The sequence below is a fragment of the Rhodococcus sp. H-CA8f genome, assembly GCF_002501585.1.
GTDB lineage: Bacteria > Actinomycetota > Actinomycetes > Mycobacteriales > Mycobacteriaceae > Rhodococcus_F > Rhodococcus_F erythropolis.
Map to the genome: position 1 here is coordinate 2,420,514 of NZ_CP023720.1, position 55,949 is coordinate 2,476,462.

57 protein-coding genes and 1 riboswitch (2 of these 58 cut by a window edge) are annotated in these 55,949 nt (G+C 63.1%); of the genes, 36 read left to right on the forward strand and 21 right to left on the reverse strand.

All coding sequences use genetic code 11. The features are described 5' to 3' along the window. The 3 genes from lepA to CPI83_RS11430 all read left to right on the forward strand — a co-directional run. Positions 1 to 1,359, forward strand: the 3' portion of a protein-coding gene (gene lepA, locus CPI83_RS11420) for a translation elongation factor 4 (RefSeq protein ID WP_097387232.1). The gene continues 534 nt to the left of window position 1, outside the view; 1,359 of the gene's 1,893 nt are visible here — the last part of the coding sequence; the start codon falls outside the window, past its left edge; its stop codon occupies positions 1,357 to 1,359. Positions 1,360 to 1,365: 6 nt separating this feature from the next. After that, a complete protein-coding gene (locus CPI83_RS11425; RefSeq protein ID WP_097387233.1) occupies positions 1,366 to 2,295 on the forward strand; it encodes a nitronate monooxygenase in 930 nt (309 codons plus the stop codon). A gap of 80 nt (positions 2,296 to 2,375) precedes the next feature. Continuing rightward, a complete protein-coding gene (locus tag CPI83_RS11430) occupies positions 2,376 to 3,356 on the forward strand; it encodes an ABC transporter substrate-binding protein (RefSeq protein ID WP_153210839.1) in 981 nt (326 codons plus the stop codon). A 57-nt stretch (positions 3,357 to 3,413) separates the two neighbouring features. Here CPI83_RS11430 and CPI83_RS11435 read toward each other — a convergent pair whose 3' ends face one another. After that, on the reverse strand, positions 3,414 to 5,372 hold the full coding sequence (locus tag CPI83_RS11435; RefSeq protein ID WP_097387235.1) for a glycoside hydrolase family 15 protein: 1,959 nt from the start codon (positions 5,370 to 5,372) through the stop codon (positions 3,414 to 3,416). An 82-nt stretch (positions 5,373 to 5,454) separates the two neighbouring features. Here CPI83_RS11435 and CPI83_RS11440 point away from each other — a divergent pair, with 82 nt between their 5' ends. The 6 genes from CPI83_RS11440 to CPI83_RS11460 all read left to right on the forward strand — a co-directional run bounded on the left by CPI83_RS11440 (position 5,455) and on the right by CPI83_RS11460 (position 9,807). After that, on the forward strand, positions 5,455 to 5,661 hold the full coding sequence (locus CPI83_RS11440) for a hypothetical protein (protein ID WP_019749040.1): 207 nt from the start codon (positions 5,455 to 5,457) through the stop codon (positions 5,659 to 5,661). A 123-nt stretch (positions 5,662 to 5,784) separates the two neighbouring features. Continuing rightward, positions 5,785 to 5,874 carry an Ms4533A family Cys-rich leader peptide gene (locus tag CPI83_RS31410; RefSeq protein WP_309599318.1) on the forward strand — a complete coding sequence of 30 codons (90 nt, stop codon included), beginning with the start codon at positions 5,785 to 5,787 and terminating at the stop codon, positions 5,872 to 5,874. A 196-nt stretch (positions 5,875 to 6,070) separates the two neighbouring features. Beyond that, complete coding sequence (locus CPI83_RS11445) at positions 6,071 to 7,102, forward strand: sulfate ABC transporter substrate-binding protein (protein ID WP_003944569.1); 1,032 nt, start codon at positions 6,071 to 6,073, stop codon at positions 7,100 to 7,102. A gap of 7 nt (positions 7,103 to 7,109) precedes the next feature. Beyond that, entirely contained in the window at positions 7,110 to 7,958 is an 849-nt protein-coding gene (gene cysT / locus CPI83_RS11450; protein ID WP_003944556.1) for a sulfate ABC transporter permease subunit CysT, read from the forward strand. Further along, on the forward strand, positions 7,955 to 8,761 hold the full coding sequence (gene cysW / locus CPI83_RS11455) for a sulfate ABC transporter permease subunit CysW (RefSeq protein WP_003944503.1): 807 nt from the start codon (positions 7,955 to 7,957) through the stop codon (positions 8,759 to 8,761). Before cysT ends, cysW begins: the two co-directional genes overlap by 4 nt. After that, a complete protein-coding gene (locus CPI83_RS11460; protein ID WP_020908203.1) occupies positions 8,758 to 9,807 on the forward strand; it encodes a sulfate ABC transporter ATP-binding protein in 1,050 nt (349 codons plus the stop codon). The genes cysW and CPI83_RS11460 overlap by 4 nt, the downstream gene beginning before the upstream one ends. A 125-nt stretch (positions 9,808 to 9,932) precedes the next feature. Here CPI83_RS11460 and CPI83_RS11465 read toward each other — a convergent pair whose 3' ends face one another. From CPI83_RS11465 to CPI83_RS11495, 7 genes are all read right to left on the reverse strand, one after another. Then, positions 9,933 to 10,829 (reverse strand): universal stress protein, encoded by an 897-nt coding sequence (locus tag CPI83_RS11465; protein ID WP_019749037.1) that lies wholly within the window; start codon positions 10,827 to 10,829, stop codon positions 9,933 to 9,935. Between the two features lie 55 nt (positions 10,830 to 10,884). Continuing rightward, positions 10,885 to 11,661, reverse strand: a complete 777-nt coding sequence (locus CPI83_RS11470) for a DUF998 domain-containing protein (protein WP_019749036.1) — start codon at positions 11,659 to 11,661, stop codon at positions 10,885 to 10,887. Between the two features lie 94 nt (positions 11,662 to 11,755). Continuing rightward, positions 11,756 to 12,511 carry a sirohydrochlorin chelatase gene (locus tag CPI83_RS11475; RefSeq protein ID WP_020969974.1) on the reverse strand — a complete coding sequence of 252 codons (756 nt, stop codon included), beginning with the start codon at positions 12,509 to 12,511 and terminating at the stop codon, positions 11,756 to 11,758. 4 nt (positions 12,512 to 12,515) lie between these two features. Then, positions 12,516 to 13,802, reverse strand: coding sequence for a GTP-binding protein (locus CPI83_RS11480; RefSeq protein ID WP_020969973.1), 1,287 nt, complete (start codon positions 13,800 to 13,802; stop codon positions 12,516 to 12,518). Then, on the reverse strand, positions 13,802 to 14,737 hold the full coding sequence (gene cysD / locus CPI83_RS11485) for a sulfate adenylyltransferase subunit CysD (protein WP_020908199.1): 936 nt from the start codon (positions 14,735 to 14,737) through the stop codon (positions 13,802 to 13,804). The genes CPI83_RS11480 and cysD overlap by 1 nt, the downstream gene beginning before the upstream one ends. Next, entirely contained in the window at positions 14,734 to 15,477 is a 744-nt protein-coding gene (locus tag CPI83_RS11490; RefSeq protein WP_046378754.1) for a phosphoadenylyl-sulfate reductase, read from the reverse strand. The genes cysD and CPI83_RS11490 overlap by 4 nt, the downstream gene beginning before the upstream one ends. Next, positions 15,474 to 17,204 (reverse strand): nitrite/sulfite reductase, encoded by a 1,731-nt coding sequence (locus CPI83_RS11495; RefSeq protein WP_019749031.1) that lies wholly within the window; start codon positions 17,202 to 17,204, stop codon positions 15,474 to 15,476. The genes CPI83_RS11490 and CPI83_RS11495 overlap by 4 nt, the downstream gene beginning before the upstream one ends. A 503-nt stretch (positions 17,205 to 17,707) precedes the next feature. Here CPI83_RS11495 and hemW point away from each other — a divergent pair. Both hemW and CPI83_RS11510 read left to right on the forward strand, forming a co-directional pair. Next, a complete protein-coding gene (hemW, locus tag CPI83_RS11505) occupies positions 17,708 to 18,934 on the forward strand; it encodes a radical SAM family heme chaperone HemW (protein ID WP_097387237.1) in 1,227 nt (408 codons plus the stop codon). Positions 18,935 to 18,969: 35 nt separating this feature from the next. Continuing rightward, positions 18,970 to 19,590: a hypothetical protein gene (locus CPI83_RS11510; RefSeq protein ID WP_097388176.1), complete on the forward strand. Its 621-nt coding sequence runs from the start codon at positions 18,970 to 18,972 to the stop codon at positions 19,588 to 19,590. A gap of 26 nt (positions 19,591 to 19,616) precedes the next feature. Here CPI83_RS11510 and CPI83_RS11515 read toward each other — a convergent pair whose 3' ends face one another. Then, positions 19,617 to 19,940 carry a type II toxin-antitoxin system VapB family antitoxin gene (locus tag CPI83_RS11515; RefSeq protein ID WP_003944521.1) on the reverse strand — a complete coding sequence of 108 codons (324 nt, stop codon included), beginning with the start codon at positions 19,938 to 19,940 and terminating at the stop codon, positions 19,617 to 19,619. Positions 19,941 to 20,097: 157 nt separating this feature from the next. Between CPI83_RS11515 and hrcA the strand changes: the two genes are divergently transcribed. The 5 genes from hrcA (at position 20,098) to CPI83_RS11540 (ending at position 25,331) form a co-directional block, all read left to right on the forward strand. Further along, the gene (gene hrcA, locus CPI83_RS11520) at positions 20,098 to 21,141 is read left to right on the forward strand and encodes a heat-inducible transcriptional repressor HrcA (RefSeq protein WP_019749027.1); all 1,044 of its coding nucleotides are present in this window, start codon (positions 20,098 to 20,100) and stop codon (positions 21,139 to 21,141) included. 81 nt (positions 21,142 to 21,222) lie between these two features. Beyond that, a complete protein-coding gene (dnaJ, locus tag CPI83_RS11525; protein ID WP_097387238.1) occupies positions 21,223 to 22,374 on the forward strand; it encodes a molecular chaperone DnaJ in 1,152 nt (383 codons plus the stop codon). 2 nt (positions 22,375 to 22,376) lie between these two features. Further along, entirely contained in the window at positions 22,377 to 23,138 is a 762-nt protein-coding gene (locus tag CPI83_RS11530; RefSeq protein ID WP_021333396.1) for a 16S rRNA (uracil(1498)-N(3))-methyltransferase, read from the forward strand. 163 nt (positions 23,139 to 23,301) lie between these two features. Continuing rightward, positions 23,302 to 24,540, forward strand: coding sequence for an Ig-like domain-containing protein (locus CPI83_RS11535; RefSeq protein WP_020908192.1), 1,239 nt, complete (start codon positions 23,302 to 23,304; stop codon positions 24,538 to 24,540). A 14-nt stretch (positions 24,541 to 24,554) separates the two neighbouring features. Continuing rightward, positions 24,555 to 25,331, forward strand: coding sequence for an alpha/beta hydrolase (locus CPI83_RS11540; RefSeq protein ID WP_021333395.1), 777 nt, complete (start codon positions 24,555 to 24,557; stop codon positions 25,329 to 25,331). Here CPI83_RS11540 and CPI83_RS11545 read toward each other — a convergent pair. Continuing rightward, positions 25,323 to 26,927 (reverse strand): MFS transporter, encoded by a 1,605-nt coding sequence (locus CPI83_RS11545; protein WP_046378752.1) that lies wholly within the window; start codon positions 26,925 to 26,927, stop codon positions 25,323 to 25,325. The genes CPI83_RS11540 and CPI83_RS11545 overlap by 9 nt on opposite strands. A 128-nt stretch (positions 26,928 to 27,055) precedes the next feature. Between CPI83_RS11545 and CPI83_RS11550 the strand changes: the two genes are divergently transcribed. From CPI83_RS11550 to era, 5 genes are all read left to right on the forward strand, one after another. Beyond that, positions 27,056 to 27,751: a TetR/AcrR family transcriptional regulator gene (locus CPI83_RS11550; protein ID WP_020908189.1), complete on the forward strand. Its 696-nt coding sequence runs from the start codon at positions 27,056 to 27,058 to the stop codon at positions 27,749 to 27,751. Between the two features lie 199 nt (positions 27,752 to 27,950). Continuing rightward, complete coding sequence (locus CPI83_RS11555) at positions 27,951 to 28,952, forward strand: PhoH family protein (RefSeq protein ID WP_232816930.1); 1,002 nt, start codon at positions 27,951 to 27,953, stop codon at positions 28,950 to 28,952. Between the two features lie 48 nt (positions 28,953 to 29,000). After that, on the forward strand, positions 29,001 to 29,543 hold the full coding sequence (ybeY, locus tag CPI83_RS11560; RefSeq protein ID WP_003944525.1) for an rRNA maturation RNase YbeY: 543 nt from the start codon (positions 29,001 to 29,003) through the stop codon (positions 29,541 to 29,543). A gap of 21 nt (positions 29,544 to 29,564) precedes the next feature. Then, positions 29,565 to 30,869, forward strand: coding sequence for a hemolysin family protein (locus CPI83_RS11565; protein ID WP_019749019.1), 1,305 nt, complete (start codon positions 29,565 to 29,567; stop codon positions 30,867 to 30,869). A 24-nt stretch (positions 30,870 to 30,893) separates the two neighbouring features. Then, positions 30,894 to 31,811 carry a GTPase Era gene (gene era, locus CPI83_RS11570; protein WP_019749018.1) on the forward strand — a complete coding sequence of 306 codons (918 nt, stop codon included), beginning with the start codon at positions 30,894 to 30,896 and terminating at the stop codon, positions 31,809 to 31,811. A 49-nt stretch (positions 31,812 to 31,860) separates the two neighbouring features. Here era and CPI83_RS11575 read toward each other — a convergent pair whose 3' ends face one another. Further along, positions 31,861 to 32,415, reverse strand: a complete 555-nt coding sequence (locus tag CPI83_RS11575; protein ID WP_019749017.1) for a TetR/AcrR family transcriptional regulator — start codon at positions 32,413 to 32,415, stop codon at positions 31,861 to 31,863. A gap of 4 nt (positions 32,416 to 32,419) precedes the next feature. Further along, positions 32,420 to 33,838 (reverse strand): amidase, encoded by a 1,419-nt coding sequence (locus CPI83_RS11580; RefSeq protein ID WP_097387239.1) that lies wholly within the window; start codon positions 33,836 to 33,838, stop codon positions 32,420 to 32,422. Between the two features lie 329 nt (positions 33,839 to 34,167). Here CPI83_RS11580 and kdpF point away from each other — a divergent pair, with 329 nt between their 5' ends. From kdpF to CPI83_RS11610, 6 genes are read left to right on the forward strand one after another with little or no spacing between them, the layout of a single operon-like run. Beyond that, positions 34,168 to 34,266, forward strand: coding sequence for a K(+)-transporting ATPase subunit F (gene kdpF / locus CPI83_RS11585; protein WP_007731078.1), 99 nt, complete (start codon positions 34,168 to 34,170; stop codon positions 34,264 to 34,266). Beyond that, positions 34,266 to 35,951, forward strand: a complete 1,686-nt coding sequence (kdpA, locus tag CPI83_RS11590; protein WP_097387240.1) for a potassium-transporting ATPase subunit KdpA — start codon at positions 34,266 to 34,268, stop codon at positions 35,949 to 35,951. The genes kdpF and kdpA overlap by 1 nt, the downstream gene beginning before the upstream one ends. Further along, complete coding sequence (kdpB, locus tag CPI83_RS11595; protein WP_097387241.1) at positions 35,948 to 38,053, forward strand: potassium-transporting ATPase subunit KdpB; 2,106 nt, start codon at positions 35,948 to 35,950, stop codon at positions 38,051 to 38,053. The genes kdpA and kdpB overlap by 4 nt, the downstream gene beginning before the upstream one ends. 6 nt (positions 38,054 to 38,059) lie before the next feature. Then, complete coding sequence (locus tag CPI83_RS11600; protein WP_019749013.1) at positions 38,060 to 38,710, forward strand: potassium-transporting ATPase subunit C; 651 nt, start codon at positions 38,060 to 38,062, stop codon at positions 38,708 to 38,710. A gap of 7 nt (positions 38,711 to 38,717) precedes the next feature. Next, the gene (locus CPI83_RS11605) at positions 38,718 to 41,258 is read left to right on the forward strand and encodes a sensor histidine kinase KdpD (protein ID WP_020969962.1); all 2,541 of its coding nucleotides are present in this window, start codon (positions 38,718 to 38,720) and stop codon (positions 41,256 to 41,258) included. Further along, complete coding sequence (locus CPI83_RS11610) at positions 41,255 to 41,935, forward strand: response regulator (protein ID WP_069146814.1); 681 nt, start codon at positions 41,255 to 41,257, stop codon at positions 41,933 to 41,935. Before CPI83_RS11605 ends, CPI83_RS11610 begins: the two co-directional genes overlap by 4 nt. A gap of 23 nt (positions 41,936 to 41,958) precedes the next feature. Here the strand turns inward: CPI83_RS11610 and CPI83_RS11615 are convergent, their stop codons facing one another. After that, a complete protein-coding gene (locus CPI83_RS11615) occupies positions 41,959 to 42,939 on the reverse strand; it encodes a zinc-binding alcohol dehydrogenase family protein (RefSeq protein WP_175470274.1) in 981 nt (326 codons plus the stop codon). Beyond that, positions 42,936 to 43,397 carry a MarR family transcriptional regulator gene (locus tag CPI83_RS11620; RefSeq protein ID WP_097387242.1) on the reverse strand — a complete coding sequence of 154 codons (462 nt, stop codon included), beginning with the start codon at positions 43,395 to 43,397 and terminating at the stop codon, positions 42,936 to 42,938. The genes CPI83_RS11615 and CPI83_RS11620 overlap by 4 nt, the downstream gene beginning before the upstream one ends. A 121-nt stretch (positions 43,398 to 43,518) precedes the next feature. Here CPI83_RS11620 and dinB point away from each other — a divergent pair, with 121 nt between their 5' ends. Then, a complete protein-coding gene (gene dinB, locus CPI83_RS11625) occupies positions 43,519 to 44,817 on the forward strand; it encodes a DNA polymerase IV (RefSeq protein WP_097387243.1) in 1,299 nt (432 codons plus the stop codon). Here the strand turns inward: dinB and CPI83_RS11630 are convergent. After that, positions 44,814 to 46,094 carry an LLM class flavin-dependent oxidoreductase gene (locus CPI83_RS11630; protein WP_019749007.1) on the reverse strand — a complete coding sequence of 427 codons (1,281 nt, stop codon included), beginning with the start codon at positions 46,092 to 46,094 and terminating at the stop codon, positions 44,814 to 44,816. The two genes, dinB and CPI83_RS11630, sit on opposite strands and share 4 nt — an antisense overlap. Continuing rightward, positions 46,094 to 46,858, reverse strand: a complete 765-nt coding sequence (locus tag CPI83_RS11635) for a 3-oxoacyl-ACP reductase (protein ID WP_046379952.1) — start codon at positions 46,856 to 46,858, stop codon at positions 46,094 to 46,096. Before CPI83_RS11635 ends, CPI83_RS11630 begins: the two co-directional genes overlap by 1 nt. 17 nt (positions 46,859 to 46,875) lie before the next feature. Beyond that, positions 46,876 to 46,969, reverse strand: a riboswitch (TPP riboswitch). 138 nt (positions 46,970 to 47,107) lie between these two features. Here CPI83_RS11635 and CPI83_RS11640 point away from each other — a divergent pair. Together CPI83_RS11640 and CPI83_RS11645 are read left to right on the forward strand one after the other, a co-directional pair. After that, entirely contained in the window at positions 47,108 to 47,548 is a 441-nt protein-coding gene (locus tag CPI83_RS11640) for a DoxX family protein (RefSeq protein ID WP_020908179.1), read from the forward strand. A 104-nt stretch (positions 47,549 to 47,652) separates the two neighbouring features. Then, on the forward strand, positions 47,653 to 48,642 hold the full coding sequence (locus CPI83_RS11645; protein WP_092763359.1) for a diiron oxygenase: 990 nt from the start codon (positions 47,653 to 47,655) through the stop codon (positions 48,640 to 48,642). On the opposite strand, the gene CPI83_RS11650 is transcribed toward CPI83_RS11645, so the two are convergent. After that, complete coding sequence (locus CPI83_RS11650) at positions 48,639 to 49,388, reverse strand: TetR/AcrR family transcriptional regulator (RefSeq protein WP_007731095.1); 750 nt, start codon at positions 49,386 to 49,388, stop codon at positions 48,639 to 48,641. The two genes, CPI83_RS11645 and CPI83_RS11650, sit on opposite strands and share 4 nt — an antisense overlap. A 96-nt stretch (positions 49,389 to 49,484) precedes the next feature. On the opposite strand from CPI83_RS11650, the gene recO reads away from it, so the two are divergent. Genes recO through CPI83_RS11665 form a run of 3 tightly spaced genes read left to right on the forward strand, consistent with a single transcriptional unit; the run spans position 49,485 to position 51,494 of the window. Further along, on the forward strand, positions 49,485 to 50,300 hold the full coding sequence (recO, locus tag CPI83_RS11655) for a DNA repair protein RecO (protein WP_029255636.1): 816 nt from the start codon (positions 49,485 to 49,487) through the stop codon (positions 50,298 to 50,300). Next, positions 50,257 to 51,075, forward strand: a complete 819-nt coding sequence (locus CPI83_RS11660; protein WP_097387244.1) for an isoprenyl transferase — start codon at positions 50,257 to 50,259, stop codon at positions 51,073 to 51,075. Before recO ends, CPI83_RS11660 begins: the two co-directional genes overlap by 44 nt. Beyond that, positions 51,072 to 51,494, forward strand: coding sequence for a YbjN domain-containing protein (locus CPI83_RS11665; protein WP_019749000.1), 423 nt, complete (start codon positions 51,072 to 51,074; stop codon positions 51,492 to 51,494). Before CPI83_RS11660 ends, CPI83_RS11665 begins: the two co-directional genes overlap by 4 nt. 19 nt (positions 51,495 to 51,513) lie before the next feature. On the opposite strand, the gene CPI83_RS11670 is transcribed toward CPI83_RS11665, so the two are convergent. Together CPI83_RS11670 and CPI83_RS11675 are read right to left on the reverse strand one after the other, a co-directional pair. Then, entirely contained in the window at positions 51,514 to 51,945 is a 432-nt protein-coding gene (locus CPI83_RS11670) for a Fur family transcriptional regulator (protein ID WP_029255635.1), read from the reverse strand. Between the two features lie 11 nt (positions 51,946 to 51,956). After that, positions 51,957 to 52,244, reverse strand: a complete 288-nt coding sequence (locus CPI83_RS11675) for a metalloregulator ArsR/SmtB family transcription factor (RefSeq protein ID WP_223257795.1) — start codon at positions 52,242 to 52,244, stop codon at positions 51,957 to 51,959. A 294-nt stretch (positions 52,245 to 52,538) separates the two neighbouring features. On the opposite strand from CPI83_RS11675, the gene CPI83_RS11680 reads away from it, so the two are divergent. After that, positions 52,539 to 53,930 carry a glycine--tRNA ligase gene (locus CPI83_RS11680; RefSeq protein ID WP_003944491.1) on the forward strand — a complete coding sequence of 464 codons (1,392 nt, stop codon included), beginning with the start codon at positions 52,539 to 52,541 and terminating at the stop codon, positions 53,928 to 53,930. A gap of 92 nt (positions 53,931 to 54,022) precedes the next feature. After that, positions 54,023 to 54,604 (forward strand): dihydrofolate reductase family protein, encoded by a 582-nt coding sequence (locus CPI83_RS11685; RefSeq protein ID WP_019748997.1) that lies wholly within the window; start codon positions 54,023 to 54,025, stop codon positions 54,602 to 54,604. Here CPI83_RS11685 and CPI83_RS11690 read toward each other — a convergent pair. Continuing rightward, the gene (locus tag CPI83_RS11690; protein ID WP_092763361.1) at positions 54,579 to 55,040 is read right to left on the reverse strand and encodes a MepB family protein; all 462 of its coding nucleotides are present in this window, start codon (positions 55,038 to 55,040) and stop codon (positions 54,579 to 54,581) included. The two genes, CPI83_RS11685 and CPI83_RS11690, sit on opposite strands and share 26 nt — an antisense overlap. A gap of 48 nt (positions 55,041 to 55,088) precedes the next feature. Beyond that, complete coding sequence (locus CPI83_RS11695; RefSeq protein ID WP_092763585.1) at positions 55,089 to 55,454, reverse strand: nuclear transport factor 2 family protein; 366 nt, start codon at positions 55,452 to 55,454, stop codon at positions 55,089 to 55,091. A 137-nt stretch (positions 55,455 to 55,591) separates the two neighbouring features. On the opposite strand from CPI83_RS11695, the gene CPI83_RS11700 reads away from it, so the two are divergent. Beyond that, positions 55,592 to 55,949: the 5' end (the start) of a helix-turn-helix transcriptional regulator gene (locus CPI83_RS11700; protein ID WP_097387245.1), read on the forward strand. It continues 449 nt past the right edge of the window; only the first 358 of its 807 coding nucleotides appear in the window; its start codon is at positions 55,592 to 55,594; its stop codon lies beyond the right edge, outside the window.

Sequence of the window (55,949 nt, forward strand, 5' to 3'; positions counted from 1 at the left end):
GGCTGCGAGCCAGGCGATGTCCTGCGCGTCTCGGGCAAGACCGGCGTGGGCGTCAGGGAACTGCTAGACGAGGTGATCAAGCAGGTACCTGCACCCGTCGGCGATGCAGACGGCCCCGCCCGCGCGATGATCTTCGACTCCGTTTACGACGCGTACCGCGGCGTGGTCACCTACGTGCGTGTGGTCGACGGTCGGATCCGTCCCCGCGAGAAGATCACGATGATGTCCACGGGCACCACACACGAACTGCTCGAGGTCGGCATCATCTCGCCCGAGCCGAAGGCCAGTATCGGTCTGGGCGTCGGCGAGGTGGGCTACCTCATCACGGGTGTGAAGGACGTCCGCCAGTCGCGCGTCGGTGACACCGTCACCACAACCCGCAACGGCGCGACCGAACCGCTGGTCGGCTACCGCGATCCAAAGCCGATGGTCTATTCCGGTCTCTACCCGATGGACGGCTCGGACTACCCGGTGCTGCGCGACGCTCTCGACAAGCTCCGTCTCAACGACGCGGCCCTGGCGTACGAACCGGAGACGTCGGTTGCCCTCGGATTCGGCTTCCGCTGCGGCTTCCTCGGCCTGCTGCACATGGAGATCACCCGCGACCGCCTCGAACGTGAGTTCGGCCTCGAACTGATTTCCACTGCGCCCAACGTCGTCTACCGCGTCGTGATGGAGGACGGGGCCGAGGTCATCGTCACCAACCCGTCGTACTGGCCGGAAGGCAAGGTGCGCGAGGTCTACGAGCCGGTCGCCAAGTGCACCGTCATCGCCCCGAGCGAGTACGTCGGCGCCATCATGGAGCTGTGCCAGTCCCGTCGCGGTGAGCTCGGCGGCATGGACTACCTCTCCGAGACTCGCGTCGAACTGCGCTACGAACTGCCCATGGGCGAGATCATGTTCGACTTCTTCGACGCCCTCAAGTCCCGCACCAAGGGATACGCCAGCCTCGATTACGAGGAGGCCGGTGAGCAGCAGGCCGACCTGGTGAAGGTCGACATCCTTCTGCAGGGCGAGGCCGTCGACGCGTTCTCGTCGATCGTGCACCGCTCCAACGCCGGGGCTTACGGCGGACGCATGACGTCGAAGCTTCGTGAGCTGATTCCTCGCCAGCAGTTCGAGGTTCCGATTCAGGCCGCGATCGGCGCGAAGATCATCTCGCGCGAGAACATTCGCGCAATCCGCAAGGACGTTCTTGCCAAGTGCTACGGCGGCGACATCAGCCGTAAGCGCAAGCTGCTCGAGAAGCAGAAGGAAGGCAAGAAGCGCATGAAGACCATCGGTCGCGTCGAGGTGCCGCAGGAAGCATTCGTGGCGGCCCTGACGTCGGAATCGGTCGGCGAGAAGCCCAAGAAGTAGGAGCGCATGGTCACCACCTGGTTGTCCCGAGAGTTCGGAGTCGAAGTCCCGGTTCTCGGGGCGCCCATGGGTGGTCGCGCGGGCGGCGCGCTCGCCGGAGCTGTATCGGCGGCCGGTGGGTTGGGTCTGCTTGGCGCGGCCCGGTACAACACACCGGAGTGGATCGAGGCCGAAGCCGAAGTGGCCCGCTCGATCGGCGGAAAATTCGGCGTCGGCCTGATGACGTGGTCGCTGCCCGAGAACGAGTTGATGCTCGATGCCGCGATTGCCGTCGAGCCGACCATGATCACCTTGTCGTTCGGTGATCCCGCCGCGTATGTCGGACGAATCCACGATGCGGGCATTCCCGTTGTGTCACAGATCAATACGCTCGCGGACCTTCGCATTGTCGAGGCCGCAGGTGTCGACGCTGTGATCGCGCAAGGCGGTGAGGCAGGCGGCCACACGGGCCGAATCGGCACCTTGCCGCTGCTGCAAGAGATCCTCGAAGCGACATCACTTCCGGTGCTGGCAGCCGGCGGAATCGGAACCGGACGCGGTTTGGCCGCCGTCCTGGCAGCCGGTGGCGAAGGCGTGATGATCGGAACGGCGCTGCTCGCCAGCCCGGAGACGGTCGGGCCGGACTATGCCCGCGACCGCGTCGTCGAAGCCGGAAGTGCGGACACGATTTACACCTCGGTATTCGACCGAGCGCGCAGTCAACCGTGGCCGCAGCGGTGGGGTGGCCGCGCGGTGGCCAACGAGTTCACTGCCGCGTGGCACGGAGTCGACGCCGACGAGGAAACGCTGGCACAGGCGTACGACCCGTCGGATCCGCACAGCGGAGTCGTCTATGCCGGAGAAGCTGTCGGACTCGTGCACGGAACCCATCCGGCCGGCGATGTGGTTCGACGCATCGGCGCGGATGCGGAGCGTCTGCTCTCTCGTTTCGCCTGAAAGCAAGGTCGGACACAGCCGGGTCCCATATGAGAAGGTAAGCCTCTACTAACTAGTGGAGGAGTATTTTCGTGCGTGCGATGAAGTTCTCGGCGGTGGCTCTCTTGGGAGCACTGGTCGTAGGTATCAGTGGATGTTCGTCCTCGGACGCCGACGAGATCGCGGACGGTCGGGTCACCACGATCGACCACAAGTTCGGCGCCACCACGATCACCGGGACGCCGACGCGTATCGTCGCGGCCGACACCCAGTGGCTCGACGCTCTGCTCGAACTCGGAATCCAGCCGGTGGGGTACCTGGCTGCCGGCCCGATGGGCGACGAGCGTGGCCTGTTCCCGTGGGAGAGCGGCGTGGGCGCGTCGGCGAAGGAACTTGATCGCTCGGCGATCCAGCAGTTCGGTGTCCCGCTCAAAGCTGAAGAAATTGCAGCCTTGGATCCCGATCTGATTCTCGGCGGGTTCTCCGTCGCCGATCAAGACGATTTCGACCAGTTGAGCAAGATCGCTCCGACAATTGCCGGTCTGTCCGACGTCCAGGTCGATCCGTGGCAGGACCAGGTCGAGATTCTCGGTCGAGTTCTCGACAAGGAGTCGCGCGCCGACGAGATCGTCGAGGCGACAAGCGGGCAGATCGATGCGCTCGCGCAGCGGCTGCCAGGCCTGAAGGGCAAGACGGCGCTTCTGTCGCAGTACGTCTTCCCGACGTCGCAGTTGGTGATCGTCGCCGATCCCAAGGACGGCGCATCGGGATTGTTCACTAGCCTGGGAATGTCGTTGCCGCCCAAGCTCGTCGAAGAGGCGGGCGTTACCGGTGGCCGGCTGATGCTCAGCCCTGAACGGGTCGACGCTCTGAGCGCCGACGTCGTGGTGTTACTGCCGAACGGCGGAACGCTGGAAGACATGATGAAGCTGCCGGGGTTCGCCGACCTACCCGCAGTCAAGAGTGGCGGTCTGGCGATCGTCGACTATCCGACAGTTGCCGGGTTGAACACTCCGTCGTCGCTGTCGCTGAAGTACTCGCTCGAATCGATCACGCCGCAGCTCGAAGCGGTGGCCGGCTAGCACTGCTGTGCGCCTTTATTAACCGCGGGCGGTTAATAAAGGCGCACAGCAGGAGGTCTAGGTCGCGTTGTGCGCGGGCTGGAAAGCTCCGGCTTCGGCAGCTTCCTCGGCGCGGATCACGTGTACCACGGCGTTGATCAGCGCCAGGTGTGTGAACGCCTGCGGGAAGTTACCCAGATGGCGACCGGTGTGGGCGTCGATCTCTTCGGCGTACAGCTTGAGGGGGCTCGCGAACCCGAGCAGGCGCTCGCAGAGATGCTTTGCCCGATCCAGTTCGCCGATCTCGACGAGGGCGGAGACGAGCCAGAAGGAACAGATGGTGAACGTGCCCTCCTCGCCGCTCAATCCGTCGTCGGTGGTGTCGACGCGATAGCGCAGGACCAGCCCCTCCTCGGTGAGCTCGTCGGCGATCGCCAGCACCGTTGCCCGGATGCGCGGATCGTCGGCCGGCAGGAAGCGCAGCAGCGGTGCCAACAAGAGCGACGCGTCGAGTGAGTCGTGGCCGTACCGCTGCGTCAGAACTCCGCGTGAGTCGACACCGTGCGCGAGGATGTCGGTCTTGATCTCGTCCGCGATGGCCGTCCATTGCTGCGCAAAGCTCTTCTCGCCCTGCATCTCCGCCAGCTTGGCGCCGCGATCGAGTGCGACCCAGCACATGATCTTCGACGACGTGAAGTGCTGTGGTTCACCGCGCACCTCCCAGATCCCACGGTCGGGTTGGCGCCAGTGCTTGATCGCTTCCTCGACCTGCTTCTTGAGTAGCGGCCACAGCGCTTCGGGGACACGCTCGCGGGTGCGGATGTGGAGGTACACCGAGTCGAGCATGGTGCCCCAGATGTCGTGCTGCTGTTGATCGAATGCGCCGTTGCCGATGCGCACGGGACGGGCACCGTCGTATCCGGAGAGATGGTTGAGTTCGGATTCCTCGAGTGTGCGCTCGCCGCCGATGCCGTACATCACCTGCAAGGGATGTGGCTGACCGTTGTCCGAACTCGACACGTCGTAGATGAAGTTGAAGAAGTCGTTGGCCTCACGGTCCAACCCGAGCGTGTAGAGACCCCACAGTGCGAAGGTGGAATCGCGAACCCACGCGTAGCGGTAGTCCCAGTTACGTTCTCCGCCTGGTGTTTCCGGAAGCGAGGTCGTCGAAGCCGCGAGCAAGGCTCCGGTCGGTGCGTAGGTGAGCCCCTTGAGTGTGAGCGCACTGCGCTGCAGGTATCCGCGCCACGGGTGATCGGGGAACTTGCCGATCGTCACCCACTCGCGCCACGACTTGGACGTCTGCCACATCTTGTCGGCGGCCTCGTCGAACGTCTGCGGCGCGGGAAGATCCGACCACGAGAGCGCGACGTACACGTTGTCGCCTTCGACCAGTCGCGTCCGGGCCCGTGCCTCACGACCCTCCAGGCCCAGTCGTAGGTCGGTGGTCAAGCGCAGAGTTGGGTGGTCTCCGGGCTTGGCGGAGCGACACGTTGCCGTTGCTTCCTCGTAGACCTTTCCGGTGTACTCCCAATTCGCCGTGCCGCGGTGATAGTCGAACGCGGGCTCGCAACTCATCTCGAGTTCAACGGTGCCGCTGACGCATTTGACCGTACGGAGAAGGGTGTGTTCGGCATCCCAGTCTGTGGGTGTGCGCTTGTGGGTGTTCGATCGCTTGTCGACGTTGTGCCAAGGACCGAGGACCAAGGCGTCGCGTACGACGAGCCAGCCGGTCTCGGTCTGCCAGGTGGTCTCGAGAATGAGTCCACCCGGCAGATAGCGTCGGGCGGCCGGGACGTTCTGGCCGTACGGGCCGATGCGGAAATGGCCTGCGCTGCGGTCGAGGATGGCACCGAACACGCTGGGGGAGTCCGGGCGGGGAACGCACATCCACTCGACAGATCCGTTACGGGCAATCAGGCACGAGGTTTCGCAATCGGAAAGAAACGCGTAGTCGTCGATAGGGGGAAAGTTGCTTCGATGGTGACCCGTGGAGGCGGGAGGAATAGTCTGCACCACTTCGTCGTCAGCACTCATTCGGCCATCATCCGGCCAGAATCGACACACGTCCAATCCACACGCTGTCGGGACCGTATCGTCCGAAGGATAGGGTGTTGGCGTGGATCGGATAGCGGATTGGTGGGACAGCTTCGAGCTGTGGATGGCGGGGCTCCCGTTCATCCCGCAGGTCGCGTTGGTCCTGATCGTCGTCGTTCCGCTGTGCCGCCTGGTGGCCGTCGGTCTGGATCGCGCGTTGGCCGCCGTTCTCGCTCTGCCGCTCTTCGGCTGGTTGCGTAGGAATTCTCGAGAAGTAGAGGAAAGCTGATGCCCCGCTCACGGGTCACTCTCGCCCTGATAGCCCTGATTCTCCTCGTGATCGTCGCGTGGCTTCTCACCCGTTAGTTCTCCCGATTAGAGCGGGCGCCGGTGCTCTGCTAAAGTCCACCGCGTGTCCGAAGCAACAGCTCCCGTAATCCGCCATCAGTTGGCGTTGATTGCTGTCGGCATGCTCGACGTCGCTGACGTCGCCTGTTGTTGATTTCCTGAGTTCGACCTCTCCGGTGGTGCTGCGCACCCCACTCGAACTTCTCTGCGCGTAACTCGCGCCCCCGATTCAGGGCTCATTGCCCGTCGGCTCTCCATGTCTGAACATCCCGATGGAATCAGCCCCAGAGGTCTCGGACTTGTCGTTTGACCAACCCTCGTTTGTCAGTCCTTTCAGGAAGGTATCTGCAATGAAACGCCGTTCCCGCACACTTCTCACTGCTATCGCGACCATGGGGGCCGTGGTACTCACAGCGTGCAGTGGTGGCTCGAGCGACACCGTGGGTGGTGACAGCGCCGCCAGCGACGGTAGCGCCGGCACGATCAACCTGTTCGCCTACGCCGTGCCGAAGCCTGGCTTCGACAAGCTCACTGCAGCCTTCCAGGCGACAGACGAGGGCAAGAACGTCAACTTCAATCCTTCGTACGGCGCCTCGGGCGACCAGTCGCGCAAGGTGAAGGACGGCGCCGAGGCAGACTTCGTCAACTTCTCCGTCGAGCCCGACATCACCCGCCTGGTCGATGCCGGTCTGGTAGATCAGAACTGGAACCAGGACGCCTACAACGGAATTCCGTTCGGATCGGTAGTCACCATCGTGACGCGTCCGGGGAACCCGAAGGGCATCAAGGACTGGGACGACCTGCTTCAGCCCGGCCTCGAGGTCGTCACGCCGAACCCGTTCAGCTCCGGCTCGGCCAAGTGGAACCTCTTGGCGCCGTACGCCGCCAAGAGCGACGGTGGCAAGAACCCGCAGGCGGGTCTCGACTACGTCACCGCCTTGGTCAACGATCACGTCAAGATCCAGCCCAAGTCGGGACGCGAGGCTTCGGAAGCCTTCCTGCAGGGCAGCGGTGACGTTCTGATCAGCTACGAGAACGAGGCACTGTTCATCGAAGGCAACGGCGACCCGGTCGAGCACGTCACCCCGCCCACGACCTTCAAGATCGAGAACCCGGTTGCCGTGATCTCGAACAGCAAGGTCCTCGACAAGGCGACCGCGTTCAAGGACTACCTGTACACGACCGAGGGTCAGACGCTCTGGGCCGAAGCAGGATTCCGTCCCGTTGATCCCGCCGTCGCTGCCAAGTTCACCGACAAGTTCCCCGAGCCGACCAAGCTGTGGACCATCGCAGACCTCGGCGGCTGGAAGGCCGTGGACAGCGCTCTGTTCACCAAGGACACCGGTTCGATCGCAGTGATCTACGACAACGCGACCAAGTAAGACTGACGTGACTGACACTATTGACCCCACCCCCGTGGCTCGTCGGCGAAAACTCGCGCGGGTCACGGGGAGTGTGGGGCCGCTCGGAATCGGAGTGGCCACCCTGTGGCTCTCCGTGATCGTTTTGCTTCCGCTCGCCGCGTTGACCGCCACCGCGTTCGACGAGGGGATCTCCGGATTCTGGGACGCCATCACCGCACCCGTCGCCTTGGCGTCGTTGCGCGTGACGTTGTTGGTCTCGGTGATCGTGGCATTGATCAACGTCGTGATGGGCACGATCATCGCGTGGGTGCTGGTCCGGGACGACTTCCCGGGCAAGCGCATCGTCAACTCGATGATCGATCTGCCGTTCGCACTACCGACCATCGTGGCGTCGATCGTGCTGCTGTCGCTCTACGGCCCGCAGTCACCGATCGACATCCACCTCAATGCAACCCAGCCCGGACTGATCGTGGCATTGGCCTTCGTGACCTTGCCGTTCGTGGTTCGCTCGGTGCAGCCGGTGCTGATGGAGGTCGACCGCGAAGTCGAGGAAGCCGCTGCATCGTTGGGGGCTTCCAACTGGACGATCTTTCGTTCCGTCGTTCTTCCGACGCTGGCGCCTGCCGTCATCTCCGGCGCGGGGCTCGCATTCGCCCGAGCGATCGGTGAATACGGCTCGGTCGTTCTGATCGGCGGCAACATCCCACGCGTGACACAGATGACGTCGCAGTACATTCAGCAGCAGATCGAGATCGATCGTCCGACCAACGCCGCTGCCGTCTCGGTAGCGTTGCTGGCCATCGCATTCGTGACGCTGTTCGTCCTGCGAATCTTCGCCTCGCGGGGACAGCGACGTGAGGAGAGTTCCCGATGAACGTGTCCAGAGGATCGAAGATCGGTCTGCGGACCATCGCTCTCGTCTACCTGTTCGTGTTGTTGGTCGTGCCGATCGGTGTGATCCTGACGCGAACGTTCGAGAACGGAATCGGCCCGTTCCTCGAATCGATCACGACACCGGCAGCGATCTCCGCGCTGAATCTTTCGCTGATCATCGTGGCGATCGTGGTCCCGATCAACGTGGTGTTCGGTGTTGTCACGGCTCTGGCACTCGTGCGTGGGCGTTTCCCGGGGCGGGGCGTACTGCAGTCGGTGGTCGACCTGCCCTTCGCAGTCTCGCCCGTCGTCGTCGGTGTGTCGTTGATTCTTCTGTGGGGTGCCAACGGTTGGTTCGGCGGCATCGAATCGTTGGGGTTCAAGGTCATCTTCGGCTTGCCAGGCATGGTGATCGCGACGATTTTCGTGACGCTGCCCTTCGTCGTCCGGGAAGTCGAACCCGTACTTCACGAGATCGGCGACGAGCAGGAACAAGCAGCCGCGACGCTCGGTGCCTCGGGCTGGCAGACGTTCTGGCGGATCACCTTGCCCGCGATCCGTTGGGGCTTGACGTACGGAATCGTGTTGACGGTGGCGCGTTCGCTCGGTGAATTCGGCGCAGTCATCATGGTCTCTTCCGGCTTCCCGGGGGTATCCCAGACACTGACATTGCTGGTGCATTCGCGATACATCGACGACCACAACACTTTTGGTGCGTATTCGGCGGCAACGCTGCTGATGGGCATCGCCATCATTGTCCTGTTGCTGATGACGCTGCTGGACCGTAAGAGGAGCACCACATGATCACAGTGACCGGGGCCCGCAAGAACTACGGTGATTTCGCGGCGCTCGACGACGTGACGGTCAACATTCCCTCGGGTTCGTTGACGGCATTGCTCGGGCCAAGTGGCTCGGGAAAGTCGACGTTGCTGCGTTCGATCGCAGGGCTCGAAGAGCTCGATTCGGGAACCATCACCATCGCAGGCAAGGACGTCACCGGCGTCTCGCCGCAGAAGCGTGACATCGGTTTCGTGTTCCAGCACTACGCAGCGTTCAAGCACATGACGGTGCGAGACAACGTGGCGTTCGGGCTCAAGATCCGCAAGCGCCCGAAGCCGGAGATCGAGAAGAAGGTCAACGAACTTCTCGAGATCGTCGGCCTCGACGGCTTTCAGCATCGGTACCCCGCGCAGCTGTCCGGTGGTCAACGCCAGCGCATGGCGTTGGCGCGCGCTCTGGCGGTGGATCCGCAGGTGCTCCTGCTCGACGAGCCCTTCGGCGCCCTCGACGCGAAGGTCCGTGCCGACCTGCGCACGTGGTTGCGTCGCCTGCATGACGAGGTGCACGTCACCACCGTCCTGGTCACACACGACCAGGAAGAGGCTCTCGACGTCGCCGACCGCATCGCGGTGCTGAACAAGGGGCGGATCGAGCAGATCGGTGAACCTGCCGACCTGTACGACCGCCCGTCCAACGACTTCGTGATGTCCTTCCTCGGATCCGTCGCGAAGCTCAACGGGCAGCTTGTTCGTCCTCATGACATCCGTCTCGGCCGCGATCCGAGCATGGCTCTCGCTCAGGAATCGGGTACGGCCGAGTCCCTCGGCGTCACACGCGCAACCGTCGAGCGCGTCGTGTATCTCGGCTTCGAGGTTCGAGTCGACCTGCGCAACGAGGCAACCGGTGAGTTGTTCTCGGCTCAGGTCACCCGCGGTGACAGTGCAGCTCTGCACCTCGAGGCGGGGGAGACGGTCTACGCCCGGGCTACCCGGGTGCCGGATCTGCCGGAGACTCCGGTGGTGACGCCGGAGCAGGAACCGGTGACGGTGAGCGTCGTCGGCCAGGTATGACCCGCTAGCCCTGTTTGACCTGTTTCACCCCCACTCCTGTTTGAGTGAACGGCACTTTCGGCCTCCTGATGGCGCCGAAAGTGCCGTTCGCTCAGAGGTGGGGGCCGGGCAACAGCGAGACGAGTTCAGCCCTCTCGGCAGACGAGGACCGGGCATTGGGCGTGGTGGATGAGGCTCTGACTGGTCGATCCGACTATCGACGCCATGAACGGGCTGCGGCCGTGGCTACCGACGACTACGAGTTGCGCTTCCGCTGAATGCTCGAGCAGTGCCTTCATCGGTCCGCTGCGCTGGACACTCCGGGTGACTTCGACATCGGGGTACTTCTCCGTCCAACCGGCGAGGCACTCGGACAGCAGAGCGTGCTCATGCTGTTCGTACGGACCCCAGTCGACGAAGCGCCTGGCTTCGGAGTACCCGCCGAGCGAGGCGTGCTCGTTCCAGGTGTGAACCGCAACCAAGGGCGCGCCGAGGAACGCGGCAAACTCGAAAGCATGCGCGACGGCGAGTTCGCTGAGCTTGCTCCCGTCGACGCCGACGACGATGGGCCTGGTGTCGGCGACCGCGTGCTCGCCGGTACCGCGGAACACCGCCACGGGGCAGTGCGCCCGGTTGACCACTCGAATGGTGTCGGAACCGAGAAACACCGATTGCATTTCGCTGGTACCGGCCTGGCCGAGTGCAACGATGCGAGCGGATTTCGAAAGTTCGACGAGTGTGGTTGCGGGAGTGCCGGTCACGAGGCCGCGTTCGACGGTGACGTCGGTGTGATCGTCGCGAATGGCGTCCTCGGCCTCGTCGAGTAACTTTGCACCCTCGACGCGAAGGTGATGGTCGAACATCTCTTCGTCAGTGACGTTGGTACCGCCACCTGACTCGGGTTGTCCCGGCAGAACGTGGGTCAGTCGCAATGGTTCGTCGAATCTCTTTGCAGCCGATGCTGCCCACCTCGCGGCGTTGACCGCGCTTGCGGAGCCGTCGATGCCGGCCACGATTCCGTGTCGAACAGATGCACTGGTCATGGAAGTCTCCTCGCGTCGCCTCCCTACCAGTGTGTCCCTGGTCACCCCGGGTTCGCTACAAACTCGTCAGCTCCCGCTGTGCGAGAACGTCGGTAGGCACTGCTGCGCGAGTTCGACGCGGGCGCAACGACGACAGAGCGGTGATGAATCCGTTACCGGGCAGTGTCAATTCCACGTTCTTCAACACGGTTCGGCGCATCAACGCGAGCAGGGCTGCGACGCCGGTGACTGCCATCCACATCGGCAGCGGGTACAGCGTCAAGCGTTCACCCAAGCCGAAAGTGAGGGTTCGTCCGAGAAGCAGTACGGCGCCGACGATTCCGGTGGCCGCGCACAGTCCCGACCATACTGCGATCCATTTGCTGTGCTTCCAGAATTGAATTGCCATGAGTACGAGAACGGCATGACGGGCGACGAAGCCGGGAAGTACTGCGGTCCAGTGAACGAAGGTCCCGTCGTTGGCCGGGAAGAGGCCGGTAGCCGCGGTGCTCAGTGCAACGACGACGGCAAGGCCGAGAATCCACTTTTTCGCACGACCGTCCGGAATGTACTTGTGCAGCAAGGCTGCACCGAGGATGGTGAGCGCACCGAGGATCATGAAGGCCGCGTTCATGACGTCGTGCATCGGCGAACACGAATCCACGCTGCATGTCGTCACGCCCAGCGAACTGATGGAGTCACGCGCGAAGCTGTACGGCGTCTTCCAGGCTCCGGCCGTGAAGATCTCGACAAGCAGGTAGAGCACCGACAGGACCCAGGCGGTGCCGGCTGTGCCGAGGCGAAGATTGTGAGTGATGGTGTTCCCTCTCGCGGCGCTCTGAGGGGATTGCACCCAAAGATCTGTTTCGCAGGCGAAGGATGAACCTTCGCAGGCTGGACAGATCCAACACTACGGTAACAATCTGATAACGGCCTGTGAAACCGGATCAGGCGGAGCGGACCAGACGGTCGGGTAGTGCATCAGCGACTTGTCGGTAACGGTCGATCATCGTTTCGATCAGTAGAGAGTGCCCACCGATCGTTTCGGCGAAACGCGCGCGCGGACATACCGTTGCTGCTGCAGCGCTGAGTCGGTCGGTCAGTAGGCCGGGAGCCAAGAACCAGGGTGCGACGACAACGCGTTCGGCGCCGTTCTGCTCGAGAGCGGAGATCGCCTGGGCAACTGTTGGTTCCGCGGATGTCGCGAAACAGATTCGAACGCCCGACCAGTTGGTTCCGCTCAGGAGAGTGGACGCCAGTTCTGCGGTCGCGGCGTTGGCACGTGCGTCGGACGAGCCGACTGCCGCAAGAGCGACACCGACCGACGGATCGTCCGGCCGGGCGCCCGCTTCGAGGATTCGCTCGCGCACTGCCTCGATAAGCCGAGCATCGCGACCTAGTACGTCTGCTTGGAACACGGTCAGTTGGGGGTGGCGTGTCGCGGCAGCGGCCAAGAGCCCGGGCAGATCTACCCGAGCGTGGAAGGCGTTGCCCAGCAGCATCGGAACAACAACGGCGTGAGTGTGGCCGTCGTGTGCAACTCCGTCCAGGACCTGATCGATGGACGGTGCATTGAGATCGAGAAACGCCAGGCGGACATCGAGGTCTGGCCGGGCTTCACGAAGAGCCGCCACGGCAGCCGCGATCACCCGAGCAGAACGGGGATCACGGCTGCCGTGCGCAACAGCAATGAGCGGAACCATCGACTTAAACGCGCTCGCCCAATTCGACAGCGGAAATGACGTCGCCGACCAGGCCGGCTGCGAGAGTGTTTCCACCAGCGGGATCGATCAACAGGAAGCTGCCGGTGTGGCGGTTCACTGCGTAGTCGTCGGCCACGATCGGCTCGGCCACGCGGATCGAGATCTTGCCGATCTCGTTGAGCTCGAGAGTATCCGGGCCCTGATCCGTGGTGAGATCCTGCTCGTTGAAGCGCTCCACCAAGCTGCCGACGATGGCCTGCGTCGTGCGCGTGCCGTGCTTGAGCAGCAGACGTGCGCCGGGGCGCAGCGACTTCTCGGCCAACCAGCAGACGGTGGCGTCGAATTCGCCGATCGGCTCGGGTGCGTCAGACGGCGAGGCGATGGTGTCGCCGCGAGAGACGTCGACGTCGTCGGCCAGGATCAGCGTGACGCTGCGCCCCGCGTGGGCGACGTCGAGTTCGCCGTCGGCCGTGTCGATACGAGTGACGGTGGTGCGCGTACCCGAGGGCAGGATCACCACTTCGTCGCCGGGTACGACGGAACCGGCGGCAACCTGGCCGGCGTATCCGCGGTAGTCGAGGAACTCGGCGGTACGCGGACGGATCACGTACTGCACCGGGAAACGCAGGCCGACGCGATGCGGCTCGGCGTCGACCGGAATCGACTCGAGGTGCTCGATCAGCGTGGGGCCGGTGTAGTACGGGGTCTTGTCGGAGCGGATGGCGACGTTGTCACCGTGCAGTGCCGATACCGGGATCTCGACGACGTCTTCGCTTGCCCAGCCCAGTGAGCTGGTGAGTTCGTTGAACTCGGCGGAGATCGAGGTGAAGACCTCTTCGGGGTTCTCGACGAGGTCGATCTTGTTCACGGCGAGAACGAGCTTCGGGACACCGAGCAACGCGAGAACCGCTGCGTGCCTACGAGTCTGCGCGATGACGCCCTTGCGAGCATCGACCAGCAGGATCACGAGCTGAGCCGTCGAGGCGCCGGAGACCGTGTTGCGGGTGTACTGCACGTGGCCCGGTGTATCGGCAAGCACGAATGTGCGCTTGGGGGTCGCGAAGTAGCGGTACGCCACGTCGATGGTGATGCCCTGCTCACGCTCGGCGCGCAGTCCGTCCACCAGGAGCGACAGGTCAGGGGTGTCGAGACCGCGGTCCACCGACGCACGGGTCACGGCGTCGATCTGGTCGGCGAGAACGGATTTCGTGTCGTACAACAGGCGGCCCACGAGTGTGGACTTTCCGTCGTCGACGCTGCCGGCAGTTGCCAGTCTGAGCAGATCGCTCATCAGAAGTAGCCCTCTCGCTTGCGGTCTTCCATGGCCGCTTCGGAAACTCGGTCGTCGCCACGGGTCGCGCCGCGCTCGGTCAAACGTGATGCCGCAACCTCGGCGAGAATCGCTTCGTTGTCAGCCGCATCGGAGAGAACAGCACCGGTGGTCGAACCGTCGCCGACGGTGCGGTAACGCACCGAAAGGGTCTGCAGCTCTTCGCCGTCAGCCGGACCACCCCAGACTCCGGGGGTCATCCACATGCCGTCGCGCTGGTACACCGGACGCTGGTGGGCGTAGTAGATGCTGGCGAGTTCGACGTTGTCGCGGGCGATGTAACGCCAGATGTCCAGCTCGGTGAAGTTGCTGAGCGGAAAGACGCGCACCTGCTCGCCGGGGGAGTGGCGACCGTTGTAGAGGTTCCACAGTTCCGGGCGCTGCTTCTTGGGATCCCACTGGCCGAAAGCGTTGCGCAGCGAGAAGATCCGCTCCTTGGCGCGGGCGCGCTCCTCGTCGCGGCGAGCGCCACCGAAGACGGCGTCGAAGCGGTTCTCGGAGATCGCGTCCAGCAACGGAACGGTCTGCAGCGGGTTGCGGATACCGTCGGGGCGCTCGGTGAGGCGACCGTCCGCGATGTACTCCTCGACGCTGGCCACGTGCAGGCGCAGGTTGTACTTGGCCACGACGTGATCGCGGAAGTCGAGAACTTCCTGCAGGTTGTGGCCGGTGTCGACGTGCAGCAGGGTGAACGGCAGCGGCGCAGGCCAGAAGGCCTTGATCGCCAGATGCAGCAGCACGGTGGAGTCCTTACCTCCCGAGAAGAGAATGACCGGGCGTTCGAACTCGCCGGCTACCTCTCGGAAGATGTGGATCGCTTCGGACTCGAGGGCGTCGAGAGTATCGAACTGTGTGCCGTCGAGCTGAGGACGTGAAAGTGTCAAGTCAACTGTCATGATGCGTGCAACCCGCATTCTGTCTTGGAGGCACCGGCCCAACGACCGCTACGCGGATCGCTGCCGGGGGCTGGCTTGCTGGTGCAGGGTGCGCAGCCGATGGACGGATAGCCCTCGTCGACAAGAGGATTGACGAGGATGGAATTGGTGTCGATGTAGTTCTGCATCTCCTCGTCCGACCACGGAGCGATCGGGTTGATCTTCACGAGGCCGAAGGCGTCGTCGAAGGAGATCAGGGGAGCGTTGGCGCGGGTGGGCGCTTCGACGCGGCGGATGCCGGTCACCCACGCGCTGTAGCCGGACAGTGTCTGCTTGAGGGGTGCGACCTTGCGCAATGCGCAGCAGCGGTTGGGATCACGGGCGAACAGATCCTTGCCCTCGGCGACATCCTGCTCGGCGACGCTTGCCAGCGCGCGTGCATTGATGACGTTGACGCCGTAGACCTGCTCGACCGCGTCACGTGTGCCGATGGTCTCGGGGAAGTGGTAGCCGGTGTCGAGGAAGAGTACGTCGACGCCCGGATGAACTTGTGCGGCAAGGTGAACCAGCACTCCATCCTGCATGTTCGACGCCACGATGTAACCGCTACGTTCCCCCGTCGCTGCGCTCGCCCCGTCACCGAACGTGTCCTCGGTCCACTGCAACAGTTCCTGTGCGCTGGCTCCGTCGAGTTCTACGGCACCGCGCTCGGCGATGGACCGAAGCTCGTCGGCGGTTGCTCGCGAAATGTCCACTGTCATCGCAAATCTCCTTCGTCTGCGCGCACTGCCCATTCGGCGAACCGTTCACCTTCGTTGCGGTTCTTGACGAACTGACGTACGACGCGGTCGATGTAGTCACCCATCTCGACGCTGGTGACCTTGTGCTGGCGCAGCTTGCGTCCGAAGGCGCTGTCGAATCCGAGGCTGCCTCCCAGGTGAACCTGAAAACCCTCGACTTGATTCCCCTCACCGTCGTCGACGAGCTGGCCCTTGAAGCCGATGTCGGCGATCTGCGAGCGAGCGCAGGAGTTGGGGCAACCGTTGATGTTGATGGTGATCGGCACGTCGAGCTGGCTGTTGATGTCGGCGAGACGCTGTTCGAGCTCGGGCACGAGCACCTGCGAACGCTTGCGGGTCTCGGCGAACGAGAGCTTGCAGAACTCGATGCCGGAGCAGGCCATCAGGTTCTTGCGCCAGTGCGACGGTCGGGCGGGAAGGCCCAGCGCGTCGAGATCGGCGATGAGCGGCTCGAGGGTCTCATCGGCGACGTCGAGGATGATCAGCTTCTGGTACGGCGTGAAGCGGATCCGGTCGCTGCCGGCTTTCTCCGCGGCGTCGGCGACCTGAGCCAGGATGTCTCCCGAGACGCGGCCGGCGATCGGAGCGAAGCCGACTGCGTTGTGGCCGTTGCGGGTCTTCTGGATGCCGACGTGGTCGATCGGGCGCTTGGGCTTCTCCGGCGCGGGGCCGTCGATGAGCGGGCGCTTGAGGTACTCCGTCTCGAGAACCTCGCGGAACTTTTCGATGCCCCAGTCCTTGATGAGGAACTTGAGCCTTGCCTTCGCGCGCAGACGGCGGTAGCCGTAGTCACGGAAGATCGAGACGACACCCTCCCAGACATCGGGGACCTCGTCGAGCGGAATCCAGGCGCCGACGCGCTGCGCCAGCATCGGGTTGGTGGACAGTCCGCCGCCGACCCAGAGGTCGAGGCCCGGGCCGTGCTCGGGGTGGTTCACGCCGATGAAGGCGATGTCGTTGATCTCGTGAACGACGTCCTGCTGACCGGAGATGGCGGTCTTGAACTTGCGCGGCAGGTTGGAGTACTTGGGGTCGCCGATGTAGCGGCGCACGATCTCGTCGATCGCCGGGGTGGGATCGAGGACCTCGTCGAGCGATTCGCCGGCCAGGGGAGAACCGAGGACGACGCGGGGGCAGTCACCGCACGCTTCGGTGGTCTTGAGTCCGACGGCTTCGAGGCGCTTCCAGATCTCCGGAACGTTCTCGACCTCGATCCAGTGGAACTGGACGTTTTCGCGGTCGGACAGGTCGGCGGTGTTCCGGCCGAATTCCTTCGAGATGCCGGCGATGGTGCGCAGCTGCTCGACGTTGAGAGCGCCGGCGTCGCAACGCACGCGCATCATGAAGTATTTGGCCTCGAGCAGGTCGATGTTCTCGTCGCCGGTGAAGGTGCCGTCGTAGCCTTCTTCGCGCTGGGTGTAGAGACCCCACCAGCGGAAGCGGCCGCGAAGGTCGCCCTTGTCGATGCTGTCGAATCCCTGCTTGGAGTAGATGTTCTCGATGCGGGCCCGAACGTTGAGCGGGTTGTCGTCCTTCTTGGCCTGCTCGTTGGCGTTGAGCGGCTCGCGGTAACCGAGGGCCCACTGACCTTCGGCGCGACGCTTGGCGGGACGCGCAGCGCGTGCGGGCCGGGCTTCGGCAGGTGCTGCCGAATCGGCGGGTGTGGCGGCGTCGGTGGTCGACGTCATCGATGAACTCCTGGATCTGGGCGGTTGATCGGCACGCGGCACGCACTATCGACGAACTGTGGCGGTGTCTGATCGGGACGCACCGGTCCGTGTCGGAAATCGAGGGGGCTGTCCTCGGTCTCGGAAAGCTCGCGGCCGGCAGGTGTGCTCACAAAAACGAACAGCTGGAGAAGCTGTATCTCTGAAACGACGTGTCTCTGCAGAGAGTTGTTTCGGTGAAGCAGATGGAGATGAGCGGGAAAGGCTGGAAGATCAGTGAAAGATCAACAGCTACACAGGTGCAGACACGACGAGCTGCACACACGCTTGAAGTCGACATGGCGACGCGCCACAAGTCGCACTCCGAGTCCGGTCATGCGGACCATTGTGCCACGTCAACTCGATAATTCCGACTCGGGCGCATATTTCCACGAAAAACGGGGGAAATATCGAGTTCAGGCCACGCGCCGACCTGCATCGCAGGCTGAATAGGTGTGCGTTCCGGATGCTGGGACACTGGAGGCGTGAATGCCACCAGCACGACTCCCACTCGACAGAGCGAGGCGACGCCCTTCGCCTTGCCCGCGCGATCGCTCGAGGGTGTCGGGAAACGGCCGTTCGGGATCTACATCCACGTCCCGTTCTGTGCCACCAGGTGTGGGTACTGCGATTTCAACACCTACACGGCCGGTGAGCTCGGAACCTCGGCGTCGCCGCAGTCGTGGCTGGAGGGTTTGCGACGCGAACTCGATCTCGCGGCCGAGATGACGGGCGCCCCGGCGGCCGAGACGGTGTTCGTGGGCGGTGGAACGCCGTCGCTGCTCGGTGGCGACGGGCTGTCCGACGTGTTGTCGGCGGTTCGCAGCAGCTTCGGCTTGGCGTCCGGCGCCGAAGTGACCACGGAATCGAACCCCGAATCGACGTCGCCGGAATTCTTCGACGCTCTCCGCAGTGCGGGATTCACCCGCATTTCCCTCGGCATGCAGTCCGCGGCTCAGCACGTCCTGAAGATCCTCGACCGCACCCACACTCCCGGCCGCGCCGTCGCTGCCGCGAAAGAGGCTCGCGCAGCTGGTTTTTCGCACGTGAACTTGGATTTGATCTATGGAACGCCAGGGGAGCGAGACCAAGATCTGGACGCCTCACTCGATGCGGTTCTCTCCGCCGATGTCGACCACGTCTCGGCCTACGCGTTGATCGTCGAGGACGGCACCGCCATGGCTCGCAAGGTCAGGCGCGGCGAGCTGCCCGCGCCGGACGACGACGTGCTGGCCTCACGATACGAACGAATCGATTCACGCCTGTCCGAGGCCGGCTTGCACTGGTACGAGGTCTCCAACTGGGCAAAGGCGGAAACCGCGGACTCCGGTGACACCCGGTGCCGTCACAACCTCGGCTACTGGGACGGTGGTGACTGGTGGGGCGCCGGACCGGGCGCGCACAGTCACGTCGGCGGAGTGCGGTGGTGGAACGTCAAGCACCCGGCACGGTACGCGGAACAGTTGGCCCTCGGTGAACTTCCCGTCGGCGGCAGCGAAGAACTGACCGCCGAGGACGAACACATGGAGCGCGTCATGTTGACCGCGCGGTTGCGTACGGGACTTCCGTTGTCGGAACTGTCTGCATCCGAACGCCTTTCGGCCGAACAGGTGGTAGTCGACCGGTTGGCCGTGATCGAGAACGATCACGTGGTTCTCACCGACCGTGGTCGCCTGCTCGCTGATGCGGTGATTCGCACGATCCTGACCTGACGCGGCACCATCCTTTGCCGCGTAATGTGGCCGTGGTGGCCATCATTCATCGTGCGCAGCTGAATCCGTCCAAGAACGACCTGCTCCGAGCGTGGGCGCCTAAGCAGCCATGGATCGGGTCGGTCGACTGTTCGACGCTCGAACGCGTCGACGCCTATCGTTTCGACGACCCGGACGGTGAGGTCGGAGTCGAGACGCATCTGCTCCGCTCTGCCGACGGTCGAATTCTTCAGGTCCCGCTCACTTATCGTGGTGCTCCGCTGGACGGGGCGGAGACTGCGCTGATCACAACCATGGATCATTCGGTACTGGGCGAGCGGTGGGTGTACGACGCTTGCTGCGATCCGGTCTACGTGAGCGCGGTGGCGACCGCGATTCTGACCGGTGGGGCCGGAGTCGATCTGGTTTTCGCGGACTCCGCCGATCACATCACGGTGACGGCTCACGTAGTAGGCAGCGGTACGGCCGGCGCTTCCGTACCGGACGTCGAATCGGTGACCTGCTCGACAGTCGGCACCGACACGATCATCAGCGCGGGAGAACTGGAATTGACCGTGGTGAGAGTGATCGACGCAGATCGAGTGTCAGGCTCGGCGACGCTCACCGGAACCTGGCCGGGGCAGCCGAATCCCGCACTGCTCGCGTTCGTCGGTTGAGTCTCGGCGCCTGAGTCGCGTGAGCGTCAGCGGACGCCCTCGATGACACCGGGCATCGCGTCGAAGTCGAAGACACGCGCGTGCAGCACGACGCGGTTTCGCAGGGCCGAACGAACCGCTCGGTGCAGGCCGTCCTCGAGGTAGAGAGTGCCGCGCCACTGCACTGCGTGAGGGAACAGATCGCCGTAGAAGGTCGAGTCCTCCGACAGCAGGCGATCGAGTTCGAGGACCTTCGTGGTGGTCACGATCTCGTCGAGTCGAACCTGACGTGGAGGGAACTTCGACCAGTCGCGTAGAGACAGTCCGTGATCGGGATACGGTTTGCCGTCCATCACGCCTTTGAAGATCATGTGCCGCCTTGTCCATGGTTGTGCGATCGACCCTTCGCCGATCTCACTCCACAGTAAGGGCAACAGCCGTCTCTGGCGCTCGGGCGATTAGACTGCCAGTGGGAACCGATGTGTAAATGTCGGTGTTCGTTCTGTTCAGGAAACGGAGGTGGCAACGATGTCGAGTACCGACGACAGGCGTTTCGAGGTCTTACGTGCAATCGTGGCCGATTACGTCTCCACCCAGGACCCGGTGGGATCCAAGGCCCTGGTCGAGCGTCACAACCTCGGAGTGTCGAGCGCCACTGTGCGCAACGACATGGCATTCCTCGAGGCCGAGGGCTACATCGCCCAACCGCACACCAGTTCCGGCCGCGTTCCGACCGACAAGGGATACCGCGAATTCGTCGATCGCATCGCCGACGTCAAGCCCATGTCCGGGCCCGAGCGCCGAGCGATCCTGGAGTTCTTGGAGTCGGGTGTCGACCTCGACGACGTTCTGCGTCGCGGGGTGCGACTGCTCGCGCAACTGACCCGTCAGGTCGCGGTTGTCCAGTACCCGTCGCTGTCCGCGTCGTCGGTTCGCCACCTCGAGGTGGTCGCATTGACGCCGGCGCGCCTGCTTCTCGTTCTCATCACCGATTCCGGGCGAGTCGATCAGCGAATCGTCGAGCTCGGGGACGTCCTCGAAGACGAAGACCTTTCCCGGTTGCGTGCGCTTCTCGGCGGGGCCCTGGAAGGCAAGCGCCTGGCCGCCGCGTCGATTGCCGTGGCGGAACTGGCCGACGAGTCTCCGGCCGACCTGCGCGACGCCGTGATCCGGTCGGCAACGGTTCTGGTCGAGACCCTGGTCGAACATCCGGAAGATCGCCTCGTTCTGGGCGGAACCTCCAACCTCACGCGCAACGCCGCCGATTTCTCCGGTCTGGCCGGCTTCCCCGGTTCGCTGCGCGCAGTGCTCGAAGCACTGGAAGAGCAGGTAGTGGTCCTCAAACTGCTCGCTGCGACTCAGAATTCCGGCACGGTCACCGTCCAGATCGGTGAAGAGACGCAGGTCGAACAGATGCGCGGAACCTCCGTGATTTCGACTGGCTACGGCGCGGCCGGTACCGTTTTCGGTGGTGTCGGTGTGCTCGGACCCACTCGGATGGACTATCCGGGAACAATTGCATCGGTTGCCGCCGTTGCCAGATACATCGGCGAAGTTCTCTCCGAGCGATGACGGACGTCGACATTTGGTCGGCACACCTCCTCGCGAGGACTGAGGAAAACCTAGAAGTAAGAGAAGGACGAGAGACTCAACGTGGCACGGGATTACTACGGATTGCTCGGCGTCGGCAAGAACGCGACAGACCAGGAGCTCAAGCGCGCTTACCGCAAGCTGGCACGCGAACTGCACCCGGACGTCAACCCTGACGAGGCGGCGCAGGCCAAGTTCAAGGAGATCTCGACGGCCTACGAGGTCCTGACCGACCCGGAGAAGCGTCGCATCGTCGATCTCGGCGGAGACCCGCTCGAGTCCGGTGGCGGCGGAGGTGGTGGCTTCGGCGGCGGATTCGGTGGCGGTGGCCTCGGCGACGTCTTCGAAGCCTTCTTCGGCGGCGGTGGCGGCGCAGGTCGTGGGCCGCGCGGTCGCGTTCAGCCCGGAGCCGACTCGTTGCTTCGCACCAAGCTGACTCTCGCAGAATGTGCGACGGGCGTCAGCAAGCACGTGACCGTCGAGACGGCCATTCTGTGCGACAGCTGCACCGGAGCCGGAACCAACGGCGACTCCAAGCCTGTCCGCTGTGAGACCTGCAACGGTGCCGGCGAAGTTCAGTCCATCCAGCGCTCGTTCCTCGGTCAGGTCATGACCTCGCGTCCCTGCCCGACGTGCCGCGGTGCCGGTGAGACCATCCCGGATCCCTGCCACAAGTGTGGCGGCGACGGCCGAGTTCGGGCCAAGCGCGACATCACGGTGAAGGTTCCGGCGGGCGTTGCCGGTGGCATGCGCATCCGTTTGACTGCGCACGGTGAAGTCGGCCCAGGCGGCGGACACCCCGGCGACCTCTACGTCGAGATCGTCGAGCAGCAGCACGACGTCTTCGTTCGGGACGGTGAAGACCTGCACTGCACCATCCGTGTTCCCATGGTCGACGCAGCACTGGGTACCAGCGTCACCGTCGACACCATCATCGACGGCCCCAAGGAAATCACCATCGAGCCAGGCACCCAGCCCGGGCACGTTGCTGTTCTTCGCGGTCACGGTATGCCGAAACTGCGGTCGGGAGTGCGCGGCGACGTCCACGCTCACCTCGAGGTGGTCATCCCGAGCCGCCTCGATCACAAGCAGTCCAAGCTGCTCAAGGAATTCAAGCTGCTCCGCGATCGTGACGAGGCCGAGGTCGTTTCGACGACGTCGCAGAACAGCGGTGGTCTGTTCTCGCGTCTTCGCGAAGCATTCAGCGGCCGCTGACGGTGGCCGCAACGGTCTTCTTTCTCGACCCGGTTCCCGGCGTCGGTGAAATCGCAGTTCTGGACGGGCAGGAGGGTCGCCACGCGGCCACTGTCCGCCGGATCGGTGTCGGCGAGCGTTTGGTGTTGGCCGACGGCCGTGGCCGGGTAGCCGACGCCGAGGTGACGAGCGTCGGCAAGGATCGCCTCGAACTGTTGGTCAGCGACGTTCAGGTTCTCGAGCAGCCCAAGCCGTTGGTGACCCTGATTCAGGCACTGCCCAAGGCCGAGCGCTCCGAGTTGGCCGTCGAACTGGCCACCGAGGCTGGTATCGACGCCGTGATTCCGTGGCAGTCCCTGCGTTGTGTCGCCAAATGGGAAGGCCCGAAGCTCGCCAAGGGCGTCGCACGCTGGCGAAGTGCGGCAGTGTCTGCGGCGAAGCAGTCCAGACGCGCGTTCGTCCCGGAGATTTCGGATCTGCACAAGACGGCGGCGGTGATCGCGTTGGTTCGCGACGCCGTTGCCCGCGGCGCTGTGGTTGCGGTGCTTCACGAATCGGCGACGACGCCGTTGGCCGGCTTGCCGTTGGCGAGCGCGGACGAGGTATTTCTCGTTGTCGGTCCCGAAGGTGGGCTCGACGATTCGGAGATCAGTGCGTTGTCGGAGGCCGGGGCCACTCCGGTGCTTCTCGGGCCGACGGTCCTGCGCACGTCGACTGCCGGAGCCGTCGCTCTGGGCGCCATCGGAGTGCTGACCGATCGCTGGGGACCACGGCCACTGCACTGATCTTGTTGTGACTGCACTGATCTTGTTGTGACTGCACTGACGTTGGTGTGATCCCGAGCTGAATCGGATCCGGCGCTCAGCGAAGTGTCAGATTTGCGCACTATCGTAAGGACGTCGGGGGTCGCCTTCGGCGTGAGTTGGTTCGGGGATTTCAGGAGGCCAGATGTTGTCACGTGCGCATATGCGAATTGCCGGAGCGGTGTGTGCCGCGGCGGCGATGATGCTGGTTGCGGGGTGCACCGTCTCCACCGGAGACAACCCGGGCTCTTCCGGTAATGCAGTCACCACCACACCGACCAGCGAGGCGCTCGTCACCGTCACTCCCGCCGACGGCGGAACCCCCGTGAGCCCCCTCGATCCCATCGAGGTCCAGGTCGCGAAGGGAACACTGACGACCGTCGCGCTGACCAATCCCGAAGGTAAGGAAGTCGCCGGTATCACGACGCCTGACAAGACGTCCTGGAAGCCGAGCGAACCACTCGGATACGGCAAGACCTACAAGCTTGTCGTCGATGCCGTCGACGCGAATGGTGTTGCCACGACCAAGAACACGACGCTGACCACCGTCGCGCCGAGTAATCAGACTCGCGCGTACATCAACACCACCGGTGGCGCCTCGATTTCGGACGGTGGCACGTACGGCGTCGGTACTGTCGTCGCCGTTCATTTCGACGAGTTGATCGGTGACAAAGCCGCGGCCGAGAAGTCTCTGGTGGTCACCACCAATCCGCCCGTACAAGGATCGTGGTACTGGGTCGACGGTCAGAACGTTCACTGGCGTCCGCAGAATTACTACGCACCAGGCACGACGGTCTCGGTGAACGCGAACATCTACGGCAAGCAACTCGGCAACGGACTGTACGGCCAACAGGACGACACCGTGTCCTTCAAGATCGGCGACTCCCACGTCTCGGTCGCCGACGACAACACCAAGATGGTGACCGTCTACGAAAACGGTCAGGTGATCAAGGAAATGCCGACCTCGATGGGTATGGGCGGCACCGAAACGATCGGCGGCACGACGCTCTCGTTCTGGACCCAGCCCGGCACGTACACCGTGATGGACAAGGCCAATCCCGTCATCATGGATTCGTCGACCTACGGTCTGCCGATCAACTCGCGCCTGGGCTACAAGGAATCCATCAACTGGGCCACCCGCATCAGCACGGACGGTATCTATCTTCACGAGTTGGAGAGCACCGTCTGGGCGCAGGGAAACACCGACACCTCGCACGGTTGCCTCAATCTCAGTGCGGCCAATGCCAAATGGTTCTTCGATTTCTCGCAGCCAGGGGATGTCGTCGAGATCAAGAACACCGGCGGGGCTCCGCTGGAGGTGTGGCAGAACGGCGACTGGACCCTCTCGTGGGCAGACTGGGCCGCAGGCAGCGCCCTCGCCTGAGATAGATTTCCTCGGTGCCTCGATTCAAGATTCCGTACGGCCGACACGAGCAACAGTTCGGGCATCTCTACGTTCCAGACGAGGCGGTTGACGGCCCGATCCCGATCGTCATGCAGATCCACGGCGGCTTCTGGAGCGGGCAGTACGGATTGAATCTGGGCACCGCATTTGCCGTCGAACTCGCGCGGCACGGCGTCGCAGTGTGGAACATCGAATACCGCCGCCTCGGGGCGGGCGGTGGTTGGCCGGAAATGTCCGCCGACGTGAAAACGGCATACGACGAAATCCCCGGACTGGTTGCCGCGAAGTCCTCAGCCGAATTCGATCTGAATCAGATTCGCCTGCTCGGGCATTCGGCCGGCGGACATCTTGCAGTGTGGCTGGCGGGGGAGAAGGACACGTTCACCCGGCCTGAACGGGTCATCGCGCAGGCTGCCGCACTCGATCTGGCGTCGGCAGGCGAGCGTGGACGACGGATCAGTTTCATCGAGGATCTGTTCGGCGTTCCGTTCGAAGCGGACCCGGATCTGTATCGCAATGCGTCGCCACAGCATCGACTGCCGATCGGCGTACCCGTTGTGTGCGTCACGGGTGCGGAGGATCTGCAGGTGCCGGCCAAGGTGAGCTCCCGGTATGCGAAGGCTGCCGAAGCGGCTGGTGATCCCGTGGCACTGCGCGTGATCGAGGGCGAAGGACACGACGCATTCCTCTCACCCTCGACCGAGTCCTGGCGGGTCTCCCGCGAGTTGGTTCTCGCCGAAGACCCGCTGGCTCCGAGCACGTCAGACTGACACGGGGCCTTCTTGCACAGGGGCCTTCTTGCCCGGCAGGATGAACGCCACGACAACTGCCCCCACGAACAGTGCAAGGCCGCCCGCCCAGCTGGCCGCCGAAATCGCGTCGGCGTAGGCACTGCCGGCGGCGTCGAGCAACGGCGCTGCCTGAGCTGCAGCCAAGGGGTTGCCTGCCATCTCTTCGGCGACCAACGAAGCGCCGCCGACGGATTCTCCCGACACCTCCATCGCGTACGCGGCCTGTTGCGCCAGCTCACCCGTCAACTGTGGAACCTGCATACCGCTGATGAATCCTGCGATCGAATCCTTGTAGCTCGCAGCGAGGATCGAGCCCAGGATCGCGATTCCCAGAGAGCCGCCGAGTTCGATGGCGGTGTCGTTGAGGCCACCAGCAGCGCCGAGATCGTCCTCGGAGAAGTTGTCCATGATGGCGTCGGTGGCCGGCGGTTCACTCAAGCCGATGCCCAGGCCGAGCAGGATCAGTGGGACAGCGAACATCCAGTAGCCCGAATCGCCGTCTACCTGCGTGAGAATCAGAACACCGACCGCGGCGACGACCATGCCGCCGACGATGGATGCCCGGACGCCGATCAGCGGAGTGATCCGGCCACTGACCACGGCGCCGATCGAAACGGCAATTGCCAAGGGCAGCAGACGAACACCGGTTTCGAGTGCGCCGTAGCCGAGGATGAACTGGAACTGCTGTGAGATGAAGTAGATGGCACCGAAGGCGGCCAGGAAGAGCAGAAGTACGGCGAGTGTCGCGCCGCCGACCATGCGCTGGCCGAGTTTGCGGACGTCGAGCAGTGGCTGCGGGTGACGCAGTTCCCAGACGACGAACGAGACGAGGCCGATCGCAGCGAGCACGGCGGCGCCGATGGGTCCGCCGGTCCACCCGAAGTGGAATCCGTTGATGATCGAGTACACGAGCGAGCCGATGGTGACCACCGAGAGTGCTCCGCCGATCCAGTCGATCCGGCCCAGGTGCTCGGCCTTGCTCGGCGGCACCAGGATTACGGCGGCGACGGCAGCGACTGCGGCGATCGGGACGTTGATCAGGAAAGTGACGCTCCAGGAATGGCTGTCGAGAATCCATCCGGCCAACAGCGGGCCGAGGGCAATCGCCAGACCCGACGTCGCCGCCCACGCCGCGATGGCGCGTGATCGCTCCGCCTTGGGAAAGGTCGCGACCAGAAGCGAAAGCGTCGCGGGCATGATGATCGCGGCGCCGACGCCCATGATCATTCGTGCCGCGATGACGGCGTTGGTGGTGTCCGCGATACTGCCGAAGACGGCGCCGCCGGCGAACACGGCGAGTCCGGTCAGAAGCGCTCCGCGGCGACTGTACTTGTCACCGATCACGCCGAACAGCAACATCAGCGCGGCGTAGGGGACTGTGTAGCCGTCGATGACCCATTGCAGTTGAGTGCTGGTGAGCCCGAGGTCTCTGGTCATGTCCGGCGCCGCGACGATCAGCGCGGTATTCGCCATCACGACGATCAGCAAACTCAGGCATAACACCCCGAGCGCGGCCCACCGCCGTGAGTACGGCTGGTCCATCTCCGAGACAGGTTTGCTCATGAGTGTCGTCATGACGCGACTCCGTTCCTGATGATCGAAGAGACTCCTCGATCTATTTGCACACTGATGTGTAAGTTAATAACTTGCACACCGATGTGCAACTATGATTGACCTAGATCACAGTTGGGCAGTCGAAAGAGGTGGAACGCGCGTTGACGCATTCGGGCACAGTCGTTTCGGGAACTGCCGAATCGGGCGGAAGGCAGCGTCGTAGTCAGGCCGCGGCGAATCGCAATCGCATCATCGAGGCGGCGATCACGGCGTTCGCTGCTGATCCGGATGCGAGCATGGACGACGTCGCAAAGGCTGCCGGTGTGGTCAGACGAACCGTGTACGCGCATTTCGACAGCCGTGAGGCGCTGATCAACGGCATCGTGGACGAGGCGTCGACCGATCTCGTTGCTGCGCTGAGCCAAGCCGGTGAGCCGCCCGAGCGCCCCGATCTGGCGACTGCCGTACTGGCATTGCTGTCATGGCCGGTCGGTGATCGATTCCGGATGCTGCTCAGTTTTGCTCGCAAAGAGTTGGGGGAGCAGCGGATTCTCGATTTGATGGAGCCCGCGCGCGCCGTGAGTATCAGCGTCGTCGAGCGAGGTCAGCGTGACGGCACCTTCTCGACATACCTGCCGGCTGAGACTCTGGTAGCGATGACCGAGGCGATCACGATCACGTTGTTCGATCAGGCCAACAGTGGGCTCATCACCGACTCTGGCGAATCCTTTGCCGCCGTATGCCTGGTCATCGCGGGTATCAGTCCGGACAGAAGCGCCGAGGTCGTCGCCGAAGCGTCGGAATGGATCCGAGAATCGCTGCCGTCCGGTCGCCGCGAGGATTAGGCCGGGACGATTAACAAGTGGGCCGTGTCCGACTCTGGCGCTAGACTTCGAAGTATCGAGGCTCACGAGTCGAGTGGGCTGATCGGACCAGAAAGCAGGCCATATTCACCACGTGAGTGAACACAGTGAACTCGACGGGAACCGTGTAACCACCATCACCGATCGCGCTCTGCCCGCAGAGCGCACCGTCCGTTCGAGTATGGATCTGGCGCCGGAGACCGTGCGCCAAATCCTGGGGGCGACGGACGAGAATCTCACCGCGATCGAACGTGAGCTTCGTGCCGACATTCACGTACGTGGCGGAACTATCACATTGTCGGGGACGGCTGCAGACGTTGCGCTGGCAGAACGTGTGTTCAGTGAATTGGCGTCGCTGGCCGGTCGCGGGCAACCCATCGCACCGGATGCTGTTCGACGAACCATCGGCATGCTCACCAACGAGGTCGGCGAGTCTCCGGCCGAGGTGCTCTCCCTCGACATTCTTTCGCGTCGGGGCAAGACGATTCGGCCCAAGACCCTCAACCAGAAACGCTACGTCGACGCCATCGACGAGAACACCATCGTGTTCGGAGTCGGCCCGGCCGGTACCGGCAAGACCTACCTCGCCATGGCCAAGGCCGTTCAGGCGTTGCAGGCCAAGCAGGTCTCTCGGATCATCCTGACCAGGCCGGCAGTCGAGGCCGGCGAGCGACTGGGCTTTCTGCCCGGCACGCTGCACGAGAAGATCGATCCGTACCTGCGCCCACTCCACGACGCATTGCACGACATGATGGATCCAGAGGCAATTCCGAAGCTGATGCAGGCCGGAGTCATCGAGGTCGCTCCGCTCGCCTACATGCGCGGCCGGACGCTCAACGACGCCTTCATCATCTTGGACGAAGCGCAGAACACCACGGCCGAGCAGATGAAGATGTTCCTGACCCGTCTCGGGTTCGGTTCCAAGATCGTGGTCACCGGAGACGTGACCCAGGTCGATCTACCTGGTGGGGCCCGTTCGGGTCTGCGTGCGGCATCCGAAATCCTCACCGGGATCGATGATATTCATTTCGCCACCCTCGACAGCAGTGACGTCGTACGTCATCGGCTGGTCTCCCACATCGTCGACGCTTACGAGCGTCACGAATCGGATCGGTCCGGCGAGTTGGCCGTCGGAAACCGGGCGCAGCGCCGCGCTGCACATGCTCATTCACCGCGACGGTAGGCTGATCGACGCATCAACCCCTACTTTTCCCAGGAAAGAGCGTCGCACATGAGCATCGAGGTCTCGAACGAATCGGGCATGGACATCTCCGAACCGGAGTTGATCAGCGTTGCCCGTTTCGTGATCGCTCGGATGGATGTCCATCCGGCGGCCGAGCTGTCGATGGTTCTCGTCGACTCCGCGACGATGGCTGATCTGCACGTTCGCTGGATGGACCTGCCGGGCCCGACCGACGTCATGTCGTTCCCGATGGACGAACTCGAGCCGGGTGGCCGTCCTGATTCCCCGGAGCCGGGACCGTCGATGCTCGGCGACATCGTGTTGTGTCCGTCTTTTGCCGCGGATCAGGCTGACAAAGCCGGGCATTCACTGGCCCACGAACTTGCTCTCCTGACCGTCCACGGTGTGTTGCACCTCCTCGGCTACGACCACGCGGAGCCGGAAGAGGAGAAGGAGATGTTCGGCTTGCAGAACAGCCTCCTCGAAGAGTGGTACGAAGACCTTCGCCGTATCGACCGCGAAGCAGCACTGGCCGAACGCGATCAGAAGCTGCTCGGCAAGACCGGTTTCGTCGACGGAGTGGACCGATAACAGGCATCCGGGGGTTCTGTAGTGAGTAGCGCCATAGCGCTCTTTGTTCTGGCGATTGCTCTTGTCCCGGTCGGTGGTGTCTTCGCGGCCGTCGACTCGGCGCTCAACACCATTTCGTCGGCGCGCATCGACGAGATGGCAAAGGAAGAGCGAGCCGGCGCCGCGCGCGTGCAGCGCATTCTGACCGATCGTCCGCGATACGTGAATCTGATGGTCCTGCTTCGCATTTTGTGCGAGATCACGGCCACCGTCGTACTCGTGGGCGGTCTGATCGACATCCTCTCGTTGGGCTGGGCGCTGACCGTCACCGCGGTGATCATGGTTCTCGTCTCGTACGTGGTCATCGGTGTCGGACCGAGAACGCTTGGGCGCCAACATGCGTACTCCATCGCGATGGCCGCGTCGTTGCCACTGCTGTGGATCGGTGTTCTGCTCGGGCCGATCAGTCGCGTCCTGATCCTCGTGGGTAACGCCTTGACCCCGGGTAAGGGCTTCCGCAACGGTCCGTTCGCTTCGGAAATCGAGTTGCGTGAACTCGTGGACATGGCGCAGGAACGCGGCGTCGTCGCCGACGAAGAACGCCGAATGATCCAGTCCGTCTTCGAACTCGGAGACACGTCGGCACGCGAGGTGATGGTGCCTCGCACCGACATGGTGTGGATCGAAAATGACAAGAATGCCGGACAGGCGACGTCGTTGGCCGTGCGCAGTGGTCACTCGCGCTTGCCGGTCATCGGGGAGAACGTCGACGACGTGCTCGGTGTCGTCTACCTCAAGGATCTGGTCAAGCAGACCTACCACCTGCCCGACGGCGGCCGGAACGTCAACGTCTGCGACGTCATGCGGCCGGCGGTCTTCGTTCCCGACTCGAAGCCACTCGACAGCTTGCTGGCCGAGATGCAGCGCGACCGCAATCACATGGCGATCCTCGTCGACGAGTACGGCGGAATCGCCGGGCTGGTCACGATCGAGGACGTCATCGAAGAGATCGTCGGTGAGATCGCCGACGAGTACGACGAGGACGAGACGCCGCCCATCGAGGATCTCGGCGACGGAATGTTCCGCGTATCCGCGAGGCTTCCCATCGAAGACCTCGGCGAATTGTTCGATCTCGAACTCGAACTCGACGAGGTGGAGACCGTCGGCGGGCTGATCGGATACGTACTCGGCCGAGTTCCGCTTCCTGGTTCCGAGGTGGAATACGACGGTTTGATCCTGCGCGGTGAGGGAACCAACACGGGCCGAGGCCGGGTACGCATCAGCACGGTGTTCGTGCAGCGCATCCCGCGGTCCGAAGACGAAGAGACAGAAGACACCGATGACTGAGCGAGTGTTCAGCGAGGAGCAGTTATGAGCAAGAACGAATTCCGGTCAGGCTTCGTGTGTTTCGTGGGTCGACCCAATACGGGTAAGTCCACGCTGACCAATGCGTTGGTCGGCAGCAAGATCGCGATCACGTCCTCGCGCCCGCAGACGACGCGCCATACGATTCGTGGCATCGTTCACCGCGAGCATGCGCAGCTGATCCTGGTGGACACCCCTGGACTGCACAAGCCGCGCACATTGCTCGGGCAGCGCCTCAACGACCTGGTTCGTGACACGTACTCCGAGGTCGACGTCATCTGCCTGTGCATCCCGGCCGACGAGGCCATCGGGCCCGGAGACCGCTGGATCGTGCAGCAGATCCGTCAGATGGCGCCCAAGACCAAGCTGGTCGGCATCGTCACCAAGATCGACAAGGTCAGCCGCGACGCCGTCGGAAAGCAGTTGCTTGCGCTGTCCACCTTGCTCGGTCCCGAATCCGAGGTCGTTCCGGTGTCCGCGAAGTCGGGCGAACAGGTCGAGATCCTGGTCGACGTCCTCGCCGGTCTGATGGACGAGGGCCCGGCCTTCTACCCGGACGGTGAATTGACGGACGAGCCCGAAGAGGTGCTCATGGCCGAACTCATCCGTGAGGCTGCGCTCGAGGGTCTCGGTGAGGAATTGCCGCACTCCCTGGCCGTGGTGATCGAGGAGGTCATCCCGCGCGAAGGACGCACCGAGAAGCAGGGCGAGATGCTGGACGTCCACGCGTTGCTCTACGTCGAGCGGCCCAGCCAGAAGGGCATCGTCATCGGTAAGGGCGGAGCGCGTCTGCGGGAAGTCGGTACCAGTGCGCGCCTGCAGATCGAGAAGCTGCTCGGTGTGCGGATCTTCCTGGAGTTGCACGTCAAGGTCGCCAAGGACTGGCAGCGCGACCCGAAGCAGCTCGGCCGGCTGGGCTTCTAGGGCCTCCGGCCCCGTGAGCGGTTAGGGAGTCCCGGGACTGCCTAACCACTCACAGGGGCCGGAGGACCCTCAGGATCGCCGCGCCGATGTCCTGCTCGTCGACGCCGGTGGCCAGGCGTCGGAGTTGGAGTCCAGTGATGACGGCAACGAGCGTCGATGCAATCGATTCGGGATCCGGTACGCCGAGTGCCGTCAGAATCGTGACGGTCAAATCGTCGTAGGCGGCAAAGCATTCGACCGCAACTTCGTGGAGTTCGTGGTCGCGGCCGGCGGCGATGTACATCTCGAACGGCGCGATTCGCTCGGCCGAGAACGAAAGATCTCGCGTCACCTTCTCAGCTATTGCCGCGGCATCCTCGACGCTGAGACCTTTGTCGCGGTACTCCTCGGCCAAGGCGCGCAGGCGCGTCGTCTCGTCTGTCACGAATCGAGACAGAGCAGCGCGAAGCATGTCCGACTGGCTCGCGAAGTGATACGTGATCGATCCGAGTGAGACGCCGGCCTGCGCGGCGATGCGCCGGTTGCTCACACCCGGGATGCCGTCGGTACCGACGACGTGCAGAACGGCGTCGAGTATTCGCTCGCGAACGTCCCGGTTACTCATCGGGTCACCACCACGGCTCGGGTCGGACCTGATCCCAACGCAGGACCGATTCCAATTGTGAAGCGAGGGAGACCAACAGAGGTTCGGTGTTCTCGTTGCCCATCAACTGCGCACCGATGGGCAGGCCGGCCTTGCTGAATCCGGCCGGCACGTTGACCGAGGGCCAGCCGAGGACGTTCCACGGCCACGCGTACGGGCAGGCGCCGGTCATGACCTTGTCAGTGTCCCAACCACCGATGCCGTCGATCGCGGTCGCCATGATCGGTGGAGTTGCCGTCGTGGGTGCCAGGACGACGTCGTAGGTGTCGAAGATCGCTCCGATCCGCTTTCGCATCCGCGGTTCGGCCGCGCGGGCCGCGCGCAGTGGCGCACCACGAAGTAGCTTGCCGTTCTGTGCATTTCCGCGTGTTCGGGCATCGACCAGTGTCGGGTCGGGAACGCGTCCGAGCCAGTCGTGGACCCCGACGAGTGAGCGGGGCAGAAAGTTCAGGCCGAAGATCAGGCCGTATGCGGGATCGTCGACGACGACGTGGTGTCCGAGTTCCCGCAGCGTGTCGGCGATCGAATGCACGGCCAGGCGCACTTCCGGGTCCAGCTTCACAGGAGTGGCGGTGAACGGATTACGAAGGGAAAGAGCGATTTTCAGTTTTCCGGGGTCGCGTCCCACCGCGTCGCTGACGGTGACCGGTGTCGGCTTGTGGAGATCGCCGTCGTGGTTGCCGGCAGCGACGTCGAGCAGCAGTGCCGCGTCGGCGACGGTGCGAGCGAGCGGGCCGTTGACCGTCAGGCCGTAGAAGGCTTCGGCGTCGGGCCAGGTGGAGATGCGCCCGCGCTGCGGTTTGATTCCGACGAGGTTGGTCCAGGCCGCGGGGATTCGGATGGAACCGGCTCCGTCGGAACCGATTCCGGCGCTGACCAATCCGGCAGCGACGGCCGCGGCGGTGCCGCCCGACGATCCGCCTGGAGTGTGGTGACGCGACCACGGATTGCGCGTGTAACCGAAGGCTGAACCGCTCGTGAGCGGCCACTGGCCCAGTTCCGGGCTGTTGGTCTTGCCCACGATCACTGCGCCGGCGTCGCGGAGGCGTCGAATCATCTCCGAGTCCTCGGTCTTGGCCGGGAAATCGCCAGGGCAACCGAAGGCGGTGGGTTCGCCGGTGATGTCGACGTCGTCCTTCACTGCGATCGGCACGCCGAGAAGAGGTAGGCGCTCGCCGAGTGCGAGACGCCTGTCGGCCTCGGCAGCTTCTTCGAGTGCCTTCTCGCGCCGCACGATCTTGAACGCATTGAGGTGAGGCTGAGTGGCCTCGATCCGGCTCAGCGTTGCCTCCGTGGCCGCGACGGACGAGGTAGCACCCGAAGCCAGACTCGCAACCTGGTCGACAAGGCCGGGGGCGAGATCGTGGTCGGTTCGAGAAGTCATCAGGTTCCCTTCGCAAAACTGTTCGTTCGAACGAACAGTAACTTGTTTCAGTATTAGCGAACTTGGGTTCCGCGTCAAGATCGCGTCAAGACGCCAGGTCAGTGCGTAAGTGGATCGTCAGAGACACGGAATCGGCCTCTCTGGAGGTCGAAGCTGAGAGAGCGCATCCGGTCGAGGGCGACCGAGCGTCATGGCTGCGATGCACAGCAGCACGGCAAAAGATTTCGAAGAGGGAAGCTCATGGCCGATCTGGCCTACGTTGCTCTGATTCTCGGTGGTTTTCTCGTGTGCGCGCTGGTGCTGCGCGCCCTACAGGCGAGCGCTCCCAAATGACGGTTGCCGGTGTGGTCAGCGTGGTTCTGATCGCCGTCGCCGCGGCATTGGTCATTTATCTGCTCGTTGCACTCGTAGATCCTGAGAGGTTCTGATGTCGCCCGCTCTTGCAGCCGGCCTGCAGATCGCTTTTGTCCTCGCCGTTCTGGCAATTGCCTACGTTCCGGTGGGCGACTACATGGCACGCGTTTACTCGTCGACGCGGGATCTGCGGGTCGAGAGTGTGATCTACCGCGTCGGCCGGATCGACTCGCGGGCCGAGCAGACGTGGTACGGCTACGCCGCAAGCGTTCTCGGATTCTCGTTGGCGAGCGCATTGTTCTTGTACTTTCTCCAACGGATTCAGGGTGTACTACCGCTGAGTGACGGACTGTCCGGCGTCAGCCCTGCCGTTGCCTTCAACACCGCGATTTCCTTTGTGGCGAACACGAACTGGCAGTCGTACACGCCGGAAATGACGATGAGCAACTTCGTGCAGCCCGTCGGCCTGGCGGTGCAGAACTTCGTCTCTGCCGCAGTCGGGATGGCGGTGGCCATCGCATTGGTTCGTGGCTTCATTCGGGTTGCCCGGGGCGGCGAAATCGGCAACTTCTGGGTCGATCTGACGCGTGGTTCTCTGCGCATCCTCCTCCCGTTCTCCTTCGTGATCGCCCTTATCCTGTTGAGCCAGGGAGTGATTCAGTCGTTCCACAACGGTTTCGCCTCCACCGGTCTCGACGGCAATGCGGTGACCAATGCACTAGCTCCCGTCGCGTCCCAGGAAGCGATCAAGGAACTCGGCACGAACGGCGGCGGGATCTTGGCTGCCAACTCGGCGCACCCGTTCGAGAACCCCACCCCGCTGAGCAATATCGTCGAGATTCTGGCGATCCTGTTGATTCCGGTCTGCCTCACACGAACATTCGGAACTCTCGTCGGTGATCGTAGGCAAGGCCTCACCCTGCTCGCAGTGATGGGAATCCTGTGGAGCGGACTGCTCGCGGTGACGCTCGCTGCCGAATCCGGCGCACGCGGTGTTGCCGCCACAGCAGCTGGTTCGATGATGGAGGGCAAGGAAGTTCGCTTCGGAATCCCCGGATCGGCATTGTTTGCGGTGGCGACCACGGGAACGTCGACGGGCGCGGTGAACTCGGCCCACGACAGCATGTCGCCCCTCGGCGGCGGCGCGGTCCTGCTCAACATGTTGCTCGGCGAAATCGCGCCGGGCGGGGTTGGAACCGGCCTCTACGGGATTCTCGTGCTGGCGCTGATCGCAGTGTTCGTCGGCGGACTGTTGGTCGGTCGCACGCCCGAATACCTCGGCAAGAAGTTGGGTCGACGCGAGATAACCCTTGCGGCGCTGTCGATCCTGGTCATGCCCGCACTGGTCCTGATCGGTACCGCCATCACCGTGATCCTTGGTTCGACCACCGGTTATCAAGGCAACGGGGGAGATCCGGGCACGCCGGGATCGATCCACGGGTTCAGCGAGGTGCTCTACGCTTTCGCTTCCGCCTCGAACAACAACGGCAGCGCGTTCGGCGGTCTGACCGTCACCAGCGACTGGTTCCAGTCGTCTCTCGGAATCTGCATGCTTCTGGGCCGATTCCTGCCCATCATCTTCGTTCTCGCTCTGGCCGGTGCGCTGGCCTCTCAGAAGAAGGTGGCGCCGACGGCCGGCACCCTCCCCACATCCGGTCCGATGTTCACCGGCCTGTTGACCGGAACCGTCGTTCTTGTTGCTGCACTTACATTCTTCCCGGCCCTCGCGCTGGGCCCGCTAGCGGAGGCTCTTCAATGACCGTGCGTATCAGTGAGAAACCCGTGGTAGCGCAAGACGCTGCCGACAAGGTTGATCCAGGGCAGTCCCGTCAAGTACACGCAGGCGTATTCAACCCGCGGCAGATGATCACCGCGTTGCCGGGGGCCGTACGCAAACTCGATCCACGCCACTTGGCGCGTAACCCGGTCATGTTCGTGGTGTTCGTCGGTTCCGTCATCACCACCGTCATGGCGATCGCCGATCCCTCGGTGTTCTCCTGGGTGATCACCCTGTGGCTCTGGTTCACGGTGATCTTCGCGAACCTCGCCGAATCCGTGGCCGAAGGGCGAGGCAAGGCTCAGGCGGCCAGCCTGCGCAAGGTCAAGCAGGACACCACAGCACATCGGATCACGATGAGCGGCGCGATCGAATCGGTTTCCGGCACCGAACTAGTGGTCGGCGACCGGGTGATCGTGGTTGCCGGCGAGGTCATCCCCGGCGACGGCGACGTGGTCGAAGGTATTGCCTCCGTGGATGAATCGGCGATCACCGGTGAATCCGCCCCGGTAGTCCGTGAATCCGGTGGCGACCGCTGCGCCGTCACCGGTGGTACGACGGTTCTCTCCGACCGGATCGTCGTGGAAATCACCGCAGCACCGGGCAGTTCGTTCGTGGACCGGATGATCGCGCTCGTCGAAGGCGCCTCGCGTCAGAAGACACCCAACGAGATTGCGCTCAACATCCTGCTCGCGTCGTTGACGGTCATCTTCCTCCTCGCCGTCGTAGCCATCGGCCCGATGGGCTTGTACGCGGGGCACGAGCAGGATCCGATCAAGCTGATCGCACTCCTCGTCTGCCTGATCCCGACGACCATCGGAGCGCTGCTCTCGGCAATCGGTATCGCGGGCATGGACCGCCTCGTCCAGCGCAACGTTCTCGCGATGTCGGGGCGTGCCGTGGAAGCTGCGGGCGACATCGACACCCTGTTGATGGACAAGACCGGAACCATCACCTTCGGCAACCGCCGGGCGACCGCGCTCCACCCGGCACCCGGCGTATCCGCCGACGATCTTGCTGCGGCAGCGCGCTTGTCGAGCCTGGCTGACGGAACTCCCGAGGGACGGAGCATCGTCGAGTTGTGCGCAGCAGAGTACTCTCTCGCGGCCGAACCGACGCTCGACGAGGAACGCGCCGAGTTCGTTCCCTTCACGGCACAAACGCGGATGAGCGGACTCGACCACTCCGGACGCCAAATCCGAAAGGGTGCAGCAGATGCGGTGATGCACTGGGTCGTCAGTGGCGGTGGACATGCAGAGACCGCGGTGACCGATACCGTGAACGACATCGCCCTAGCCGGCGGAACACCACTGGTAGTTGCCGTCAAGCACGGTGAGAGCACCTCGATCCTCGGCGTGATCGCGTTGTCCGACGTCGTCAAGCCGGGAATGGCTGACAGGTTCGCCGAACTCCGGGCGATGGGTATTCGCACGATCATGATCACCGGCGACAATCCGTTGACCGCGAAGGCGATTGCCGATGAGGCGGGCGTCGACGACTTCATGGCGGAGGCCACCCCGGAAGACAAACTGGCCCTGATCCGGAAGGAGCAGGAAGGCGGACGTCTCGTCGCGATGACCGGTGACGGGACCAATGATGCGCCCGCCCTTGCCCAGGCGGATGTCGGGGTCGCGATGAACACGGGAACCTCGGCAGCCAAAGAGGCCGGGAACATGGTCGATCTCGATTCCGATCCCACCAAGTTGATCGAGGTAGTGGAAATCGGCAAGCAATTGCTGATCACCCGCGGCGCCTTGACCACATTCTCGTTGGCGAACGACCTGGCGAAGTACTTCGCAATTCTGCCGGCATTGTTCAGCGGCATCTACCCGCAGCTGGACGCGTTGAACATCATGCGGCTCGCCACCCCCGAATCGGCGATCGTCTCGGCCGTGATCTTCAACGCCTTGGTGATCATCGGGTTGATTCCGTTGGCACTCAAGGGTGTTCGATACCGACCGTCGACAGCATCGCAGTTGCTCGGACGTAACCTGCTCGTCTACGGTCTCGGCGGTGTGATCACACCGTTCGTCGGTATCTGGTTGATCGATCTCGTCGTGCGTTTGATTCCTGGAATTGGGTGACCTGACATGCGTTTCACTATCGGTTTTGCCAAACAGGTGTGGGCGGGTTTGCTCGTATTACTTGCACTCACGGTCGTTCTCGGTGTGATCTATCCTGCCGCGGTGTGGGGGGTCAGCCGGATCAGCTCCGGATCTGCCGAAGGCTCACCGGTCACTGATGCCGCCGGTTGCGTGGTCGGCAGTGCCTGGGTGGGTGTTGATCCGCAGGTTGCCGAAGGGCAGCAGGACCCGTTCTTCCACAACCGCGTTGTCGGATCCGTTTCGGACGAGGATCCTTTTGCCACCGGTGATCCCGCTGCGGCACTGCCGTCCAACCAGGGGCCGAGCAGCGAGATTCTGGCCGGATTCATCATCGAGCGCCGGGCGGCCATCGCGGCACGTGAGGGCGTTGACCCGGCATCGGTTCCCGTCGACGCAGTCACCGGTTCGGGCTCGGGTATCGATCCCCACATCAGTCCGGCGTACGCCGAACTGCAGGTCGCGAGGGTGGCGGCGAACAACGGCATCTCGGAAGACCAGGTGCGGGACTTGGTGGCTGAGCACACCGACGGTCGGCAACTCGGATTTCTCGGAGCCGAGCGAGTCAACGTCCTGGAATTGAACCTGGCACTCGGATTGACGGCACCTACGTGTGCTGCGCCGACGACTGGTGGATGATTGTCACGTGAGTTCTTCGGAGAAGGTCGGTCAATCTTTCGGTAGGGCACGCAAACGTGGTGAATTGCGTATCTACCTCGGCGCTGCCCCCGGCGTCGGAAAGACCTTCGCGATGCTCGGTGAGGCTCATCGACGTCGAGATCGTGGCTGTGACGTGGTCGCGGCCGTTGTGGAGACACACGGCCGCGCCCGCACGGCGGCGCAGATCGGTGACCTCGAGATCATTCCGCCGAAGCTGGTGGACTATCGCGGAACACGGATGCCGGAACTGGACGTCGAGGCCGTGTTGGCTCGGCGGCCGGCCCTTGTCCTCGTGGACGAGTTGGCACACACCAACACGCCGGGGAGTGAGAATCACAAGCGCTGGCAGGACGTACAGGAACTGCTCGAAGCCGGGATCGACGTCCTGTCCACGGTCAACGTGCAACACCTCGAAAGCCTCAACGACGTTGTCGCGCACATCACCGGCGTGGTTCAGCAGGAGACGGTTCCGGACGCGATAGTGCGTAGTGCGGCGCAGGTCGAGTTGGTCGACATCACTCCGGAGGCGCTGCGCCGCAGACTTTCTCACGGCAACGTGTATTCGCCGGAGCGTGTCGATGCGGCATTGGGTAACTACTTCAGACGCGGAAACCTCACGGCGCTACGCGAACTGGCTCTGCTGTGGGTGGCCGATCAGGTGGACGCCGCCCTGGCGAAGTACCGGGCCGAGAACAAGATCACCGATACCTGGGAGGCGCGCGAGCGTGTCGTCGTTGCCGTGACCGGGGGACCGGAGTCGGAAACGCTGGTACGACGCGCATCCCGTATCGCGTCGAAATCGAGTGCCGAGCTGATGGTGGTCCACGTCGTGCGCGGTGACGGACTCACCGGCGTCTCGGCTCCGGAGATGGGCAAGGTGCGCGCGTTGGCCGTCGGGGTCGGCGCCACGCTTCACACCGTTGTCGGTGACGACGTACCGTCGACGCTTCTCGAATTCGCCCGCGAGGAGAACGCCACACAGTTGGTTCTGGGAACGTCTCGACGTTCTCGGCTGGCGCGCATCCTCGACGAGGGGATCGGCGCCGCGGTGGTTCAGCAGTCCGGCGGCATCGACGTTCACATGGTCACCCATGAGGAAACGACCGTCCGTCGGCGGATCTCGTTGTTCGGCCGATCCGAGTACCGCTTGCTGTCGTGGATTGCGGCAGTGGTGGTTCCGACGGCCGCAGCCGGACTCATGGGTCTGATCGACCGGATCTCCGGCGTGCAGGGCGAAAATGCGTTGTTCTTCGTGGTGGTGGTTCTGGTCGCGCTGCTCGGTGGTGTCGGGCCGGCAATGCTGTCTGCTCTGTTATCGGGACTGCTGCTCAATTACTTCTTCACCGACCCCAGGTACAGCTTCACGATCGCCGAACCCGACAACTTCATCACGACGGTGGTGCTGCTGATAGTGGCTGTGGCAGTGGCCGTTCTGGTGGACGCTGCCGCCAAAAAAGCTCGAGAAGCGAAGCGCGCTTCGGAGGAAGCGGAACTTCTGACACTGTTTGCGGGGTCGGTTCTCCGCGGTGCTGACCTGTCCACGCTGCTCGAGAAAGCTCGCGAAATCTACCGTCAACGGGGGGTTTCAGTGGTGCATCATGAGGATGGCGTAGTCGCGGCCGTGGGTGCAGAACCGCCGGCACGTGAAGCTGACGCGGATTCCGTGTGCGAGGTAAACGACGGCGAATACGCACTGATGCTGTCGGGGCCGGAGTTGAGTGCGCGTGATCGTCGGGTGTTGACCGTTGTCGCGCACCAGGCGGTCGGCATGATCCGTCAGGACAAGCTCACGGTCGAAGCGAGCAAGGCGGCTGCATTGACCGAGGCTGATCAACTGCGCCGAGCATTGCTTTCGGCTGTGAGCCATGACCTTCGGACACCGCTCGCCGGCGTGAAGGCTGCTGTGTCGAGCTTGCGCAGCGACGACATCGAGTTCTCACCTGAGGACACGGCAGAACTACTGGCCACCATCGAGGAGTCTGCGGATCAGTTGACCGCGCTGGTCGGCAACCTTCTTGATTCGTCCAGACTGGCTGCGGGAGTGGTCAAGCCGACGTTGCGGGCGGTGTACCTCGACGAAGTTGTTCACCGGGCGTTGCTTGGATTAGGCATCGGCGGCCGGTCGGACTCCCGGTCCCACAGTGTGATCGTCGACGTGGGTACTGTTGCCGTGCAAGCCGATCAGGGTTTGCTCGAGAGAGTGATCGCCAACCTCGTCGACAACGCATTGCGGTACGGCGGCACAACACCGGTGCGAGTGGGAGCAGCACGCGTCGGAGACCGCACCGTCATCACCGTCGCAGATACCGGCCCCGGTGTACCCCGTGGTGAAGCCGAATCGATGTTCGAGCCGTTCCAGCGGATGGGAGATCGCGACAACACCGGCGGAGTGGGCCTCGGGCTGTCCGTGGTTCGTGGATTTGTCGACGCGATGGGCGGAACGGTCAGTGCCACCGACACTCCGGGCGGTGGGTTGACGATGATGGTCGAACTGGCCGGTGCAGGAACGAATGGAAGCGAGTCATGAGCCGGATACTGGTTGTCGACGACGAACCGCAGATCTTGCGGGCACTACGCATCAACCTCACTGTGCGTGGATATGACGTGGTGACGGCGTCCACCGGAGCAGGGGCCCTGCGCGCTGCAGCGGAACGGCCGCCGGACGTGGTGATTCTCGATCTCGGACTGCCGGACATGGACGGCACCGAAGTACTTGCAGGCCTGCGTGGCTGGTGCACGGCGCCGGTCATCGTGCTGTCGGCGCGCACCGACTCCGCGGACAAAGTCGAGGCCCTCGATGCCGGTGCCGACGATTACGTCACCAAGCCCTTCGGGATGGACGAGTTTCTGGCCCGCGTGCGCGCAGCGGCGAGGCGTGGAACCTCGGCGGCCGACACCTCGGAACCGTCGGTCGAGACCGCGTCGTTCACGGTGGACTTGGCTGCCAAAACGGTGAGTCGGCGCGGTGAACAGGTGCACCTGACTCCGACCGAGTGGGGCATGCTCGAGATGCTTGTGCGCAACCGCGGAAAGCTGGTCGGGCAGAAGGAATTGCTTCGGGAGGTGTGGGGACCGGCCTACGACACCGAGACTCACTATCTGCGTGTCTACCTGGCTCAACTTCGTCGCAAGCTCGAGGACGACCCGGCCAGCCCCAAGCATCTGATCACCGAGGCGGGGATGGGTTATCGATTCGTGGTGTGAGAAACCAGGTGTGAGAAACCAGGTCAGATCATCACCACCAATTTGCCACGAGCCGTACCGGCTTCCATCTTGGCATGTGCTTGCGCGATGTCCTCGAACGCGAACACCTCGTCGATCGGTACCACCGCCTCGCCTGACGCGACAGCGGAGAGGAAGTCTTGCAGTACGTCGGCAGGCAGGTCGGACGCGTCCCCGCCGTACGAGGTCAATCGCACTCCGCGTGGAATGTAGTCGATCGGATAGAAGTCCTTGACTGTCCACTCGTTGGACAACATGCCCGTGAAACACACGGTCCCGTGAACGCGAGTGGCGCGCAACGTATCGGGAAGTGTTGGTGTTCCGACTAATTCGAGAGCCAGATCAACACCGTCCGGGAAAATGTCTCGCACCTGGCCTGCCACGGTACCGTCGTCGAGGACAACGTGGTCGACCCCGATCGCGGTCAACGATGACGTCTTGCTCGCATCGCGGGTGGTCGCAAGGACCGTGAGCCCCCACTGTTTCGCCAGGACTGCGGTTGCCATGCCGACCGAGGAGGTTCCGCCTCGAATCAGTAGGGATTGACCGGATTTCGCATCCAGTCCCACCGTCAGCGAGCCGGACGACGTCTGCAGCATCTCGGGAACAGCTCCCACTGTCGACCAGTCCAGTTTGCTGGAGAAGGGAACGACCTGGCTGACGGGAACGCACGTGTACTCGGCATATCCGCCGTCGAAGACCCGACCCATCCCGCCCATCATGGCGGCGACCTGCTGCCCTTCGGTCAACTCCCCGCCGGGGCAGTTCACCACTTCGCCGACGGCCTCGATGCCCAGCACCCTCGGGAACGTCACGCCTTCGGCGAGGCCGAGCCTGGTGTGCAGTTCGGATCGATTGAGGCCGAAGGCCTTCACGCGGACCAGTACCCAGCCGGTGGTAGGCGCCGGTATGGGAATCTCCTTGATCGTCAATGCTTCTGGCGGGCCGGGGGCGTCGAGCACGATTGCGCGCATTGTGTCGGTCATGCTTTCTCCTTGGTGATGAGTGTCAGTCGACGGTTGGCTTCGCGCAGCGAGGCCAGTGTGGCGCCGAACCGATCGAGAGCCTCGGGCGTCAGCACGGAACCGAGACGGCGTGCCAGTTCGTCGTCGAACGTGGCCTTCGCCCGCTGCAACAGGCCGATGCCGTCGGGGGTCAACGCGATGAGTGAGGATCGTTTGTCGGCGGGATTGGATTGTCGACGGCAGTGCCCCGAGGACTCGATCCGATCCACCAATTTGCTCGTGCCACCGACGGTGATCGCGAGGGCTTCGGCAATGTCGAAGACCCGACAGGAACCTAGCCTGTCGATGATCTGCATCGGCTCGAATCGACTCAGTGGCAGGTCGTGCTCGATTCGTAGTCGCTGGTCGACGGCCGTCCACAGTTCGGTTTCGAAGCGGACGAGGTTGTCGAAGTGACCGCTCAGGTCCGACCCCGTCATGAGCAGACCCCGAACCGATATGCATTCCGTGGAATCATTCTTTCACCGTACGCCCGATTCGTGATTAATTCCATGGAATCTATTTGCGGCCTTTCGTTGTGTCGGTGGCGCATGGGAACATATGTTCGTGTCGCATGAATCGCTGGATCGAGAAACGCCAGGTAATCACCCTGGCGGTGCTCGTTCTGGCGGTAATCATTCTGGGGGTGGTCGACCTACGGGTGACGCAACGATCCTCCATGCGGACCTCGATTCGTTCTACGCATCGGTCGAGCAACGTGACGACCCGACTCTGGCGGGCAGACCGGTCATCGTCGGTGGTGGCGTGGTCCTGGCGGCAAGCTACGAGGCCAAGGCGTTCGGGGTTCGAACTGCGATGAGTGGTGGTCAGGCTCGATCACTGTGTCCCCAGGCGATCGTCGTTCCCCCGCGAATGTCGGCGTACTCGCAGGCGAGCAAAGACGTGTTCGACGTCTTTCACGACACGTCGCCGCTGGTCGAAGGAATCTCCATAGACGAGGCCTTTCTCGAGGTCGGCGGGCTCGCCAAAATCGTGGGAAACCCGCTGCAGATCGGGGCCAACCTCAGACGCGACGTGGCTGAGCAGGTCGGACTACCGATCACGGTCGGGATCGCACGCACCAAGTTCCTGGCCAAGGTCGCGAGTGCATTCGCGAAACCCGACGGATTGCTGCGAGTGCCGCCGGAGGGCGAGACCGAATTCCTGCATCCGTTGCCGGTCGAGAAGCTGTGGGGCGTCGGCAAGATCACGGCCCAGAAGTTGCGAAACTTCGACATCGTGACGGTGGGTGACATCGCTCGGCACGACGAATCCTCGATCGTCTCGATTCTCGGGGGCGGCGCCGGTCGCCATCTCTACGCGCTCTCGCACAATCGAGATCCGCGCCCCGTCCGCGCCTATCGTGGCCGCAGTTCGATGGGTGCTCAGCATGCGCTTGGTCGCGGATCCCATTCCCGCGCAGAACTCGATGCGTCGTTGATGTCCCTTGTCGACCGTGTCAGTCGACGCATGCGTTCGGCGCAGCGGACGGGGCGCACGGTCACGCTCCGGCTTCGCTTCGCGGATTTCACGCGGGCAACTCGATCTCACACGCTGCGCCGGTCCACCGCAGACACAGCGGAATTGCTGAACGCCTCGATGGTGCTGCTGGACGAAGCGATACCGATGATCGCGGACAAGGGCATCACGTTGATCGGTGTCGCTGTCTCCAACCTGGATCGGGACGGCGCCGAACAACTCGAATTGCCCTTCGACGGTCCAGGATTCGCGGGTCCGGACACTGCCGCCCTCGACTCGGCGATGGACAGCGTCCGGAAGAAGTTCGGCTCGGCGGCTCTCACGAGGGGAGTGCTCCTGGGACGCGATCCGGACCTGTCGGTGCCGCTACTGCCGGACTAGGTGAGGTTTTCTCTCAGAGTCGCTCCCTCGTACTCGCGTCGGAACAACCCACGCGCCTGCAGCACTGGAATCACGTGATCGACAAAATCTTCCAGGCCCTGCGGATAGGTCGGCGGCATCAGATTGAAACCGTCGGCACCGCGGCCGTTCAACCAGGATTCCATCTCGTCGGCAATCGACTCCGGTGTGCCGATCATCGTTGCGTGGCCACCGCCCGCAGCGAGCGTCCCGAGGAGTTCCCGCACAGTCGGTGCGTCCTTCTCGACGATCCGCAGAATAGTTGCGTAGCGTCCTTGCGGCCCGCTGAATGCTTCGAGTGGCGGCAACGGGGGTACGGGCCCGTCGAGATCCCAGTCCTCGCAATCCTGTCCGGTGAACAACGAGAGTTGGCGTATCGACTGTTCGGTGGGCAGCAGGCGATCAAGTTCGGCCTTCTTGGCCCGCGCCTCGGCGACAGTACTTCCGACGTAGGTGACCAGCCCCGGCATGACGGCGACCGAGTTCGAATCCCGGCCGGCGCGCTCGATTCTCGACTTCACGTCCGCGTAGTAGCTCTGCGCGCTGGGTAGGTCGTAGGCAACCGAATAGATCGCCTCGGCGCGCTGCGCAGCCAGATCGCGACCCTGCTCGGACGCCCCGGCCTGAAACAAAACCGGTCTGCCCTGCGGGGATCGAGGAACCGTCAACGGGCCGTCGACACGAAAATGCTTGCCGTCGTGATCGATGCGAGAAATCTTGCCTGCGTCGGCAAAACGTCCCGCCCGGTCGAGGATCAGCGCGTCTTCCGACCACGAATCCCACAATGCGAGGGCCACTTCGACAAATTCGTCGGCTCGTTCATATCGGGATGCGTGATCGGGCATCGCCTCGAGTCCGTGGTTGCGCGCCTCCTGGTCGAACATCGAGGTCACGACGTTCCATCCGGCCCGTCCGCCGCTGATGTGGTCGAGCGATGCCAAAAGTCGTGCCGCGTGGAATGGCGTGTAAAAGGTCGTGGAGATGGTGGTGACCAGGCCGACGTTCGCCGTCGCTCGTGCCATGGCAGTCAACGCGGTGATCGGTTCGAGAAACCACGACGCACCAGACTCGGGTTCTCGAACACTGTGACCGTCAGCGAAGAAAACGGCGTCCAGCTTGCCGCGTTCGGCGATCTGGGCGAGCGACTCGTAATACGTGATGTCACCGAGACTTTCGACCGGTGAGTCGCGGTGTCGCCACGCCGCACTGTGATGCCCGCAACCGAGCAGGAACGCACCTATCCGTAGCTGTGCGCCCATCAGTTCTTGACGAGTCCGCCGTCGACAACCAGATTCTGGCCGGTCACGGCCCGCGACCAGGGGGAGGCGAAAAAGAGTGCAGCGTCGGCAAATTCGTCCGGCGTCGTGACTCGGCGCAGGGGAGTGCTTGCCGCGATCATGTCGAACACGGCTTCCGGTGTCGCGGCACTCGCATCGGTGGTGCGGAGCAAGCCGCCGGAGACCATGTTGACTGTGATCCCGTCCGGACCGAGGTCGGCGGACAGCGTCCGTGTCAGTGCCAACAGTGCGGCCTTGGCAGCGGTGTAGTCGTGGTAAGGAACTACCGGATTCTGGACCAGATTGGTTCCGACAGTGATGATTCGGCCGAAGCCGAGTTCGCGCATGCCTGGTAGCGCTGCCTGGGTGGTATTGAGTGTTCCGGCAACAGCTCCGCGTAGTTGAGAGTCGAAGTCGGCCCAGGTGATCGTGTCCGCGTTCGGCCGGGCATCGCCGTTGAACGAGAAGTCGACCAGTGCATTGTCGACCACGGTCGAGATCGGTGCGTCGAATCTCTCGCGTGCAGCGGAGAACAACTGGTCGACAGAACTGCGGTCCGTCACGTCCGCCTGGACTGCGAAGGTTCGATCCTCACCCAGTTCGGCGACCAGGGCCTCGGCGGCATCGCGGCTCTTGTTGTAGTTCACGATTACGCGGGCGCCCGAGCGGGAGAATGCTCGGCTCAGTGCGGCGCCGAGCCCGCGGGCGCCACCGGTGATCAGAACGATCTGCTCGTCGAGGTTCAATGCGCGCTGAAATTGCTGTTCGGTCACGTCGACATCCCTCCGCCAGTGCTAACTGGTCAGGTTCATCGGGTCTGATCTCAGCCGACTTTTTCGGCACCCCGTGTCACCGTCCATCAGACCACGTGAGGTGAATCGTCCTGAACGCCGGGTGCGTAGTAACGGCCGGCGCGATGAGTTTTCGATCGCTCGGGAGTCGTAATTGCAAGCGAAGTGGCAACCGGCCGCTCGCCTTCGCCCCAGGAGATTCCGATGACCACCCAGCCCGTCCACAACGAAACTGTTTCCGGTAACGCCACGACGACGACACCTTCGGCCACGGCTCGCAAGGTCGGATACGTCCTGAGTGGGCTGTTCGTCGTTTTCATGCTCTTCGACGGCATCATTCACATTCTCAACCTTCAGACCGTCAAGGACGCCTCCGCCGAACTTGGGCTGCCGGACTCGCTGGCATTGACGGCCGGGGTGGTGCAACTGATCTGCCTTGCGCTGTACGTGATTCCGCGAACGTCGATACTCGGCGCGATTCTGCTCACCGGTTACCTGGGTGGAGCCGTGTTGACCAACCTTCGAGCGGAACAGCCTCTGCTGAGCACGACATTGTTTGCCGTCTACACCGGAATCGTCATGTGGGCGGGTCTGTATCTCCGAGACGAGAAGGTTCGCGAGATCATCCCGGTGCGGCGGGCCTGAAATCAGGCCCCTGAAGGGGTTGCGTGGGACGCGGTGTCCCATTATGTTTGACCTCATTCAAGTCCGTCGACTCCAATCGACGGACTGGCCGTGAGGAGACACCGATGGCTCGGTCAGCGTCGATCGAAGTGGAAAAGCCGTACCGCCAGGTACTGCAGACTTTGTCCGAGGGCTCAGTTGCCCGCAGTTTCGATCCCTATCTCGACATCGACTGGGATTCACCAGAGTTCGCGATCGATCCGCGTGATCCGAGGTGGGTGCTCTCATCCGTGTCGGATCCGCTCGGAGCGACGCAGTGGTACCAGGATCAGTCGTTGGAGCGTCGAATCGCCATGGGAATGTGGCGTCAGGCGAATGTGACCAAGGTGGGTTCGGCATTCGAGAGCATCTTGATCCGGGGAATGCTGCAATACATCATGGCGCTACCCAACCAGTCGCCTGAGTTCCGGTACTGCCTGCACGAGATGACCGAAGAGTGCAATCACATCCAGATGTTCCAAGAACTCGTCAATCGTATGGACATCGACGTACCGGGTATGCGTCCGATGTTCCGGCGGCTGTCGCCGATCATCGGAGTGCTGGGAGCAAAGTTCCCGGTCATCTTCTTCATCGGCATTCTGGCTGGTGAAGAACCGATCGACCACTTCCAGAAGGATCTCATCCGCGAGGGTAAGGACACGCCGCCGGCGATGCTCCGCACCATGGAGATTCACATCGCCGAAGAAGCGAGACACATCTCGTTTGCTCACGAGTTCCTGCGCAATCACGTCCCCAGACTCAGTCGTACGAGTCGAGCCATCACATCGGTCGCCTTCCCCGGCACGATGCGTTGGCTTGCGGGCGAAATCATGTCACCGCCAAAGGAATTCGCCGAAGAATTCGGAATCCCGGACGAGGTGATGAAGAGCGCCTTCTGGGGGAGCCCACATTCACGCCGCATCCTGGGTAATTACTTCGGTGAAATGCGAGCCCTGGCAGACGAACTCGGATTGATGAATCCGGTGTCGAAGCGTGCGTGGCGAAAGCTGCGCATCGACGGCGACTACGCCCGCTACCGCGGCGAGCCGAAGCGTTCCGACAAGACCCGGATCTAGTCCGGCCGCGAAGTTCCTCCGTCGGAGGACACCAGTTCGGCTATGAGCGTGGACAATTCGACATGGGGATCGATCTGTAGCCCGCTCGAGCGGGCGACGCCGTCGAACATGTACCAGGTGTATTTCGCGAGGTCGGCGACGATCTCTTCGCGGCTCGGTTTCGGATCGGTGCTTCGGACCCAGTGGGTGAGCGTGCCCTCGACCATTGTCACCACTGCGAACGGTAGTGAATCGAAGGGTGAGGAGTCGATCCCCACGGATCGACCGACTTCGGTGATAGTGGTGCGGGCCGAGTCGGCGATTGTCGCCTTCAAGCTGCTGATCGCGTCGATGCTCTCGTCGTCGTAGTCGGTGGGGCCGGTACCCATGAACTCGTGAATCCGCGGATGCTCGGTGATCCACTCGGCGACGGCGCTGATGGTTCGGGTCAGGATCTGGTCGAGAGTGCCTACCGAAATGCTCATCGACGCATCCAGGGCCGCCGCAAATTGGCCGAGCACAAACGCTCGGACTCGTCGATCGAGGTCGTCTCGGCCGCTGAATTGTCGGTACACCACCGACTTGGCGAGGCCTGCACGGTCGGCGATCTGCTGGACGGACACCTCGGCACCTGCCGCGCGCTCTTCGATCAGTTCGACAGCCGAGGTGAGTATCCGTTTCTGACGCTCGGAGTTGTGTCGCTCCCACCGCGCTTCGCGACCGGTCAACTCTGCAGTGACAGGTTGCGCAATTGCGTCGCTCGGCATCGGGCCAGTCTATCCGGACGGACCCGCCGTATTTCCGACTTGTCATCGGGCGCGGCATCGGGATCGGTCGTCGGTACAACGTGGGACACTGGTCGAGTGAGGTTGTATCGAGACACGGCGGTGGTGCTGCGCCTGCACAAACTGGGCGAAGCCGACCACATCGTCACGTTGCTCACCCGTCAGTTCGGGTTGGTACGTGCCGTGGCCAAAGGTGTCCGCCGGACCACCTCCAAATTCGGTGCCAGACTCGAACCGTTTGCTCACATCGACGTGCAACTACTTCCGGGCAAGAATCTCGACATCATCACTCAGGTGCAGACGGTCGATGCCTTCGCCACTGACATCGTCGACGACTACAGCCGGTACACCACGGCCTGCGCCGTACTCGAAACTGCCGAGCGGTTGGCCGGCGAGGAACGCGCGCCGGCCCCGCAGCTTCAGCGATTGACGGTGGGAGCACTGCGTGCGATCGCCGAGCAGGCGCGGCCGGTCGAGTTCGTGCTCGACGCGTTCTTGTTGCGAGCCATGGGGTACGCGGGTTGGGCGCCTGCCCTCGAAGAGTGCGCCCGCTGCAGCGCTCCGGGACCGCACCGTGCATTTCATGTCGCCGCAGGCGGAGCCGTCTGTACCTACTGCCGCCCGGCGGGTGCTGCGACGCCGTCGCCCGGAGTGCTCGACTTGATGGAAGCCCTGCTCCGAGGGGAGTGGGAGGGCACCGATTCGGCGCCCGCGACGCTGCGGACGCAAGCCAGCGGACTGGTCGCGGCACACCTGCAGTGGCATCTCGAGCGTCAATTGCGGACGTTGCCGCTGATCGAGCGTTCGAGGCCGCATGCAGCCGTCGAGGTCGACTTGCCCGTGAGGCAGGATGGAACCCGTGATTCGACGACGCGAACCGCGAACTCCGCTTGATCCTGCTGCTGAACGGGTGATCCGGCCACCGGACCCACATCCGTCCGGGGCGACCCCGCCGATCCTGCAAACCGAACTCATCCCGCGCCACGTCGCGTTGGTGATGGACGGCAACGGACGGTGGGCACAGGAGCGCGGTCTGCCGCGAACCGCCGGGCACGAACGCGGTGAAGCTGTCCTGATGGACACCGTGTGCGGGTGCATCGAGATGGGTGTCGAGTGGCTCTCCGCCTACGCCTTCTCCACCGAGAACTGGAAGCGCAGTCCCGACGAGGTTCGATTCCTGATGGGCTTCAACCGTGACGTCATCCGCCGCCGACGCGACGAGATGAACGAAATGGGTGTGCGTGTTCGCTGGGCCGGTCGTAAGCCGCGCCTGTGGGCCAGTGTGATCAAGGAACTCGAGATCGCCGAAGAACTGACCAAGAACAACACAGTCATGAACTTGACCATGTGTGTGAATTACGGCGGGCGGGCCGAAATTGCCGATGCGGTAAAGGAAATCGCGAAGCGTGTTGCGGCCGGTGAGATCAATCCGGACAAGATCACCGAGGCGACGGTTGCCAAGTACCTCGACGAACCCGACATGCCCGACGTCGATCTCTTCCTGCGTCCGTCGGGGGAACTGCGGACGTCCAATTTCTTGATCTGGCAATCCGCCTACGCCGAAATGGTGTACCAGGAGAAGCTGTTTCCCGATTTCGACCGCCGCGATCTCTGGGCCGCCTGCGTCGAATACGCCTCACGCGACCGTAGATTCGGTGGCGTCAAATGACAGGGGAGAACATGACCGACACCACCGACGAAGCAGCCCGCCTACAAGAACGCGCGGCCGCCTCGCTGGCGCATTTCGTGACGGTCGATGTGGCTGCGGACGGCTCGCTTGGTTTCCAGTACTCCGGCGCGCTGTGCTCGATCCAGGCGATGAATTTGTCCGAGGGTCTGGACGTGCTGTCCATGACGTGTGTCCTCGCGTGGGACCGACCGGTCAGCGCGGCACTGCATCGCAAGGTGGCCGAGCGGAACCGGACCATCCAATTCGGTTCGATCGCGGTATTCGGCCACGGCAGTCTGGCGGACGTGATCCTGCGATACACGTTCCCGGCGGCCGGACTGGACGACGAGGCACTGACCACGATGTTGCTACTCGCGCTGACCGGCGCCGATACCGCGCGTCAGGGTTTGATTCCCTGACGTTGTCAGCTGTCAGCTGTCAGCCGGCGGCGCAGTCGCGGCAGGTGCCGAAGATCTCGACGGTGTGACTCACTTCGGTGAAACCGTTGTCCTCGGCGATGGTCTGTGACCACTGCTCGACCGTCGGGCCCTCGACCTCGACGGTGAATCCGCAGTTGCGGCACACCAGGTGATGGTGGTGTCCGGAGGAGCAGCGTCGGTAGACGGACTCACCTGTGTCGGTGCGCAGGACGTCGATGGTTCCGGCGTCGGACAGTGCCTGCAGCGTGCGGTAGACGGTTGTCAGGCCGATCCCTTCACCGCGCTTGCGCAGTTCGTCGTGCAGTTCCTGTGCCGACTTGAATTCGTCGATGTCGTCGAGCAGGGCGGAGATGGCGCTGCGCTGTTTCGTGGAACGAACGCCGACGGTGGCCGGTCCACGTTTCGAGGTCGTACTGCCCGGGGTGTTCATGCGGTGGAATCTCATCCTTCTTCGGCGTGGGCGACAGCGTCGACGACGATGTGTGCGAGGTGATCGTCGACGAGTCGATAGAGAACTTCTCGTCCGTTGCGTTCGCCGCGGACGACGCCCGCTGCTTTGAGAACGCGCAAATGCTGGCTGATGAGTGGCTGAGTGACACCGAGAGCGCCGACGAGTTCGTGAACGCAGCGCTCCGACTCGTGGAGCTGAAGCACGATCGCGATGCGAACGGGTGCAGCCAGCGCCCGCAGAATTTCGCCGGCGGCCGCCAAAGTTTCCTTGGGCGGCACGGGCGCGGGGGGTGCGGCTTCGAACGGGTCGTGCGTGTGTCCGAGGTCGGAATGATCATGGCTTTTGTGGAGATCGCCGGTATCCGCAATGCTCACAGCGAGGCTCCTTCGAGGGGTAGATCATGATGTCCGGGCATAGCCATCTCACCACATTATTGCAAATCACTTTCATTTTGATATGCACAAGTATGCATGTCAACCTTGGACGGAAGTGCGTGGCAGCCGCCAGATAGGCTGATGGTGCGAAAAGCGCACGAAAATCATGCATCTATTACCCAGATGGAGAGCAATCGAGTGGCACCCAAGTCCAAGATCGAAGCCGTTGTCAATCTCGCCAAGCGGCGAGGCCTGGTCTACCCGTGCGGTGAGATCTACGGCGGTACCAAGTCCGCATGGGACTACGGCCCATTGGGTGTCGAGCTCAAGGAGAACATCAAGCGTCAGTGGTGGCGCAACATGGTCACCAGCCGCGAGGACGTCGTCGGCCTCGACTCCTCGGTGATCCTGCCCCGCGAGGTGTGGGTCGCATCCGGTCACGTCGGTGTCTTCAACGACCCGCTCGTCGAGTGCCTCAACTGTCACAAGCGTCACCGTCAGGATCACCTGCAGGAGGCGTACGCGGAGAAGAAGAAGCTCGACAACCCGGACGACGTCTCGATGGATGTCATCGGTTGCCCCGATTGCGGCACCGTCGGCCAGTGGACCGAGCCGCGCGACTTCAACATGATGCTCAAGACCTACCTCGGCCCTGTCGAGAGCGAAGAGGGCATGCACTACCTGCGCCCCGAGACCGCACAGGGCATCTTCGTGAACTTCGCCAACGTGCTGACCACCTCGCGTAAGAAGCCGCCGTTCGGCATCGGTCAGATCGGCAAGAGCTTCCGTAACGAGATCACCCCGGGCAACTTCATCTTCCGCACCCGCGAGTTCGAGCAGATGGAGATGGAATTCTTCGTCAAGCCGGGCGAGGACGAGCAGTGGCATCAGTACTGGATCGACTACCGCCTGGACTGGTACACCGGCCTCGGCATCAACAAGGACAACCTGCGGCTGTACGAGCATGCGCCGGAAAAGCTTTCGCACTACTCGAAGGGCACGACCGACATCGAGTACCGCTTCCACTTCCAGGGCAGCGAATGGGGCGAGCTCGAAGGTATCGCGAACCGTACCGACTTCGATCTCTCGACGCACTCCAAGCACTCGGGCACCGAGCTGAACTACTACGACCAGACGACGGGCGAGCGGTACACGCCGTACGTCATCGAGCCGGCGGCAGGTCTCACGCGTTCGCTGATGGCCTTCCTGGTCGACGCGTACACCGAGGACGAGGCTCCCAACTCCAAGGGCGGCGTCGACAAGCGCACGGTGCTGCGACTGGATCGTCGACTCGCTCCCGTCAAGGCCGCAGTGCTGCCGCTCTCGCGCAATGCGGATCTGACGCCGAAGGCAAAAGATCTTGCGGCGCAGTTGCGTCAGAACTGGAACGTCGAGTTCGACGACGCCGGTGCCATCGGTCGTCGTTACCGTCGCCAGGACGAGATCGGCACACCGTTCTGCATCACGGTCGACTTCGACACTCTCGAAGATCAGGCTGTGACGGTGCGTGAGCGTGACTCCATGGCGCAGGAACGCGTCGCCCTCGATCAGGTGGAAAGCTACCTGGCTGCGCGGCTGATCGGTTCCTGATTCGTTCGAAGCTGACGGGCGGTTCTTCTCATTCGAGAAGGATCGCCCGTTTTCTCTTTCCATGGTGGATCTTCAGGCGCAGGATCGAAGTTATGAGAAAACTCAGCGTGACCAACAGCGTGACTCTCGACGGTGTCATGCAGGCACCTGGCGGGCCGGACGAAGATCGTCGTGGCGGATTCGAGCACGGTGGATGGGCGGCACCCTTCAACGATTCCGTCATGGCACAGAAAATGGGGGAGGGAATGGCGAAGAAATCAGAGTTGCTCTTCGGACGCCGAACCTATGAGAACTTCGCCTCGTACTGGCCGTTTCAGACCGACAATCCGTTTACCGAGGTGCTCGACAACACGCAGAAGTACGTAGCGTCAAGGACTTTGGGTGAACCGCTGCCGTGGAAGAACTCGACTGTGTTGAAAGGCGATGCCGCCGACGCGGTCGCCGCGCTGAAGGAAAGCGATGGCCCGGATCTGGTGATTCTGGGCAGTGGCGACCTGATCACGTCATTGGCCGAACGGCGTCTCGTCGACACCTACACTCTGCTGATTCATCCGCTGGTTCTCGGAACCGGGCGCAGATTGTTCCCCGACGGTGCTGCGCTCGCTCAGTTCACCCTCACCGAAAGTGTTCCCACGACAACAGGCGTCATCATCGCGACGTATCAGGTGAGTTGAATACATCAGGGAACTCGCCGAAATGCTGCTTCTGCCAACGCTGGGTTCTGACGGCTTGCACACTGGTCGGCGTGACCCAGGGCGGATAGACCCGGATAGCGCGCTTGCCGCCCGAGAAGTTCGTCGACACGATGTCGTGTTCGACGAGGGTTTCGGTGGGAAAGACGAAGTGACCCAGATGTTCTTCGTCGTAGACCTTCACCACAAACAGCGCGACGCCGTCGCTGGTGTCGAATGGGCGGATGGGCCCGGCCTCGGAACGGCGCCACAGGGTGACGAACTGACCGAGCTTGGTCGGCGTCGTCTTGGCGGTTCGATAGACGGAGGGAAGGCCGTCGACGGTCAGCGTGTGAGCGCTGTATTCAGCACCCTCGGACTCGGGAATCGGTGTGGACCAGGTAAATCCGTCGGCGTTCATCGGCAACGATGATTCCACGGACCACCGACAGCCTTCGTGGCGAAGGCTGTCGGTTGTAGACGCACTTCAGGCCGTAGGTACCTTGTCGAGAAACCCGAGGACAAGCGTCACCCGGCCGTCGTCGTCGCGTTCGAGTACGTCGAACCCGTCGATCAGTGACTCGGCCCCCGCCGGGCCGAGAACCCAACCGAATCGAGCCTGTCGGTGGTGCGCGTCCACCGGCCCGACGAGGGTGAAGTGCATGCCCGAAAACTGTTGCTGCACAGCGTTGATCATCGCGTCGATCTGATCGTGTCCGGTGACGTCCGCGAGCGGATCGGTGTAGCGGCCGCCGGGTGCGAACAATTGCTCGATCCGTGCTCTACGGGCGGTGGTATCTGTTTCGTTCCACATGTCGATATAGGCGTCGGCGATTGCGTCGAAGGCGCTCATGGTCGCTCCCTTGATCAGTTCCGGTGGTGAACATCCGGCGGTCTCGCCGGCTGAGACCACTGTTCCTCCGAAACTGCTTCGGGTCGATTACCTCCGAGGTCATGGTCTCGGCTACCTCGGGTCGCTAACTTGAAAGAATGACCTTCGAGACGATGGACGTTGGCACCGAACTCAAGCGGTGGCGGGAGCGGCGAAGGCTCACTCAGTTGGGCCTCTCGGCAGCGGCAGGAGTGTCGACCAGGCACCTGAGCTTCATCGAAACCGGCCGCTCCAAACCCAGCCGGGACATGATCCTTCACCTGTCCGAATGCCTGGATGTTACTCTACGGCAACAGAATACGCTTCTGCTGGCAAGTGGCCACTCGCCGGAGTACTCGCAAAAATCGTTGGCGGAAGCGCCGATGTCAGCGGTGAGCGAGGCCATCGATCGCATCATCGACGCGCATGACCCTTATCCGGCCGTGGTGGTCGATCAGCAATGGGAGATGATCGCCG

Bases quoted from the DNA above. Each gene is read 5' to 3' on its own strand.
- CPI83_RS11425 (WP_097387233.1), top strand. From the start codon at position 1,366: ATGGTCACCACCTGGTTGTCCCGAGAGTTCGGAGTCGAAGTCCCGGTT.
- CPI83_RS11430 (WP_153210839.1), top strand. From the start codon at position 2,376: ATGAAGTTCTCGGCGGTGGCTCTCTTGGGAGCACTGGTCGTAGGTATC.
- CPI83_RS11435 (WP_097387235.1), bottom strand. From the start codon at position 5,372: ATGAGTGCTGACGACGAAGTGGTGCAGACTATTCCTCCCGCCTCCACG.
- CPI83_RS11445 (WP_003944569.1), top strand. From the start codon at position 6,071: ATGAAACGCCGTTCCCGCACACTTCTCACTGCTATCGCGACCATGGGG.
- cysW (WP_003944503.1), top strand. From the start codon at position 7,955: ATGAACGTGTCCAGAGGATCGAAGATCGGTCTGCGGACCATCGCTCTC.
- CPI83_RS11460 (WP_020908203.1), top strand. From the start codon at position 8,758: ATGATCACAGTGACCGGGGCCCGCAAGAACTACGGTGATTTCGCGGCG.
- CPI83_RS11465 (WP_019749037.1), bottom strand. From the start codon at position 10,829: ATGACCAGTGCATCTGTTCGACACGGAATCGTGGCCGGCATCGACGGC.
- CPI83_RS11475 (WP_020969974.1), bottom strand. From the start codon at position 12,511: ATGGTTCCGCTCATTGCTGTTGCGCACGGCAGCCGTGATCCCCGTTCT.
- CPI83_RS11480 (WP_020969973.1), bottom strand. From the start codon at position 13,802: ATGAGCGATCTGCTCAGACTGGCAACTGCCGGCAGCGTCGACGACGGA.
- cysD (WP_020908199.1), bottom strand. From the start codon at position 14,737: ATGACAGTTGACTTGACACTTTCACGTCCTCAGCTCGACGGCACACAG.
- CPI83_RS11490 (WP_046378754.1), bottom strand. From the start codon at position 15,477: ATGACAGTGGACATTTCGCGAGCAACCGCCGACGAGCTTCGGTCCATC.
- CPI83_RS11495 (WP_019749031.1), bottom strand. From the start codon at position 17,204: ATGACGTCGACCACCGACGCCGCCACACCCGCCGATTCGGCAGCACCT.
- CPI83_RS11515 (WP_003944521.1), bottom strand. From the start codon at position 19,940: ATGATCTTCAAAGGCGTGATGGACGGCAAACCGTATCCCGATCACGGA.
- hrcA (WP_019749027.1), top strand. From the start codon at position 20,098: ATGTCGAGTACCGACGACAGGCGTTTCGAGGTCTTACGTGCAATCGTG.
- CPI83_RS11535 (WP_020908192.1), top strand. From the start codon at position 23,302: ATGTTGTCACGTGCGCATATGCGAATTGCCGGAGCGGTGTGTGCCGCG.
- CPI83_RS11545 (WP_046378752.1), bottom strand. From the start codon at position 26,927: ATGACGACACTCATGAGCAAACCTGTCTCGGAGATGGACCAGCCGTAC.
- CPI83_RS11555 (WP_232816930.1), top strand. From the start codon at position 27,951: ATGGATCTGGCGCCGGAGACCGTGCGCCAAATCCTGGGGGCGACGGAC.
- ybeY (WP_003944525.1), top strand. From the start codon at position 29,001: ATGAGCATCGAGGTCTCGAACGAATCGGGCATGGACATCTCCGAACCG.
- era (WP_019749018.1), top strand. From the start codon at position 30,894: ATGAGCAAGAACGAATTCCGGTCAGGCTTCGTGTGTTTCGTGGGTCGA.
- CPI83_RS11575 (WP_019749017.1), bottom strand. From the start codon at position 32,415: ATGAGTAACCGGGACGTTCGCGAGCGAATACTCGACGCCGTTCTGCAC.
- CPI83_RS11580 (WP_097387239.1), bottom strand. From the start codon at position 33,838: ATGACTTCTCGAACCGACCACGATCTCGCCCCCGGCCTTGTCGACCAG.
- kdpF (WP_007731078.1), top strand. From the start codon at position 34,168: ATGACGGTTGCCGGTGTGGTCAGCGTGGTTCTGATCGCCGTCGCCGCG.
- kdpA (WP_097387240.1), top strand. From the start codon at position 34,266: ATGTCGCCCGCTCTTGCAGCCGGCCTGCAGATCGCTTTTGTCCTCGCC.
- kdpB (WP_097387241.1), top strand. From the start codon at position 35,948: ATGACCGTGCGTATCAGTGAGAAACCCGTGGTAGCGCAAGACGCTGCC.
- CPI83_RS11600 (WP_019749013.1), top strand. From the start codon at position 38,060: ATGCGTTTCACTATCGGTTTTGCCAAACAGGTGTGGGCGGGTTTGCTC.
- CPI83_RS11610 (WP_069146814.1), top strand. From the start codon at position 41,255: ATGAGCCGGATACTGGTTGTCGACGACGAACCGCAGATCTTGCGGGCA.
- CPI83_RS11615 (WP_175470274.1), bottom strand. From the start codon at position 42,939: ATGACCGACACAATGCGCGCAATCGTGCTCGACGCCCCCGGCCCGCCA.
- CPI83_RS11620 (WP_097387242.1), bottom strand. From the start codon at position 43,397: ATGACGGGGTCGGACCTGAGCGGTCACTTCGACAACCTCGTCCGCTTC.
- dinB (WP_097387243.1), top strand. From the start codon at position 43,519: ATGTTCGTGTCGCATGAATCGCTGGATCGAGAAACGCCAGGTAATCAC.
- CPI83_RS11630 (WP_019749007.1), bottom strand. From the start codon at position 46,094: ATGGGCGCACAGCTACGGATAGGTGCGTTCCTGCTCGGTTGCGGGCAT.
- CPI83_RS11640 (WP_020908179.1), top strand. From the start codon at position 47,108: ATGACCACCCAGCCCGTCCACAACGAAACTGTTTCCGGTAACGCCACG.
- CPI83_RS11645 (WP_092763359.1), top strand. From the start codon at position 47,653: ATGGCTCGGTCAGCGTCGATCGAAGTGGAAAAGCCGTACCGCCAGGTA.
- CPI83_RS11650 (WP_007731095.1), bottom strand. From the start codon at position 49,388: ATGCCGAGCGACGCAATTGCGCAACCTGTCACTGCAGAGTTGACCGGT.
- CPI83_RS11660 (WP_097387244.1), top strand. From the start codon at position 50,257: ATGGAACCCGTGATTCGACGACGCGAACCGCGAACTCCGCTTGATCCT.
- CPI83_RS11665 (WP_019749000.1), top strand. From the start codon at position 51,072: ATGACAGGGGAGAACATGACCGACACCACCGACGAAGCAGCCCGCCTA.
- CPI83_RS11670 (WP_029255635.1), bottom strand. From the start codon at position 51,945: ATGAACACCCCGGGCAGTACGACCTCGAAACGTGGACCGGCCACCGTC.
- CPI83_RS11685 (WP_019748997.1), top strand. From the start codon at position 54,023: ATGAGAAAACTCAGCGTGACCAACAGCGTGACTCTCGACGGTGTCATG.
- CPI83_RS11695 (WP_092763585.1), bottom strand. From the start codon at position 55,454: ATGAGCGCCTTCGACGCAATCGCCGACGCCTATATCGACATGTGGAAC.